This window comes from Streptococcus sp. 11273D007BT, from assembly GCF_053547195.1.
The window spans coordinates 922746-980416 of the sequence record NZ_JBPWPE010000001.1; the positions used below are offsets into that span (position 1 = coordinate 922746).

The window sequence follows — 57671 nt, forward strand, 5'->3', positions numbered from 1 at the left end:
AATATCATAGGCAGTTTTTAGAATAAAAAAGGTGATGATAATAGCTACAATCTTATCAATAATAGGAAAATTAAGTGAACTTGCAATGATAGCAATAGAAGTTCCGATAGAGGTAACAGCATCAGATAGGTTGTCTTTAGCGGCAGCTAATAGCGCACCCGATTTTGCTTTATTAGCTAATTGTTTATTGTAAAGGTAAATCAGATACATAATGACAGCTGATATGATACCGACAATAGCCCCTATTGGGTCAATCTCGGTTTTACTATTATTAACAATCATCTGGATAGTTTGAAGCAATACCTGAAACCCAACGACGAACATGATAAATGAAGTCAGGAGACTAGAGAGATCTTCGATTTTCCAATGACCAAAGCGATGATCTAAGTCTGCTGGACGTCTAGCTAATCTTAGGCCTATCAATATCGCAATGTTTCCAATGATGTCAGAGACGTTATTGAATCCATCTGCAACCAGTGATGAGGAATGTAAAAAATAGCCGACAGTAAGTTTAGCTATAGATAGCATAACATAAGCAGTGATACTAATAATGGCACCGCGTTCTGCAAGTTTTAGATTGTCTGTTGGGTTATGACTCATGATAACTCCTTTTAATGTTATGGCAATACTTTATTATATCATTTTATAAATGGTATTTTAAATGATAAGATTTAGACGTGTAAAAAGGCATGTCTTAACCATAAGAATCATGCCATTCATTTTATTATTTATTTTTATCAAAGTATTTTTTAGTTTCTTTGATGATAATTGGGGAGAGAACCAGAAGAGCGATGAGGTTTGGAATAGCCATTAGTCCATTAACGATGTCAGCAATAATCCAAATAAGCTCTAGTTTAAGAAAAGCACCGAGTGCTACCATAGTAACAAAAATAATGCGGTAAATAATAATGGATTTTGATCCAAAAAGGAACTCGAAACAACGCTCTCCATAATAGCCCCATCCAAGAATAGTAGTAAAGGCAAATAAAACAAGGCTGATTGTTAAGGCATGCGCTCCTAAGTCAGAAAAGACCGATGAAAATGCAGATTGGGTCAAAGCAGCGCCGTTTAAATTGGTTTTCCATCCATCAGTAACAAGAATGGCAAGACCAGTTAAATTACAAATAATAATAGTGTCAATGAAAGTTCCTGTCATAGAAATTAGACCTTGTTCAACAGGTTCATTTGTTTTGGCAGCAGCTGCGGCAATAGGAGCTGAACCAAGTCCAGATTCATTTGAAAAAATCCCTCGTGCTATCCCAGATTGGATTGCTAACATTACAGTAGCGCCTGCGAAGCCCCCAGTTGCAGCTTTTCCTGTAAAGGCTGATTGGATAACGAGTGCTAGAGTGCTTCCTAGTTTATCAGCATTTACAATTAAAATAGTAGAGGCTGCAAGAACATAGAGGACAGCCATAAAAGGTACAATTTTTGTTGATACATTGGAGATCGTTTGAATCCCTCCAAAGATGATGACAGCAACTAAGATAGCTAAAACAGGTCCTACAATTTGAGGAGAGATTCCAGTAGATGTTTTGATCGAATCAGTGATAGAATTAACCTGTGTAAAGGTCCCAGACCCAAGGAGGGCAACCATTACACCAAACATAGCAAAAACTATAGCCAGTGGTTTCCATTTTTCTCCCATCCCTATGGTGATATAATACATAGGACCGCCGGCAATTTCTCCATTTTCATCTGTCGTCCGATATTTGATAGCTAATAGACCTTCAGCATATTTAGTTGCCATCCCAAAGAAAGCAGCTGTCCACATCCAAAACAAGGCTCCAGGTCCACCTAATTTAATAGCAGTAGCCACTCCGACGATATTTCCGGTTCCTACGGTAGCTGCTAGAGCTGTACAGAGGGCAGCAAAACTAGAAACATCCCCCTCCCCATCGCTACCTGAAAAAATAAGATGAAATGCTTTTGGTAATTTTAAGACTTGCAGTAAACCAAGTCGGACAGTCAGATAGATCCCAGTCCCAACCAATAAAATTAGCAAAGGAGGACCCCAAACAAAACTGTCAATGGTAGAAAATATATCTAACATATAAACTCCTATTTCTAAATGATAGCTTTTGAAAAAGCTATGAAAATATTTCCAACCTATAATACTACACGAATAAAAGGCGCTTGTCAAATCCCTCTTTTATTAAAAATAGCCGATATTGTAGCGTTACAATAGATGTGAGACTTCTAGGAGTCAAAAAGAAGATTCCCTGATATGATAAGAGTACCACCACTCACCAAAAAGGAATCTTCTCATGACTAGTATATCACAAAATCTTCGCTATTTACCACATACTCTAGAAACACGTTACCACGCGGTTAAAACCTACCAAAATGGTGCCTCTGTCGCCTTCATCTGTCGACGATACAAAGTTTCAAAAGCCTCTCTCATGCGCTGGAATAAGCGATTCGATGGCACAAAAGAATCGCTGAAAGACCGTTCTCATCGCCCTCTAACACCGCATCCAAAGGCTCATACCCAGCAAGAGCTAACATGGATTAAAAACTGCATCAAAAGAAATCCAAACGCAACCCTCATCGAAATCTTCTACAAACTCAAAACCAACAAGGGATATCATAGGCACCCTTGCTCACTCTTTCGAATCTTGAGAAAGCTGGACTTCTTCAAATCCCCTAAAACAAAGCAAAAACCTTATGTACCGAAACCATATGATACTCCGACTAAACTCGGTATCAAGTGGCAGATGGATGTCAAATACGTACCAACTCACTGCTACACAGGTAAACTTCCTGACAAGTTCTACCAATATACCGTCATTGATGAAGCCAGTCGTGAACGCTTTATATTCCCTTTCAAAGAGCAGTCGTCCTACTCAACGGTTCAATTTCTCAAAATGGCGATCAAACACTTTGGGTACAAACCCAAAATCCTCCAAACGGATAATGGCTTTGAGTTCACTCATTTCAAAGAGACCAAACACGTTCACCCACTTGACTTACTTTGTCAGGAACTTGGTATTGAGCACAAGCTGATTCGTCCTCGAACACCAAGGCATAATGGAAAGGTGGAGCGCAGTCATCGAAATGACAATCGACGTTTCTACCAGCACTTGACCTTCTATTCCTATGACGATCTCATCAAGCAGATGAAAACCTATCTTTACCGATCCAATCGACTCCCTATGCAGACTTTAGGCTGGAAATCTCCTATCGATATCAGAAAAGCTTTACTAGGAGCTAGCTCCTAGTAAAGCTTAACAAATGGATAACTTCAAAATAACATTTTTGGTCTCACATCATTGACAAAGGTACACTCTTTTATTAAAAATAGCCGATATCTTCTATCTAATTTAAAAACTCAGATAGAAGATATCGGCTTTTCTAGAAGTGACTTATTTTTTATGGAAATATTTTTTTGTTTCCTTAATAATAACGGGTGAAAGGACTAGTAGTGCAATTAAATTAGGTAGAGCCATTAGTCCATTGACGATATCTGCAATAACCCAGATTAGTTCAAGTTTTAAAAAACCTCCAAGCGCAACCATCGTGATGAAGGTGATTCGGTAAAATTTGAGGTGTTTCACTCCGAATAAAAACTCGAAACAACGCTCTCCATAGTAACTCCACCCTAAAATTGTAGTGAAAGCAAAGAGGACCAAACAAATTGTTATAGCAAGTTCACCTGGTGTCCCAAAGATACTTCCAAATGCGGCCTGTGTCAAAGGAGCTCCCTCAAGTCCTTCAATAGTCCATTTTCCTGTGACAAGAATGGAAAGACCAGTTAATGTACAGATGATAATGGTATCAATAAAGGTACCTGTCATAGAGATCAAACCTTGTTCAACAGGTTCATTTGTTTTAGCGGCAGCTGCGGCAATAGGGGCTGAACCAAGTCCAGATTCATTTGAAAATACGCCACGCGCAATCCCTCTTTGAATTGCTTCTTTAACAGTTGCTCCAGCAAAACCACCAATAGCAGCACTTTTAGTAAAAGCACTTTTGAAAACTAATTCTAGTGACGGGATGATTTGATCACTGTAGACAAAGATAACCGCTAAAGTTGCAACGATATAGAGAATGGCCATAAATGGAACAACCTTTGTTGAGACGTTAGAGATAGATTCAATCCCTCCGAAAATGATAATAGCTACAATAATGGCAATGACAATACTAACAATTTGTGGAGACAATCCAAAGCTATTTTCAAGTGATGAGGTAATAGAGTTTACTTGAGAGAAAGTTCCGATTCCTAAAAAGGCAACCAATACGCCTGCAACTGCAAAGAAGATAGCTAATGGCTTCCACTTTTGTCCCATACCGAGAAGAATGTAGTGCATTGGTCCTCCAGACACTTTACCTTCAGCATCTTTTGAGCGAAACTTAATCGCTAAAAGTCCCTCAGCATATTTTGTTGCCATTCCAAAGAAAGCGGCCACCCACATCCAAAACAGAGCTCCTGGCCCACCAGATTTAATAGCAGTCGCAACCCCGACGATATTTCCTGTTCCCACAGTTGCAGCCAGAGCAGTTGCTAGTGCAGCAAAACTTGAAATGTCACCTTCGCCTTTATCATCAACAAAGATAAGTTTAAAGGCTTTTGGTAATCTTGTAACCTGTAAAAGCCCCAAACGAACTGTCAGATAAATTCCAGTACCCACTAATAAAACAAGTAAGGGAGCTCCCCAAACAATGTTATCAATAGCGGTAAAAAATTCCAACATATAAAATCTCCTTATGTACGATTGGTTTTAAACAAGAAAAAGAGGCTATCTTTCGATACCTCTGGATAAATCGTCATAAAAGGCTACACAAAAAAATCTAGTTTGATCTAGTTTTTTCTATACCTCTTCTGTCCTTTTGCCTGAGAGATTGAGCAGTATGCCTTGCCCCTTCGGCGCCAAAAATGGTCTCTCCAGAAGTCCGTCAGTTAATCAGTCCCATCTAGAATGATCTAGATACCTGAGAGTATAACTCCTTCGGTGAAAGGCGAACCTTTCTCTCCTGAAAAACGTCAATCGCTTATTAAATTAATATACGTTCTATCATATATAAAGTTTTAATGTTTGTCAATAGTCTTTTAAACTCTTTTATGATGCTATTGAAGAATGGTAAATTGACATGGATTCTGATATTTTATAGAAAAAGTGGTAAAATAGTAAGGATTATTTTTGTTAACAGAAGTCTGTTGAAAGAAAAAGGAAAGGAATATTTAGTTACGGTAGCTAAATAGGGAAGTTATTTTAGAAAGTTGACTTTTTAAAGTATCAGCCCTTTGTATAATATTATGAATCCATTATTAAACGGTATGAATGACAAGCAGGCAGAAGCGGTGATGACGACTGAGGGACCGCTTTTGATTATGGCAGGAGCAGGGTCTGGAAAGACAAGAGTATTAACACATCGCATCGCTTATCTTATTGATGAAAAAATGGTGAATCCATGGAATATCTTAGCGATTACCTTTACCAATAAAGCAGCACGTGAAATGAGGGAACGAGCTATGCTGTTAAATCCAGCGACACAAGAAACCTTGATTGCGACCTTTCACTCCATGTGTGTGCGTATTTTACGTCGAGATGCAGATCATATTGGCTACAATCGTAATTTTACCATCATAGATCCAGGTGAACAAAGAACCTTAATGAAGCGTATTCTTAAGCAGCTTAATCTTGATCCTAAAAATTGGAATGAGCGTTCGATTTTAGGAACAATTTCAAATGCTAAGAATGATTTATTGGATGAACGTGCTTATGAACACCAAGCATCTGATATGTACACCCAAGTTGTTGCTAAGTGTTATAAAGCTTATCAGGAAGAGTTACGTCGTAGCGAGGCCATGGATTTTGATGATTTAATTATGATGACCTTGCGCTTATTTGATCAACATCCAGATGTTTTAGCTTATTATCAGCAACGCTACCAATATATTCATGTGGATGAATACCAAGATACCAACCATGCGCAATATCAATTGGTCAAACTTTTAGCTTCTCGATTTAAAAATATTTGTGTGGTTGGAGATGCAGACCAGTCAATTTATGGTTGGCGTGGAGCAGATATGCAAAATATTTTGGATTTTGAAAAAGATTACCCAGAAGCTAAGGTGGTCTTATTGGAAGAGAATTATCGCTCGACTAAAAAAATCCTTCAAGCTGCTAATGATGTGATTAAAAACAATTATAACCGTCGTCCCAAGCGCTTATGGACACAAAATGCAGACGGCGAAGCTATTGTGTATTTTCGTGCACGCGATGAGCAAGAAGAAGCTGTTTTTGTTGCCAGCAAGATCGACAATATGGTGACCTCATCTGGTAAAAATTTCAAAGATTTTGCTGTGCTTTATCGCACGAATGCGCAATCTCGTACGATTGAGGAGGCGCTTTTAAAATCTAATATTCCTTATACCATGGTTGGAGGAACCAAATTCTATAGCCGTAAAGAAATTCGTGATGTCATTGCTTATCTCAATGTGATATCAAACCCCAGTGATAATATCAGTTTTGAACGTATTGTGAATGAGCCTAAGCGTGGTGTTGGTCCAGGAAGTTTGGATAAACTTCGTCTTTTTGCTCAAGAACAGCAACTCTCTCTTTTAGATGCAGCTGAAAATATTTTAATTTCTCCTTTACGTGGGAAAGCTGCGCAAGCAGTTGGCGAGCTAGCTAACATTCTATTTGATATCCGTGATGGTTTAGATCAACTCTCCATTTCAGAGGTTGTTGAGCAGGTGTTAGAACGGACAGGTTACTTAGCATCTCTTAAAGTACAAAATACTCTAGAGAGTCAAGCAAGGGTAGAAAATATCCAAGAATTTTTATCTGTGACCAAAAATTTTGATGATAAGGCATCAGAGACATCAGAGGGTGAGACAGGATTGGAGCGTTTGAGTCGTTTCTTGAATGATTTGGCTTTGATTGCTGATACTGATGATGGAGATACTGAGACAGCTGAGGTGACCTTGATGACGCTTCATGCTGCCAAAGGGTTAGAGTTTCCAGTTGTCTTTTTGATTGGAATGGAAGAAGGGGTATTTCCTTTGTCTCGTGCAACAGAAGATAGAGATGAGCTGGAGGAAGAACGACGTTTGGCTTATGTTGGTATTACTCGTGCTGAGGAGGTTCTTTATTTGACCAATGCTAATAGCCGTACGCTTTTTGGGCGGACAAGTTACAATCGTCCAACGCGATTTATTAAAGAGATCAGTGAGGAATTATTGAGCTATGACGGTCTAGCTCGCCCAGCTCAAACCTCTTTTATTGCAAGCTCTAAGGGTAGTGGGGAATCTTTTGCCAAAGGAATGAGCTTGCAAGAGGCCCTTCAACAACGTAAGGCAAGTGCTGCACCTAGACCATTCACACAAGCTTCATCTAAAATATCAGACCATTGGAAAGTTGGGGATGTTGCCCATCATAAAAAGTGGGGTGATGGAATAGTTCTCGAAGTCTCTGGACAAGGACAGGCACAAGAGTTAAAAATTAAGTTTTCAGAAGTAGGATTGAAAAAGCTACTGGCCAGTGTAGCTCCGATTGAAAAAAAATAATCTGTTAGCCTATTATATTTTGTAGAAAGCATATCTAGTTCTTCCACTAACTAGATGTGCTTTTTATTTAAATTTTTAATTATATCAAAAAAATAAAACTTTTTTGTTGACATTATGTTACAAAAGTATTACTATATACTTAAGGTCAGTGAAGGTCAAAAGGTTAGTTTTGATCAAAACTACTGAATTCAGATAATGGGATCTGAATGATTAATGTATAGAAAAATGTAAGAGGTAATGATGATGACAAACAGAAATAATCAATTTGACAGATTTGGAAACATGGATGATATTTTTAACCAATTGATGGGGAATATGGGTGGTTATAACACTGAGAGTCGTCGTTATTTAATTAACGGCCGTGAGGTAACACCAGAAGAATTTGCCTATTATCGTCAAACAGGACAACTACCACAGCATGAAAGTGTCGAGAAAGAAAAAACGTCTCATAAAGCCTTAAAATCAGATGGTATTTTGGCTAAACTTGGACGTAACTTGACTGAAGAAGCGCGCTTAGGTTTGCTTGATCCAGTGATTGGTCGAAATAAAGAAATCCAAGAAACTTCAGAAATCTTGGCCCGTCGAACAAAAAACAATCCTGTCTTAGTGGGAGATGCAGGCGTTGGTAAAACAGCTGTTGTTGAAGGTTTGGCACAAGCTATTGTTCATGGAGATGTTCCTGCTGCAATTAAAGGTAAGGAGTTGATTTCTATTGATATCTCTGGTTTGGAAGCGGGAACTCAATATCGTGGTAGCTTTGAGGAAAATATTCAAAATCTTGTGAGTGAAGTTAAGGAAGCTGGGAATATTATTTTATTTTTCGATGAGATTCACCAAATTTTAGGAGCAGGTAATACTGGTTCAGATAGTGGTTCAAAAGGTTTAGCAGATATTATTAAACCCGCTCTTTCTCGGGGAGAATTAACCATCATTGGTGCTAGTACAGAGGATGAATACCGCAATACAATCTTGAAAAATGCAGCACTAGCAAGACGGTTCAACGAAGTAAAAGTGAAAGCACCGTCTGCAGAGGATACATTAAAAATCTTGCAAGGTATTCGCTCACTATATGAAGAACACCATAATGTTATTTTGCCAGATGAGGTTCTGAAAGCAGCAGTGGATTATTCTATACAGTATATCCCACAACGTAGTCTTCCTGATAAAGCCATAGATTTGGTAGATGTTACGGCAGCACACCTTGCGGCACAACATTCTGTAACAGATGTTCATACCCTTGAAGAAGAAATTGCTAAAGAACGATCAAAACAAGAGGATGCAGTTGAAAAACAAGATTATGAGACAGCATTAAACAGCAAGGTTCGCATCGAAGAATTGCAAAAACAAATCGAGAATCATACTGAAACTCAAAAAACAAAAGCCACAATCAATGATGTGGCAGAATCCGTTGAGCGTATGACAGGTATTCCTGTTTCTAATATGGGGTCAAGTGATATTGAGCGCTTAAAAGAACTTAACAGCCGCTTAAAAGGAAAAGTAATTGGGCAAGATCAAGCTGTTGAGATGGTCGCACGAGCAATCCGTCGTAACCGTGCAGGATTTGATGATGGTAATCGTCCGATTGGTAGCTTCTTATTTGTTGGTCCAACTGGAGTTGGTAAGACTGAGTTAGCTAAACAATTGGCAATTGACTTGTTTGGTACCAAGGATGCCATTATCCGTTTGGATATGTCTGAGTTTTCAGATCGTACAGCTGTTTCAAAACTGATTGGGACAACAGCGGGCTATGTAGGATATGATGATAACAGTAATACCCTAACTGAGCGTGTTCGTCGCAACCCTTATTCTATTGTTCTTCTTGATGAAATTGAAAAAGCAGATCCTCAAGTGATTACCCTATTACTTCAAGTTTTGGATGACGGGCATTTAACAGATGGTCAAGGTAATACTGTTAACTTTAAAAATACCGTTATTATTGCAACATCAAACGCTGGATTTGGTTTAAATCAAGTATCAGATGACGATGAGGAGCAAAAAATTATGGACCGGATTGCACCTTACTTCCGTCCAGAGTTCCTAAATCGCTTTAATGGTGTTATTGAGTTTAGCCACTTAAGTAAAGAGGATCTTGGTGAAATTGTTGATTTGATGTTATCAGATGTCAACCGCACTTTGGCAAGAAAAGATATTACACTTGAAGTGACAGATGAAGCTAAGGCTTACTTAATCGACAAGGGATATGATAAAGCAATGGGAGCAAGACCTCTTCGTCGGGTAATTGAACAAGATATTAGAGATCGTGTGACTGATTTTTATCTTGATCATTTAGAGGCTAAGCATTTAGTTGCTACTCTAAAAAATGGTGAAATGATAATTGAGGAGAAAAAAGCCTAAAATCAAAGACAGGGGTGTTTCGACACTCCTATTTTTGTTGTTTTCTGAAAACTGTGTTAGAATATTTGGAAGGAGGCAATCATGTATTTTATTTTCGATTTAGATGGAACCCTGTGCTTTGATGGTTTCTCAATGGATAATTCCATCAAGGATGTTTTGGAAAAAGCAGAGCAATATGGACATCAAGTTGGCTTTGCTTCGGCTAGATCTTATCGTGATTGTTTAGGGATTTTAGGAGACAGTCTCAGTCAGCGATTGGTGGTTGGACTAAATGGAGGATTAGTCTTTAACGGTGGTCGAATTTTTAAAGATAAGGTACTTGATAAGCAAGCCTTTAAGACAATCTTATCTTGGTGTCAAGCCTATAATCTCCCTTATTTCGTTGACAATGATTTTAATTACAGCACTTCACTAAGAGAAAAGATTCCTTTCATTTCTAGTGTTGACCCGCTTCGTCTAGCAAAAGAAGTGGATTTGGAGAAACTAGCACACCCGATCAAGATGGTGATTTATATGGGAGATCATGAAGACTTAGTAGATTCTCTGTTGGCAGATGTTAGAGAATTGGCTTGTCTTGATTTTTCTTATCATGAGCATGAGAAGTGCCTTTATATCAATCCCTATGGTGTGAATAAAGCCACAACATTGATAGAGGTGTTAAATGCTCCCTATGTAGCTTTTGGAAACGATCAAAATGATATTGAGTTTTTCAAACACTCCTTATATGCTGTTCAGATTGGAGAATATGCCCCTTTATTCCCCTATGCTGATGAGCACCTAATCATCAAGGGGAAGCAACCACATCTAATCGCTCAGAAAATAGAAGAACTCTTCAAAGTATTTAAAAATTAACTATTGAGAGGATACGATTATAAAAATCAAGATAAGGAGGAAGAAATGTCCATTTGGGAACGCACCATAAAATTAGCCCTAGCTACAGGGCTATCCATTTTTATGGCTCAGAAATTAGGTTTTCTTTACGCAACATCAGCTGGAATTATTGCTATACTAAGTGTATTAGATACACGGCGGACGTCGTTTAAAATGGCACGACAACGATTACTTTCAGTTATTCTAGCTTTAATTTTAGGAGCAGTGGCATTTGGTATCTTGGGTTACCATATTCCTGCGGTTATTGTTTATCTTCTGATTTATGTTCCAATAGCTTATCGCTATCAATTAGAGGCAGGAATAGCACCAAGTACTGTTCTTGTAACACACTTGTTGTTAGAAAAAAGTATTGCTTGGTCATGGTTAATAAATGAGCTGGGACTTTTTATCATCGGTGCAGGGGTAGCTCTGTTATTTAATTTATATATGCCGTCGCGACAAAATGAAATTTTAGACTACCATGAACGGGTTGAAGAACAGTTAAAAAAGATTCTATTACGGTTTAATAGTTTTTTGTTAAAAGGTGATGGTACAAATGATGCCCAACTCATCAAGGAGTTGGAGGTTATGTTACAAGATGCTCTAGCTTTGGTCTATCTTGATAGACGTAACCAATTGTTTAATCAAACTAATTATCAGGTGCATTATTTTGAAATGCGTATTGCGCAAACAAAAGTATTACGTCAAATGGCTGAAAATATCAATCATTGTCACCTAAAAAGTGATGAGAGTTTAATTTTGGCTCAGTTATTCCAAGAAACAGCTGAACAGTTAAGTCAAGAAAATCCAGCTCAAGATCTCCTAGATGCTATTGAGCACTTTTTACAACGCTTTAGAAAAAGGGACTTACCTAAGACCAGAGAGGAGTTTGAGACAAGAGCAACCTTGTTTCAACTTCTACATGATATGGAGCATTTTATACAACTAAAAGTTGATTTTTACCAAGACTATAAGTCAGAGAAGGTCTAGTTGACCTTTTTTTGATACAATAATATCAAGTGAGACAATGACGTTTTTTGAAGTGACGATTTACTGTTAGAAGGCAAAACTTTCAAATTAGTAGAAAAAAATATGGAGGGAATATGCACAATATCACTTGTCCCCACTGCGGGACGGCTTTTCAAGTTAACGAAACAGAGTATAGTCAACTATTAGCTCAGGTGCGTGGCGCAGAGTTTGATAAAGAAGTCCATGAGCGTCTGGAACGTGAAACAGAGTTATTAAAGGAGAAGGCACAACGCAACCTAGAAGATAGACTAGCTAATAAAGATAGGGAAATTTTGGAATTGCAGGCTAGCTTAGAGGCTTTAAATGTGAAAAAGGAGCTTCAGTTTGAGAAAAAATTGGCTGAAAAAGATAAGACACTAGCTGACCTTCAATCTAAGTTAGAAAAATTAAGTTTAGAAAAAGATCAAGAACATCAAGCAGTTATATCGGCTCTAGAGAAAGAACGTGATGCTGCTCAAAGCGCTCTTCTTTTACAAGAGCAAAAGCAAGAGTTAGCCCTAGCTACCAGTCGTCAAGAGTATGAAGTTCAATTAAAAGCAGCAAATGAACAGGTAGAATTTTATAAAAACTTTAAAGCCCAACAATCCACAAAAGCTATCGGTGAGAGTTTAGAGTTATATGCAGAAGCAGAATTTAATAAGGTACGCCATCTAGCTTTTCCAAATGCCTACTTTGAAAAGGACAATCAACTCTCTGACAGGGGATCAAAAGGGGATTATATCTATCGTGAGTCGGATGAAAATGGTGTCGAGATTCTCTCCATCATGTTTGAAATGAAAAATGAAGCAGATGACACTGTCAAAAAACATAAAAACGAGGACTTTTTCAAGGAGCTAGACAAGGATAGAAGAGAAAAAAATTGTGAGTATGCTGTCTTAGTTTCGATGCTAGAATCTGATAATGACTATTACAATACGGGCATCGTGGATGTCAGTCACAAGTATGAGAAAATGTATGTGGTTCGTCCTCAGTTCTTTATTCAGCTGATTGGGATTTTGCGAAATGCTGCGCTCAATAGTTTAAAATATAAACAAGAATTAGCTTTGGTGAAAGAGCAGCATATCGATATTACACATTTTGAGGAGGATCTCGAAACCTTTAAGACAGCTTTTGCCAAAAACTACCATTCTGCCAGTAAAAATTTCCAAAAAGCTATTGAGGAAATAGACAAATCCATTAAACGAATGGAGGCGGTTAAGGCGGCTCTGACAACATCAGAGAATCAATTGAGACTTGCCAATAATAAACTAGAAGACGTTTCTGTTAAGAAATTGACTAGAAAAAACCCTACTATGCGTGAGAAGTTTGAGGCCTTGAAGGGGGAATGAGATGAAACTCATTATTTTACACGGTCTAGGTCAAACGGTAGCTCGTTATGATAACTTGAGAAGCTATTTGACCGATGTTGAGGTTGATGTGTTGGAATTGCCCAAGGCGGATACTTTTGAGCATTTACGTGGTCTATTGTTGGATAGGTTGCAACAGGAAAGTAGTCCCTTTGTACTTTTTGGCTTATCTTTAGGTGGTGTATTAGCCTTGGCCTTGGCTAATCATTTGCCACTTTGTCAGGGGATTATTGTTTCAGGTGCCCAGTATCGCTTAGAAGGAAATTGGCTATTTAGTCTTCAAATAGGAATCATGTCCTTGTTCCCCAAATCTTTCTATCATAAGCGAGAGCTAGATAAGGAGCAGTTGTTGTCCTTACAGAAAAGTATGCGTTATCTTGATTTGACAACAGAAGTTAGTCGTATTATCTTATCTACCTTGCTGATTTGCGGGGCAAAGGACAAACCTAATCTGAAACCTGCTAATGAATTGAACAAATTAATACCACAGGCTGAGCTAGTTATCATCGAAGATGGAGGACATGAATTAAATGTTCATAAACCAGCGGAATTGGCTCAAGCTATCAAGCAATTTTTTAAGAGGAATTTTTAATGAACACCATTGACCTAAATCTGCCTGTTGCAGAGATTATCAACCAGCACCCAGAAGTCAAGGACATTCTGGTAGAACTTGGTTTCAAGCCCTTGGCTAATCCAGCTATGCTCAACACTGTTGGTAAGGTGACCAGTCTGAAGACAGGCTCTAAGATGACCAAGATTCCGTTAGACCGCATTCAACAGGTCTTGGAATGCAACGGCTATGAGGTAATAGGAGGAGAAGCATGACAGACCAACGGATTGACATTTTGAAGAATATTCTCTTGGACCTGCACAATGGTGCCAGCCCAGAGTCTGTTCAGGACCAGTTTAATCAGCATTTCACGGGAGTTTCTGCCCTGGAAATCTCCATGATGGAGCATGAACTCATGTCCAGTGACACGGGCATCACTTTTGAAGACGTCATGAACCTTTGCAATATCCACGCCAACCTCTTCAAAGGAGCCATTGCAGATGTGGAAGTGGCGGATATGGACCAGGAAGGGCACCCAGTCTATGTCTTCAAGCAGGAAAACCTGGCACTGCGGGCAGCTCTCTTACGCATCCGTCGTATCATTGACCAGTATGAGCAGACAGAGGATGCGGAGCTGAAAGACCAGCTCCTGCAAGGTTTGACACGCCAGTTTGACCTCTTGGGGCAGTTTGAAAACCACTACATTCGCAAGGAAAAGGTCTTCTTTCCCATTATGGAACACTACGGTCACGATGCACCACCTAAGGTCATGTGGGGTGTGGACGATGAGATTCGCGATCTCTTCAAAACGGCTCGCAAAACCCTTGCAACAGGCGACATAGCAGCAACCAAAGCCCATTTTGAAACCTTTGCCAAGGAATTCGAGGAGATGATTTTTAAGGAAGAGGCCATCCTTCTCATGATTTTGCTGGAGATTTTCACCCAGGATGACTGGCTTCAAGTGGCAGCGGATAGTGAGGCCTACGGCTACGCTATTGTCAAGCCGACAGCCAAGTGGGTGCCCCATCGAGAGGTTTTTGGAGAAATAGCAGAGCAGGAAGCAGATTCTGTTTCTTCGCAGCCAGCAGGACCAAATCAGCAGATTATCGACACGCCAGAAGGCCAGTTTACCATTACCTTCACACCTAAGGAAAGATCAGAAACTGTTCAGGACAGAACCAGTCCGCAGACCTTTGGCAATGGTTATTTATCTGTTGAGCAAGCTAATCTGATCCTCAATCATTTACCGCTGGAACTCACCTTTGTCAACAAGGATGACATTTTCCAATACTACAATGACACCCACCCTGTCGAAGACATGATTTTCAAACGAACGCCAAGCCAGATTGGACGCCATGTGGAGCTCTGCCATCCTCCCAAAATAGTGGATAAGGTCAAGAAGATTTTTGACTTGCTCCGCACAGGGCAAAAAGACCAGGTTACTATGTGGTTCAAGTCCGAGAGCATGGGCAAGTTTGTCTATGTGGTCTATAGGGCTGTCCGCGACAACCAAGGAGAGTTTCAAGGTGTCTTGGAATATGTCCAAGATATCCAGCCATTTTTTGAGATTGACAGCGATTTTCATCGGGATATCTAAATCGTATCGGACCGCCCACAAGTGCGGTTCTTTGTGTTATAATAAAAACATGATTTCAGGAATTATTAATTTAAGAAAAGTAGCGGGGATGACCTCGCACGATGCTGTTTTTAAACTTCGAAAAATTTTAAAGGAAAAAAAGATTGGTCATGGGGGGACACTTGATCCAGATGTGACAGGTGTCTTACCTATTGCAGTTGGGAAAGCGACGCGCGTGATTGAGTATATGACAGAGTCAGGAAAAGTCTACGAGGGAGAAATCACGATTGGTTTTTCTACAACGACAGAAGATGCCTCAGGAGAGGTTGTTGAAATGACCCCTGTTAGTGACTTGAGCGAAACGGCAATTGATGCAGCGATGGCGACTTTTGTGGGAGGCATTACGCAAACTCCTCCGATGTACTCGGCAGTAAAAGTTAATGGTCGAAAGCTTTATGAGTATGCACGTGCTGGTGAGGCAGTTGATAGGCCAGAGCGTCAGGTAACTATCTACGAATTTGTACGTACCTCACCGGTTACTGTAGCGGATGACAAAGCTGTGTTTACTTTCCGAGTAGCCTGTAGCAAAGGGACTTATGTCCGTACCTTATCGGTAGATTTAGGGAAACAATTAGGGTATGCGAGCCATATGTCAGACCTAAAAAGAACTGCTTCAGCAGGGTTGGAACTAGAAGATTCTCTAACCATAGAGCAGATAGAAGAAAAAGTGGCTAAACAAGATTTCTCATTTTTACTTCCAATAGAGTACGGTGTGGGGGATCTTCCTTGTGTTGAATTGACAGAAGAACAGATGACGGAGATTAGTTTTGGTCGCTTCATCCAATTGGACTGTCAAAAAGAGTTAGTAGCAGCTTTTAGAGATGGCAAGGTTTTAGCTATCTTAGAAAAACGTCATCAAGACTATAAACCTAGAAAGGTTCTAGTGTAGAGAGAAGAGTTTTTTTCTTCTCTTTTTTTCTAAGTATGGTAAAATGAATTTATGAAAATATTTCACATTAAAGATGAAAATGACATTCATCAAGAAGAAGAAACGGTCCTAGTTCTGGGATATTTTGATGGCCTTCATCGAGGACATAAGGAACTTTTTGATCAAGCTCGACTCATTGCCGATAAAAAAGGACTTAAAGTGGCAGTTTTAACTTTTCCGGAATCTCCAAAGTTAACATTTGCTCGTTTTGAGCCCGAACTCCTCTTACATATTGTTTCTCCGCAAAAACGTTTGGAGAAATTTGAGGAATACGGAGTTGACTATCTTTATTTTGTTGACTTCACTAGTCAATTTGCTGATGTTAGCTCTGATGATTTCATTCATAAATATATAGAAAGTCTACGTGCTGATACGGTGGTAGCTGGCTTTGATTATCATTTTGGTCATAATCGGACAAGTTGTGCTTATCTCCAACGAAACTTTTCAGGGCGAGTGGTGATTGTTTCTGAGCAAACCTCAGGGAATGAAAAAATTAGTTCTACCCGCATTCGTCAATTGATCAAAAATGGTCAAGTCGCTGAAGCCAATCATCTTTTGGGGTATCACTTTTCAACTCGCGGTATCGTGGTACATGGTGATGCAAGAGGGAGAACGATTGGCTATCCAACAGCGAATTTTTCTCCAATTGATCGAACCTATTTACCAAAAGATGGCGTCTATATTACAGACGTGGTTTTATCAGGAAAGAAATATCGTGCGATGACGAGTGTTGGAAAAAATGTGACTTTTGATGGCACCGAATTGCGACTTGAAGCACATATTTTTGATTTTGAAGGTGATTTATATGGGCACACTATAGAGGTTGTTTGGTTAGATAAAATTCGAGACATGGTAAAATTTAAAGGAATTGATGAGCTAGTGACTCAATTAAAAGCAGATGAGCAACTCGCAAGAAATTACGAAAAAGTATAGCTCAATGACTAAAAAAAAGGTATAATATAAGTAGAGTAGGAAATATTAAAAAGAGGCTCCATTATGATTACCTTATTTTTATCACCCAGCTGCACTAGTTGCCGTAAGGCGAGAGCCTGGTTATCTGCACATGAAGTGCCTTATCAAGAGCATAATATTATTACAAATCCTTTAACACCACAGGAATTGCTGTCCATTTTATCTTTTACAGAAAATGGGACAGAAGATATTATTTCTACGCGTTCAAAGGTTTTTCAAAAATTAGATGTCGATGTTGAGGAGATGTCTGTATCGGAGTTGATCCAGTTGATAGCAGACTATCCAAGTTTATTAAGACGTCCTATTATCATGGATAGTAAGCGCATGCAAATCGGATTTAATGAAGATGAGATTCGTGCCTTTTTATCGCGTGATTACAGAAAACAAGAGTTGCGCCAAGCGACCATTAGAGCCGAAATTGAGGGAAGAGATGAAAGATAATTATTCTTATCCACTTAATTTGTCATGGAGCACTGAGGAAATATCGTCAGTGCTTCATTTTTTGAATCAAGTGGAGTTAGCTTATGAAAAGGGAGTTAGAGCCGAAGAACTTTTAAAAAGCTATCAAATATTCAAAGAAATTGTTAGAAGTAAAGCGGAAGAAAAGCAAATTGATCGGGATTTCAAGAGTGTTTCAGGGTACTCGACCTATCAGGCAGTGAAATGTGCTCAAGAAAAAGGGAAAGGGATGCTGAAACTTGGAGACTAAATTTGAATTTGCAAAAAGCCTAATCAAAGAAGCAGGTGCTTTGGTTAAAGAAAGTATGAAAAACCCTCTAGAGATTGCTAGTAAGAGTCAGTTTGATGATTTGGTAACTAATGTTGATCAAGCTACTCAGCAGTTTTTAGTGGAACAGATAAAGTTATATTATCCCAATGATTTTATCTTAGCAGAAGAAGGTCATCTTCTTCACCCTATTGATGAGGGGAATGTTTGGGTATTAGATCCAATTGATGGTACGGTTAATTTTGTGTCCCAAGGTCAAGATTTTGCGATTATGCTAGCTTATTATGAAGCAGGTGTTGGGCAATTTGGGATTATTTATAACTTAATGGGTGATCAGCTTTATGCAGGTGGTGGGGTATTTCCTGTTACGTTAAATGGTCAGGAGTTATCACCATACAAAGATAAGCCGATTAGTCAGTTTCTTATTGCGGCAAATAGCGGTATGTATGCTCATAATACTATGGGAGTTGGTGAGCTGATTAAACAGAGTTTAGGTCTTCGTGTGTATGGTAGTGCTGGTATTAGTATGAGCCGTGTTTTAGAAGGGAAGTTAATGGCTTACTTCTCTTGTATCTATCCGTGGGATTACGCCGCAGCATCTATTATGGGAGAAAGTCTCGGCTATGTTACACTGACAATGACAGGTGAACATCCTGATTTTCGTACTCGTCAAGCGATTATGTTTGTTCCGAAAGATAAATTGACCTTGATACAGTCTGTGGTGAATGAGCATAGTTAATCTGTTAGATGAAAGAGTGAAATTGTCACCTTAGGAATGAAAGTGTCAATTATCCACTCTCTTTTTTATGAAAAAATATCCAATAAAAAACTATAATGGAGTAAATAATAGAAATAAATGAAGTTACCAGATACATTTATAAAAAAATATCAACAATTATTAGGGAATGAAGCTGAGGCTTTTTTTAAAACATTTGACCAAGAAGCAATCTCAGCCTTTAGAATTAACCCCTTAAAAGCCAATATCAAAAAATTTGATACCCCAATTAACAATATGCCTTGGTCTTATTATGGAAAAGTGTCAGGAAAATCTAGCAATCATGTGACGGGCTTAGTCTATTCCCAAGAACCTGCAGCACAGATGGTTGCCCAGGTTGCCTCACCTAAAAAAGGAATGAAGGTACTAGATTTAGCTGCAGCACCTGGAGGAAAAACCACTCATCTTCTTTCCTATCTAGACAATACAGGGATTTTGGTGAGTAATGAAATCAATCACAAAAGAAGTAAGATTCTAGTTGAAAATGTTGAACGATTTGGTGCAAGAAATGTTGTGATTACTAATGAAAGTGCTACTCGATTAGCTAAAGTCTTTCCAAATTATTTTGATCTCATTGTCTTAGATGCTCCTTGTTCAGGAGAGGGGATGTTTCGTAAGGATCCTGCGGCTATTCAATATTGGAATGAGGATTATCCTAGCCAATGTGCAAAAGTACAACAAGAAATTTTACGAGATGCCTTAGATATGTTAGCACCGGGAGGGAGTATCGTTTATTCCACATGTACTTGGTCACCAGAAGAAAATGAAGATATTGTCCGTTGGCTTATGGAAATTGATCATAACTTAAGTTTAGAAATGATTCCTAAAGAAAATGGGATGGTTTCTGGCATTGATATGCCAGAGGTGGCTCGGATGTATCCCCATCGTTTCAAGGGTGAGGGACAATTTGTTGCTAAGTTAAGGGATACACAAACACACCAAACATCTAGTAAGCTAAAGAGTGCTCGAACCAATCTCACTAGAGAACAGGTGCAGTTGTGGGAGGAGTTTTATCGTCGGAAAGTCAATACTGATTTAAGCGGGGTTCTTCAAGTTTTTGGTGAGCAACTTTATTTGTTACCGCATTATCTTCCTGATTTAAGTCAACTTAAAATTGCAAGAAATGGGCTGCATCTTGGAACCTTTAAGAAAAAGCGTTTTGAACCGAGCTTTGCTTTAGGCTTAGCGTTACATCCAGATGAAGTGGATCAAGTGATTGAAATGACTCAAGAGGATTTTAAAAAATATGTTTCAGGACAAACTGTTAGTCTCCCCAAATCCTATGCAAATGATTGGTACTATATCGCAATAGAAGGAAATGGAATAGGATTTGCAAAGGTGGTTGACAAAACCCTAAAGAATGCCTTTCCAAAAGGTTTGCGATTTAGTTAAAAAGTCTTTCCAAAAGTTATTAACTATGGTATAGTGGAAAGTGGAAAGTTGGTTGCTTTTATAGAAGAAACTTTCTAAAAATACTTTCACTTTGAAAGGAAAAATATATTGAAAAAGAAACATAAACTAGCCTTGACGGCTCTTGTTTGTCTATTGGGCATAGGTCTTTCTGCATGTTCCAGTTGGATTGATAAAGGTGAGTCTATTACAGCAGTTGGCTCAACCGCACTCCAGCCTCTTGTTGAAGGAGCGGCCGATGAATTTGCCAGTGCTAATCTTGGAAAAACTATCAATGTCCAAGGTGGAGGATCGGGGACAGGTTTGTCGCAAGTACAATCAGGTGCTGTTCAAATCGGTAATAGTGATTTGTTCGCAGAAGAAAAAGATGGTATTGATGCAGAGGCATTGGTCGATCATCAGGTTGCCGTTGCAGGTCTAGCTGTTATCACAAATAAGAATGTTGATGTATCTGATTTGACCACGGAACAGTTGAGAAAAATTTTTACAGGTGAATACACCAATTGGAAACAAGTTGGTGGGAAAGACTTGGAGATTTCTATTATTAACCGTGCTTCAAGTTCAGGTTCTCGCGCTACCTTCGATAGCATTATTATGGATGGTCAAACAGCCAAACAAAGCCAAGAGCAAGATTCTAACGGTATGGTAAAATCCATTGTATCGCAAACTCCAGGTGCGATTTCTTACTTGTCATTCGCTTATGTTGATGATTCAGTTAAGAGTTTGAAGCTAAATGGTTTTGAACCTACAGCTGAAAATGTGGCAACGAATGATTGGCCAATTTGGTCTTATGAACATATGTACACTAAAGGGGAAGCAACAGGTTTGACAAAAGAATTTTTAGAGTACATGATGAGTGAAGAAATTCAAAAAGGTATTGTGGTAAGTATGGGCTACATTTCAATTCATGATATGAAAGTAACCAAAAGTGCTGACGGTACTGTGACAAAAAAATAATAAAGAACTATTCACTTGAATAGTTGTGTGAGGAGCAATTGTGAAAAATCAAGAACTTGCAAAAAAATTATTGTCACCTTCAAAAAACTCTCGCTTAGAAAAATTTGGTAAAGCTATAACATTTTTCTGCTTGGCGCTGATTGTTTTTATTGTGGCAATGATTCTTATCTTTGTTGCACAAAAAGGTCTATCGACTTTCTTTGTTGACAAAATTAATCCATTTGATTTCTTATTCGGAAAAGAATGGCAACCTAGTGTGAAAGACGCTTCAGGAAAACCTTATCTTGGTGCCCTTCCAATGATTATGGGTTCTTTCATTGTGACTATTTTATCTGCTTTAATCGCAACACCATTTGCTATCGGTGCGGCAGTCTTTATGACAGAGATTTCACCTAAATATGGTGCTAAAATTCTTCAGCCAGCGGTTGAACTTTTAGTAGGGATCCCATCTGTCGTATATGGATTTATTGGTCTTCAGGTCGTGGTACCGTTTGTCCGATCTATCTTCGGAGGAACTGGTTTTGGTATTTTATCAGGGGTATTTGTACTTTTTGTCATGATCTTACCAACCGTTACCTTTATGACGGTAGATAGTCTTAAGGCTGTTCCTAGACATTATAAGGAAGCCAGTCTAGCAATGGGAGCGACCCGTTGGCAAACTATTTGGCGTGTCATTTTAAATGCAGCTAGACCAGGAATTTTCACAGCAGTCATTTTTGGTATGGCGCGTGCTTTCGGAGAAGCTTTAGCGATTCAAATGGTGGTGGGTAACTCAGCAGTTATCCCAACCTCTCTAACAACGCCAGCAGCAACTTTAACCTCTGTCTTAACGATGGGGATCGGTAATACCGTTATGGGAACAGTTCAAAATAATGTACTTTGGTCTCTGGCCTTGGTTCTCTTGGTGATGAGCTTGGCCTTTAACATGCTAGTAAAAATGATTACAAGAGAAAGAAAGAAAAACTATGCACGCTAAAAAAATAAATAAATTGGCAACCGGTATTTTATATGCCATTGCTACAATTATTGTTACCATTCTGGCCTCTCTCATTCTTTTTATTCTTGTTAGAGGTTTACCTCATGTAAGCTGGTCTTTCCTAACAGGACGTTCCTCTTCTTACCAAGCAGGAGGGGGGATCGGAATCCAACTCTATAATTCCTTCTTCCTTTTAGTCGTAACTCTTTTGATTTCAGTTCCTCTATCAATGGGAGCGGGAATCTATCTTTCAGAGTATGCTAAGAAAGGTCCATTAACCAACTTTATTCGTACTTGTATCGAAATTTTGTCTTCTCTTCCATCAGTTGTTGTGGGGCTATTTGGTTATTTAATCTTTGTTGTACAGTTTGAGTATGGCTTTTCAATTATTTCTGGTGCCCTAGCACTTACTGTCTTTAACCTTCCACAAATGACACGAGGTGTAGAAGATAGTTTACGCACTGTTCATCATACACAACGCGAGGCGGGCTTGGCTTTAGGGTTGTCAAGATGGGAAACAGTAGTTCATGTCGTTATTCCAGAAGCACTTCCAGGTATTGTTACAGGTATTGTCTTGGCTTCTGGACGTATTTTTGGAGAAGCAGCAGCACTGATTTACACAGCAGGTCAATCTGCACCTGCGCTAGATTGGTCTAACTGGAATCTCTTTAGTGTAACAAGCCCAATTTCTATCTTCCGTCAAGCAGAAACACTTGCTGTACACATTTGGAAAGTAAATAGTGAGGGGACAATTCCTGATGCGACGGAGGTTTCTGCTGGAAGTGCTGCGGTTCTATTGATTTTCATTTTAATTTTCAATATTTCTGCACGTCGAATTGGTAGCTTCTTACATAAGAAACTGACATCAGCTTAAACAGAATTTAGATTTTCGAGAAAAAGATAGGCTCTATCTTGCTTAAACAAGGCTTTGATGTCCTACTTTCTTCTCGATTTTTTATTAAAAAGGAGAAACATTGTGGCTGACTATAATTGGAATGAAAGACATATTATTACTTTTCCTGAGGAAAAAGTAGCCCTATCAACGAAAGATTTGCATGTGTATTATGGTGGCAAAGAAGCAATCAAAGGTATAGATATGCAGTTTGAAAAAAATAAGATTACCGCTCTGATTGGACCATCTGGTTGTGGGAAATCAACTTATTTACGGAGTCTTAATCGCATGAATGACACGATTGATATCGCTAAAGTGACAGGTGAAATTTTATATGAAGGTATTGATGTTAATAAACCTGAAATGAATGTCTATGAAGTTCGTAAACATATCGGAATGGTTTTTCAACGCCCTAATCCATTTGCAAAATCTATCTACCGTAATATTACATTTGCTCATGAACGTGCAGGTGTTAAAGATAAAAATATTCTAGATGAGATCGTTGAGACTTCTTTAAAACAAGCGGCCCTGTGGGATCAAGTGAAGGATAACTTGCATAAATCAGCATTTACTTTATCAGGCGGTCAGCAACAAAAATTATGTATTGCTCGAGCTATTGCAGTAAAACCTGATATTCTATTGATGGATGAGCCAGCTTCAAACTTAGATCCGATTGCTACAATGCAACTTGAGGAGACAATGTTTGATCTTAAAGAAAATTATACGATTATTATAGTAACCCATAATATGCAGCAAGCAGCTCGTGCTAGTGATTATACTGCGTTCTTTTATTTGGGAGACCTGATTGAATACGATAAAACAACCAATATCTTCCAAAATGCTAAACTACAATCAACAAACGATTATGTTTCAGGACGTTTTGGTTAGAGAGGAACAATATGACAGAACCTATTATTAGTGTCAGAGATTTATCTGTGTACTATAAAAAGAAAAAAGCATTAAATACAGTTTCTTTGGACATTTATCCAAATGAAATTATTTCTTTAATTGGACCTTCAGGTTCCGGAAAATCCACACTTTTGCGATCTATTAATCGTATGAATGATCTTAATCCAGAAGCGACCTTAACAGGTTCAATTGTTTATAATGGACATAATATTTATAGTCCACGCACAGATACTGTTGATTTACGAAAAGAAATCGGTATGGTATTCCAACAACCCAATCCTTTTCCGATGTCCATATATGAAAATGTTGTTTACGGCCTTCGCCTAAAGGGGATTAAAGATAAGGCAATTCTAGATGAAGCTGTTGAAACCTCATTGCAGGGCGCGTCTATTTGGGATGAAGTGAAAGATCGTTTGTATGATTCAGCACTTGGATTATCTGGTGGTCAACAACAACGTGTTTGTATTGCTCGTACTTTAGCCACCAGTCCAAAGGTTATTTTACTTGATGAACCAACGTCTGCCTTGGATCCTATTTCAGCAGGAAAAATTGAAGACACACTGTATAGCTTGAAAGATGACTATACATTGATTATTGTGACGCGATCTATGCAGCAAGCCTCACGTATCTCGAAACGAACTGCCTTTTTCCTTGATGGAAATTTGGTAGAATACGGTGATACTAAAGACATGTTCTTAAATCCTAAACATAAGGAAACAGAAGATTATATTACAGGTAAGTTTGGATAGAAAAGATAAAGGAAGAGAAAGAAGATGTTAAGAACACAATTTGAAGAAGAATTAGATAAATTACATAATCAATTTTATGTGATGGGAACTGAGGTACTCTCACAATTTAAAAAATCTTTGCGTAGCTTTGTAACACATGATCGTGATTTGGCAAATGAAGTGATTGCAAATGATGAAAAGATTAATGAGTATGAAGTAAAACTTGAGAAAAAATCGCTTGAAATTATTGCTCTACAGCAGCCTGTTTCACATGATTTACGTACTGTTATTACTGTATTAAAGGCATCTAGTGATATTGAGCGTATGGGAGATCATGCAGTATCAATGGCACATGCGACTATCAGTACCAAAGGTGAGGAACGTCTTCCTGAAGTAGAGAAAGAAATTGCAAAAATGGGTGCAGCCGTTAAAGTGATGATTGAAGAAGCGCTTAATGCTTATATTCATGCTGATGAAGCTAAAGCACGTGAAATTGCAGCATCTGATGACAATATTGATGTTTATTTCCGTGAAATTCAATCTCTGACCGTTGAAGAAATTAAAAAGAACCCTGATGCTATTGTTACTGGGAAAGATTACTTCCAAGTAATCATGTACTTAGAACGTATTGGTGATTATGCTCGTAATATTTGTGAGTGGGTAGTTTATCTTAAAACTGGAAAAATTATTGAATTATAATTTTTTAGAAAATAGCTCAGGGATAAAGGGAGAATTATGGAAACAGTTGAACAGTTTATCGAAAAGTTTATTCCAGAAAATTATAATATCTTCTTAGATATTAATCGATCTGAAAAAACATTTGTTGGAAATGTGGCTATTTCAGGGGAGGCTTTGGATAACCACATTTCACTTCATCAGAAAAATTTACGGATAGATTCTGTAAAATTAGATAATCAAGAGCTCTCTTATCGATTGGATGATGCTAATGAAGCGCTCCATATCGATTTACCTGAAACGGGGACCATGACTTTGATTCTTGAATTTGCAGGTAAGATTACAGATAATATGACTGGGATTTATCCGTCTTATTATACTGTTGAGGGTAGAAAAAAAGAAGTGATTTCTACACAATTTGAAAGTCATTTTGCACGTGAAGCCTTTCCATCGATAGACGAGCCAGAGGCTAAGGCAACTTTTGATTTATCTATCAAATTTGATCAAGAAGAAAATGAAATTGTTTTATCCAATATGCCAGAGATCAATCAAGATTTACGAAAAGAAACAGGTGTATGGACCTTTAAAACAACACCTAGAATGTCTTCTTATCTACTGGCTTTTGCAATAGGAGATTTACAGGGCAAAACTGCTAAGACACAAAATGGAACAGAAGTTGGTATTTTTTCAACAAAAGCTCATCCATTAAGTTCTCTTGATTTTTCTTTGGATATTGCAGTACGCATTATCGAGTTTTATGAATCCTATTACGGAGTAAAATATCCAATTCCTTTGTCTTATCATGTGGCTTTACCTGACTTTTCAGCAGGAGCTATGGAGAACTGGGGACTTGTAACTTATCGCGAAGTTTATTTATTGGTGGATGAAAATTCAACAGCCCTTAGTCGTCAGCAAGTTGCTTTAGTCGTTGCCCATGAGTTGGCTCATCAATGGTTTGGGAATCTCGTTACCATGAAATGGTGGGATGACTTGTGGCTGAATGAAAGTTTCGCTAATATGATGGAATATGTCTCCCTTGACGCTATTGAGCCGAGCTGGAATATCTTTGAAGATTTTCAAACAACAGGTGTTCCTTTGGCTTTGCAAAGAGATGCGACTGATGGTGTTCAATCGGTTCATGTAACAGTTAATCACCCTGATGAAATCAATACCTTATTTGATCCTGCTATTGTTTACGCAAAAGGTAGTCGCCTAATGCATATGTTACGTCGTTGGTTGGGAGATAAGGATTTTGCTTCTGGCTTAAATCGCTATTTTGAAACCTTCCAATATGGTAATACGGTAGGTCGAGATTTATGGAAAACCTTATCAGATGCAAGTGGTAAAAATGTTGCTAATTTTATGGATGCTTGGTTGGAACAGCCAGGTTATCCTGTAGTAACAGCATGTGTTGAAAATGATACTTTAATTTTGACCCAAAAGCAATTCTTTATTGGTGAGCATGAGGATAAGGGAAGAATTTGGCAAATTCCACTTAACAGTAATTGGGAAGGTATCCCAGATTTGTTAACTACGGAACGCTTAGAAATCCCTAACTTCTCTCAGTTAGCTACAGTAAATAAATCAGCTTTTCGTTTAAATACAGAAAATACAGCACATTATATCACGAATTATGAGGGTATCTTATTAGATGATGTGATGGCCAATCTTCATGACCTAGATAAAACATCAAAACTGCAACTTATCCAAGATAGACGCCTTCTGGCTGAATCTGGTCAGATTTCTTATGCGGAACTAATTCCTTTACTATTAAAATTAAAAGATGAAACCTCTCATATGGTTGTTACCGCAATGGTACAAGTAACGAATGGTTTATCTAAATTTATTGATGAAGGAACAGTAGCAGCAGAGGATTTCAAGGCCCTAATAGAAGCCATTCATGCTTATAATTTTGAACGTCTAGGATTTGAAAAAATATCTGGCGAATCAGATGAAGACGAGTTTGTCCGTCAAAGTGTTTTAAATGCGATGATTTACGCAGAAAACACTATGGCGGTAGATAAAGCTAAGATAATTTTTGAGGAGTATAAAGAAGATATTGAGTCTATCCCAGCTTCTATTCGATTATATATCTTGATTAACCAAATTCGCCAATTTGAATCTGAAGAGCTTGTGAAACTTTATTTAGATACTTATGTTAAAACGAATAATGGTGTTTTCCGTCGTCAATTAGCTCAAGCACTCTCCTATACACGAGATGCTAAAAATCTCCAGTATTTACTTGATGGATTGAAGGATAAAGATATTGTTAAACCACAAGATCTTGCGATGAGTTGGTATCACCCACTCTTATCCAGAAACTTTACACAAGAAGTTACTTGGACTTGGGCTCGTGAAAATTGGGAGTGGATCAAAGCTACTTTAGGTGGCGACATGAGTTTTGATAAATTTGTTATCTATCCTGCAAATATTTTTAAAACAGAGAAGCGTTTAGAGGAGTATAAAGCCTTCTTTGAGCCACAGCTCAATGACTTATCTATTAGTCGAAATATTATGATGGGAATAAAAGAAATTTCAGCACGAATTAACTTAATTTCTAGAGAAAAAGAGTTGGTTGAGGAAAAACTTTCAAATGTGTTGAAAAAATAGAATTCTTTTAGGAGTTATTTACTTTTGCTCTATCTCTAACACCTCAAAAGAGAGTCCAGACTCTTTTGAGGTGTTTTTCTATAAGATGAGTTTTTTATCCAAAAACCAATTGCTTAGGAGTCTTAAGTTAGTCTTAAGCTAAAAAGACTAAACTATATGTATAAAAAATAAGTTTTTAAATTGAGTAAAAAAGAATAGACAAAAGTAAAAGTGCTAGTTAATCCATGTTATAATGGAACAAAAAGGAGAAGTGCGATGATTAAAATTTTATTGGTTGAAGATGATCTAGGTTTATCAAATTCTGTTTTTGATTTCTTGGATGATTTTGCAGATGTTATGCAAGTTTTTGATGGTGATGAAGGACTATATGAGGCAGAAAGTGGTGTTTATGATCTTATCTTATTGGATTTAATGCTTCCTGAAAAAGATGGTTTTCAAGTTTTGAAAGAGCTTCGTGATAAGGGAGTGACAACACCTGTTTTAATTATGACAGCTAAAGAAAGCTTGGATGATAAAGGGCATGGCTTTGAATTAGGTGCAGATGATTACCTCACTAAGCCATTTTATTTGGAAGAGTTGAAAATGCGTATTCAAGCATTATTAAAGCGTTCAGGGAAATTAAACGATAACACCTTAACTTACGGGGAAATTAGTGTTAACACCTCTACTAACACCACTACTGTTAATGGTTTAGAAGTTGAATTATTAGGGAAAGAATTTGATTTACTTGTTTATTTCCTTCAGAATCAGAATGTTATTTTACCCAAAACTCAGATTTTTGATCGTATCTAGGGCTTTGATAGTGATACCACATTATCAGTGGTAGAGGTTTATGTATCTAAAATACGTAAAAAATTAAAAGGAACTGCTTTTGTAAACAATATGCAGACATTACGCAGTGTAGGGTATATTTTAAAAGATGCTGAGTAAATTAAGAAAAAAATCCAAAACAGAAAATTTTTCTTTTTTCCTTCAATTCTTTACCGTATTTACAGGTATTTTTATTGTAATGACGGTTATCATCTTACAAGTTATGCGGGTAGGGCTTTATTCTTCAGTAGATAATAAATTGATACGGACCGCAAGAGAGATTGACCAGTATGTTACATGGGTAATGGAGATGCCAGGTAATCCAGGAGGAGAGGATACTCAAGCAACAGATGATAATTCAGATCATCCGATGATAGAAGCTGTGCCAACGGAAAAATTAGCGGCTAATACCACTTTTATTCTTTATGATAAAGATGGGAATATCCTTAATAACATTGCTAGTTTATCTACGTTAAGTAATTTGAAGTTGAAAACTAAAAATTTAAACAGTGTCTACTCAGATAGCCCTAAAAATGACTTGGGCTACTCAGAATCTTTCCATCTGGTTACAGTAAAAGTAGAAAGTTCAACTTATACCGAACTAAAATATGCAACAGTAGCCGTCAATGTGACTCAAATCGAGGAATCGACAGCACGCTATTCTACGATTATTGTTAGCGTGATGATTATTTTCTGGTTTCTTTCAGTTGGTGCTAGTGTTTATCTTGCACGATGGAGTATGAGGCCTATTCTAGCCAACTATGAAAAGCAAAAATCTTTTGTCGAAAACGCTAGTCATGAATTGCGTACACCGTTAGCTGTTCTACAAAATAGATTAGAAAGCTTGTTTAGGCAACCTAATGCTACTGTTTTAGAACAATCAGAAAACATAGCAGCAAGTCTAGATGAAGTGAGAAATATGAGAATTTTAACAACAAATCTCTTGAACTTAGCTAGACGTGATGATGGTATAAAACCAGAGCTAACAGAAGTACAACCTAGTTTCTTTGATGATGTTTTTGAAAATTATACTTTAATCGCTGAAGAAAACGATAAAATTTTTACCTATCAAAATCAAGTGACAAGGTCATTTAAAACCGATAAAACGTTATTAAAACAATTGATGACCATATTATTTGATAATGCTATTAAATACACGGAAGATTCAGGGATCATTGATTTTAAGGTGAGAAGTACGGATAAAAATATCTATTTGACTATCAGTGATAATGGTTTTGGGATTTCAGATGAGGATAAAAAGCAAATTTTTGACCGATTCTATCGTGTTGATAAGGCTAGAACAAGACAAAAAGGAGGTTTTGGTTTAGGTTTGTCTTTGGCTAAACAAATAGTCGATTCTTTAAAAGGAAGTATTCACGTTAAAGACAATCGACCTAAAGGAACTATTTTTGAAGTAAAACTATAATAAAATGACTCTATGATTACTTTGAGAGAGATCTCTTAGAAATCATAGAGTCATTTTTATATGGTAACATCTGTTTAGAAAGCAAAAAAGAGAAGACTGAATCAATCTTCTCCATATGACTTTTAGATAAAAAAAGCCTTTTTATTTAGCAATTTTTGCTGAAAGACGTGCTTTATCACGACCAGCTTTGTTTTTGTGAATCAAACCTTTTGTTTCTGCTTTATCGATAGCTGAGCTAGCAGCACGGAAAAGCTCTTCAGTTGGATTTGCTTCAAATGCTTTGATTGCAGTACGCATAGCTGATTTTTGAGCTGAGTTCTTTTCGTTTTGTTTAACGTTAAGTTCAGCACGTTTGATAGCTGATTTAATATTTGCCAATGTTTTCACCTCCATCTCATACTAACTATCTCATTATATAGGAAAAAATTGGTTTTGACAAGCCTAAATCACTTTTTAAGGTAAATTTTGTCTATTTTATGGTGAGGATCCTTGTGTAAAATGAGATCAGCGCGATTTCGCGTAGGTTTAATATAGTCTCTGAGGTTAATCAGATTAATATTTTTCCATGTGCTTTTGGCGATAGCTAGAGACTCAGATCGTGGAAGGTTATTGAATCTATTATAGTAATTGTTGGGATTTTGCTTAGCTAGTGAGAGTAAACTTTCAAATCGTTCTAGATACCATTTCTCAATATGCTTTTCATCTGCATCAATGTAGATTGAAAAATCAAAATAGCCATTGATATAAAGATGATCATTTTGAGGATTTTGGAAAACATTTATTCCTTCAATGATAAGAAAATCGGGAGAAGTGATATGTTGGAGTTGATTTGGAATAATATCATAAATTTCATGCGAATAAATCGGAATATCATAATCTTTTCCATCTTTTATGGCCTCGATCATTTTAACTAGTGCAGGCATATCATAGCTTTCAGGAAATCCCTTTTTTTGAAGTAGTTGTTCTTTTTTTAATTTTTTATTAGGGAATAGGAAGCCATCCGTTGTCATCAGCTCAACCTTGCTATTTTTATAGGTTCGTGTTAAAAGAAGCTGTAGCAAACGACTGGTTGTAGATTTTCCGACTGCTACACTGCCAGATACCCCGATGATGAAAGGGCGTTTTTCAGGTTTATTTTGAAGAAAGAGGCTTTTTGAAAAGTCTAAGTGATCAGATGAATGCTTATAAATATCAATCAAATTGATCAAGGGGAGATAAATATCTGTGACGTCTTGAATGCTAATTTTATCATTTAAACTTTTGATAGAATCTAATTCATCTTGTGAAAGAGGAGGAGTGCTTAAGTGACCAAGACCTTGCCATTTTTGACGTGAAATTTGTTTAAAGTTTGTTAAATCATACATTATAGAAAACTCCTATCTAGAGGATTATAACATGTTTGCTTCTAATTTGTAACCATTTTCATTGAAGAAAAAGTATGCTATAATGAATAAGCAAAAGTTCTAAAAGATGATAGGAAAAAATATGTCAAAAATGTATTACGCAGAAAACCCAGATGCAGCACATGATATTCATGAGTTAAGAGTTAATCTTTTAGGTGATTGGTTTACTTTTTTTACAGATTCTGGCGTTTTTAGCAAAAAAATGATTGATTACGGAAGTCAAGTTCTTCTAAATGCTTTAGAGGTCGAAGAAGGAGGACGATTATTAGATGTCGGCTGTGGTTATGGTCCGCTAGGGATTGCTTTGGCAAAAACTAAAGGATTAGATGTGACGATGGTGGATGTTAACCATAGAGCTTTAGATTTGGCGAAAAAAAATGCTGAAAAAAACCATGTGTCAGCAAACATTTTTCAATCAAGTGTTTACGATAATGTTGAGGGGGAATTTGATTATATTATTAGTAACCCTCCTATTAGAGCTGGAAAAGAAATTGTCCACCGCATTATATCAGAAAGCGTTAACCATTTAGTAGTTGGAGGGGCTTTGACTATTGTCATTCAAAAAAAACAAGGAGCACCGAGTGCCAAAGCTAAGATGGAAGAAGTTTTTGGAAATGTAGAGACTGTCAAAAAAGACAAGGGATATTACATCCTTAGAAGTGAGAGAATATGAGAGCAGTAGATTTAATCCAAAAGAAACGCGATGGTCTTGAATTATCGACCGAAGAAATTCATTGGCTAGTCAGCGGTTATGTTGCAGGCAGTGTACCGGATTATCAAATGTCAGCCTTAGCGATGGCGATTTATTTTAAAGGAATGTCTATGAGAGAGACGAGAGACCTCACTATGGCTATGGTTGGCACTGGTGAGCAGATGGACTTGTCAGCTATCAATGGTATCAAGACTGATAAACACTCTACTGGCGGTGTAGGTGATAAAGTGACATTAATCTTGGCCCCTCTTGTGGCTAGTTTCGGTGTCCCTGTTGCGAAGATGAGTGGTAGAGGACTGGGACATACAGGTGGCACTTTAGATAAATTGGAGTCCATCAAAGGTTATCAGATTGAACGAACTAAGACAGAGTTTATCCAGCAAGTTCAAGAAATAGGGTTGTCTGTAATAGGACAGTCCGATCGAATGGTCAAGGCAGATAAGCAACTTTATGCTCTTAGAGATGTGACTGCGACGGTAGATAGTATTCCTTTGATTGCCAGTTCAGTAATGAGTAAAAAAATAGCAGCAGGTGCAGACGCCATTTTATTAGATGTGACAGTTGGTGACGGTGCTTTTATGAAAACTGAGGAGGAAGCAATTCAACTCTCTGAAACAATGGTTTCCTTAGGAAAAGAAATTGGACGTCAGACAGTTGCAGTTATTACTAATATGAGCCAACCACTAGGAAGAGCTATTGGGAATCGTTTAGAGGTTCTGGAAGCTATTGACATCATGAAGGGTGAGGGGCGCTCTGATATCACAGATTTTATTTGTGAACTAGCGCAAATGATGTTGGAATTAGCAGGAGTGCAAAAATCACTAGTTGAAATTAGAGAAAAGTTGACTAATGGTGAGGCGCTAGAAAAATTTGAGGCAATGATTCAGGCGCAAGGAGGAGATATAGTCGATTTATATCGACCAGTCCAAGTCAAATATGTAGTTGAAGTCAAAGCAGAACAAGATGGTTATGTGTCTGCTCTCCCAGCTTTAGAGTTTGGTTTATTTGCGATGAAATTAGGGGCAGGTAGAGCAATCAAGACAGATGCTTTAGATTATGAAAGTGGAATTGTTTTTGATAAAAAAGTCGGGGATAAGATTAAAAAAGGTGACACCCTTGCAAAAATTTACTCAAATCAAAAAATTACTGAAAATCTGCTTACAGAATTCAAAAAAAATGTTAGAATAAGTAATGAGAGGATTATTCAGAAAGAAATTCTGAAAATAATCAATTAGAAAGAAGGTCATTATGGACTTGAATAAGTATATTGACCATACGCTATTAAAGCAAGATGCTACAAAAGAGCAGATTTTAGAATTAATTGCTCAAGCAAAGCAATATAACTTTGCCAGTGTCTGTGTCAATCCTACTTGGGTAAAATTGGCTCGCGAGGAACTACGAGATAGTGACGTAAAAGTTTGTACAGTAATTGGTTTTCCTCTAGGGGCAACCTTATCAGAGGTAAAAGCATTTGAAACAAAGCAGGTCGTCTCTAATGGTGCAGACGAAGTGGATATGGTGATCAATATTGGTGAGCTGAAATCAGGAAATCTCCAGTATGTAGAAGAGGACATTAAAGCTGTTGTTGAAGCTAGTGGTGATAAGCTTGTTAAAGTTATTATTGAAGCTTGTTTATTATCTGAGGAGGAGAAGGTTGCAGCTTGTCAAGCTAGTGTGAGAGCTGGTGCTGATTTTGTTAAAACTTCTACAGGGTTTTCAACAGGAGGTGCGACTATCGATGATGTTAAGCTAATGCGTCAAGTTGTTGGTGAAGCAGTAGGTGTTAAAGCAGCTGGTGGTGCGCGTACGAGAGAAGATGCTTTGAACTTCATCAAATCTGGTGCTAACCGTATAGGAACTTCTGCTGGGATTGCTATTATGGAAGGACAAGTTTCAGATGGTGGATACTAACCAATTAGTAAATTTAGCTATTCAAGCCAGTCAACATGCTTATGTTCCCTATTCTAAGTTTCCTATTGGAGCGGCCTTAAAAACCAAAGATGGACAGGTATTTCAAGGTTGTAACATCGAAAATGCTAGCTTTGGTTTAACAAACTGTGGTGAACGAACAGCTATTTTCAAGGCTGTTTCAGAAGGATATAGAGACTTAAAAGAGATTGCAATTTATGGTGAAACAAAAGAACCAATTTCACCATGTGGTGCTTGTCGACAAGTTATGGTTGAATTTTTTCAACCTGAAGCAAAAGTAACGCTTATTTCTAAAAATGGACAGACGGTCGTGACGACGGTCGGGGATTTACTTCCGTATTCGTTTACAGACTTGGATTAGTTTGTGGATGATGTTATTACTTATAACCATTTGGTTTTAACACACGCAACAAACGTTGCAAAAGTTTTTTAGGAGGGTTCAATTTAATGAACAAGAAACTTATTGGTATTGGTCTAGCTTCAGTTGCAGTTTTAGGTTTAGCTGCATGTTCTAATCGTAGCTCTAGTTCAAATAGTGATGCCAAGACTGATCTTAAAGTCGCTATGGTAACTGACACAGGTGGTGTTGATGATAAGTCATTTAACCAATCAGCTTGGGAAGGACTTCAAGCATGGGGGAAAGAAAATGGTCTTTCAAAAGGTAATGGCTATGATTATTTCCAATCAGCTAGTGAATCAGACTATGCTACCAATTTAGATTCTGCGACTGCTAGTGGCTATAACCTTATTTTTGGTATCGGTTTTGCACTTCATGACTCTATTCAAAAAGCTGCTGAAACAAACCCAGATACTAATTATGTGATCATTGATGATACAATCGCTGACATGGACAATGTTGCAAGTGTAACATTCGCTGATAACGAGGCTGCTTATCTTGCTGGTATCGCTGCTGCAAAAACAACCAAAACTAAGAATGTTGGCTTCATCGGTGGTATGGAAGGTGAAGTTATCAAACGTTTTGAAAAAGGTTTCGAAGCTGGTGTTAAATCTGTTGATTCATCCATTAAAGTAACTGTAAACTATGCGGGTTCATTTGGAGATGCAGCCAAAGGTAAAACAATTGCTGCAGCACAATATGCAGGTGGAGCAGATGTTATCTACCAAGCAGCAGGTGGGACAGGAGCTGGTGTTTTCAATGAAGCTAAGGCAGAAAATGAAACACGTAATGAATCTGACAAAGTTTGGGTAATCGGTGTTGACCGCGATCAAAAAGACGAAGGTAATTATACTTCAAAAGATGGAAAAGAATCTAACTTTGTTCTTGCATCAACGATTAAAGAAGTTGGTAAGTCACTTCAATTGATTGCAACCAATACAGCAGATGGTAAATTCCCAGGTGGTGAGACAACAACTTATGGTTTAAAAGATTCAGGAGTTGATATTGCCATGACTAATCTTTCTGATGATGCTAAAAAAGCAATCGAAGAAGCAAAAGAAAAAATTATCTCTGGTGATATTACAGTTCCAGAAAAATAATTAAAATTAGCGACCTAGTCGGTCGCTTTTTTAGGACTGAGATATGTATAATATCTCAGTAAAGCTTACCTAATTTAGGTAGGTTTTACTGATATATTAAAAAGATTTTCTGAAAGGAAGACCCATTATGACACAAAATGTCATTGAAATGAGAGAGATTACCAAAAAATTTGGTGATTTTGTGGCGAATGACCACATCAATCTTAACCTCAGAAAAGGTGAAATTCATGCCTTACTTGGTGAGAATGGTGCAGGAAAGTCAACTTTGATGAATATGCTAGCAGGCCTCCTACAGCCTACTAGTGGTGAGATTGCTATTGACGGGCAAGTCGTGACAATTGATTCACCTTCAAAATCATCTCAGCTAGGTATTGGGATGGTTCACCAACATTTTATGTTGGTAGAAGCTTTTACAGTAGCGGAGAACATCATTTTAGGTAATGAGACAGTAAAAAATGGCTTGTTAGATTTAAAGAAAGCCAGTCAAGAAATTAGCGATTTGTCTGAAAAATATGGTTTAGCAGTAGACCCTTCAGCAAAGGTTGCAGATATTTCAGTTGGTGCCCAACAACGTGTTGAGATTTTAAAAACACTTTACCGTGGGGCAGATATTTTAATATTTGATGAACCAACAGCTGTCCTAACCCCTTCAGAAATTCAAGAATTGATGGGGATCTTAAAGAATTTGATTAAAGAAGGTAAATCAATTATATTGATTACCCATAAATTAGATGAAATTCGAGCAGTAGCTGATCGTGTGACAGTAATCCGTAGAGGTAAATCGATTGAAACGGTTAGCGTAGCTGGAGCAACGTCTGAAGATCTGGCAGAAATGATGGTTGGGCGTTCAGTGTCCTTTAAAACAGAGAAAAAACCATCAAATCCACAGGATGTTATTTTATCTATTAAAGATTTAGTCGTTAATGAAAACCGAGGGATACCTGCTGTTAAGGATCTGTCATTGGAAGTTCGTGCAGGGGAGATTGTTGGTATCGCAGGTATTGATGGAAATGGTCAAAGTGAGTTGATTCAAGCGATTACAGGATTACGAAAAGTAAAAAGCGGGTCAATTGTTATCAAAGGACAAGAAGTTACAAAGTATTCTTCTCGTCAAATTACAGAATTGAGTGTAGGTCATGTTCCAGAAGATCGCCATCGTGACGGCTTGGTTTTACCGATGACGTTAGCAGAAAATATTGCCTTACAAACCTATTATAAAGAGCCTCTTAGCCAAAAAGGAATTTTGAACTATCCAAAGATTAATGAGTATGCTAGAAAATTAATGGAAGAGTTTGATGTTCGTGGTGCTAATGAGCTAGTTCCTGCTAAAGGTTTTTCCGGAGGAAATCAGCAAAAAGCGATTATTGCACGTGAAATTGATAGAGATCCAGACCTATTGATCGTTAGCCAGCCAACTCGAGGTTTAGACGTTGGTGCGATTGAATATATCCATAAACGCTTAATAGAAGAGAGAGATCGAGGCAAGGCAGTCCTAGTTGTTAGTTTTGAACTTGATGAAATTTTAAATTTATCTGATCGTATTGCAGTTATTCATGATGGTAAGATTCAAGGTGTGGTTTTACCTGATCAGACTAACAAACAAGAACTAGGTATCTTGATGGCTGGTGGCGTTTTAGAAAAGGAGGCTACTAATGTCTAAACGAACTCAGCAAATTGCTGTTCCATTGATTTCTGTCCTATTAGGGATTATCTTAGGTGCGGTCGTGATGTTAATCTTTGGTTATGATTCGATATGGGGATATGAAGGATTGTTTCAAACCGCTTTTGGAAATGTAAAAAATATTGGTGAAATTTTTCGTGCTATGGCGCCTTTAATCCTAATCGCCTTAGGTTTTACAGTAGCCAGTCGAGCAGGTTTCTTCAATATTGGTTTATCTGGTCAGGCATATGCAGGTTGGATTGCTGCAGGATGGTTTGCTTTGGCTAACCCCGATTTGCCACGTCCATTTATGATATTGTGTACAGTTTTAATTGCTGCTATAGCTGGTGGTGTTGCAGGAGCCATTCCTGGAATTTTACGAGCTTATTTAGGGACAAGTGAAGTTATTGTTACCATTATGATGAACTATATTATTCTTTATTTAGGTAATGCAGTCATTCAGAATGGATTTTCAAAAGAAATTATGCGCTCAGTAGATTCTAGTATTCAGGTTTCTGATAATGCAACTTACCAGGCAGAATGGCTTAGTGCTATAACCAACCATTCTAGAATGAACATTGGGATATTCTTTGCTTTGATTGCAGTTGTTTTTATCTGGTATTTGCTTAATAAAACAACACTTGGTTTTGAAATTAGATCAGTTGGTTTGAATCCTCATGCAAGTGAATATGCAGGAATGTCATCTAAGCGTACGATTATTTTATCTATGATTATTTCAGGTGCCCTAGCTGGTCTTGGGGGTGTTGTTGAAGGGTTAGGAACATTTGAAAATGTCTTTGTTCAAACCAGTTCTTTAACAATTGGTTTTGATGGTATGGCAGTTAGTCTGTTAGCAGCTAATTCACCTATAGGAATTATTTTTTCAGCCTTCTTATTTGGTACTCTTAGCGTAGGTGCTCCAGGTATGAATATCGCTGGCATCCCACCTGAGCTTGTCAAAGTTGTGACAGCTTCCATCATTTTCTTTGTAGGTGCACATTATTTAATCGAACGTTACATAAAACCAAAGTCCAAAAAAGAAATGAAAGGTGGTAAATAAGAATGAATATTGTGACGATATTATCTCTTCTAGTATCATCTATGTTGATTTATGCGACACCTTTAATTTTTACAAGTATCGGTGGTACTTTCTCAGAACGTTCTGGTATGGTAAATGTGGGGCTAGAAGGTATTATGGTTATGGGAGCATTCTCAGGTGTTGTCTTTAACCTAGAATTTGCTGATCAATTAGGCTCACTAACTCCTTGGCTTGCAGTGTTAGTTGGTGGTGTTGTTGGTCTTCTATTTTCTTTGATACACGCTGTTGCTACCATTAATTTTCGTGCTGATCACATTGTTAGTGGTACTGTCTTGAACTTGATGGCTCCAGCACTATCTGTTTTCCTTGTTAAGGTTATCTATGGTAAGGGACAAACAGATAATATACAAGAGGCTTTCAAAAAATTTGATTTCCCTATTTTATCAAATATACCAGTAATTGGAGATATATTTTTTAAAAATACTAGCTTGATGGCTTATATTGCCATTGCATTTGCCTTTTTAGCGGCTTATCTATTAAATAATACCAGATTTGGTTTGCGTCTTCGTTCGGTGGGAGAGCATCCTCAAGCAGCGGATACTTTAGGGATTAATGTTTATAAAATGAAGTATTTTGGGATTATGATTTCAGGATTCTTAGGAGGAGTCGGCGGTGCAGTTTACGCTCAATCTATTTCCGTTAACTTTGCTGTTACGACAATCTTAGGGCCAGGATTCATCGCTTTAGCAGCCATGATTTTTGGGAAATGGAATCCTATCGGAGCAATGCTATCTAGTTTATTCTTTGGGCTTTCTCAAAGTTTGGCTGTTATCGGAAGTCAATTGCCATTGTTATCAAATATTCCAACATACTATTTGCAAATTGCGCCTTATTTATTAACGATTATTGTACTTGCTGCCTTCTTCGGTCAAGCTGTAGGTCCGAAAGCAAATGGTGTCAATTATATTAAATCAAAATAATTTTTTACTCACTGTTACTTTTTGGCAGTGAGTTTTTTTATCATCAAAATGAAAATACTGAAAATGCTGAGCTTAAATCTTGTAAGCGTTTTATCTATGTGGTATAATATTAGAGTAATAAATAATGAAAGTTGGAATTAGTATGTCTAAAATTGTTGTAGTTGGTGCGAACCATGCAGGTACATCTGCTATCAATACAATCTTAAATAATTATGGAGCAGAAAATGAAGTAGTCGTTTTTGACCAAAATTCAAACATCTCATTTTTAGGTTGTGGGATGGCGCTTTGGATTGGAAAACAAATTTCAGGACCAGAAGGTTTATTCTATTCCAATAAGGAGACATTAGAGGCTGCAGGTGCTAAAGTTTATATGGAGTCACCAGTTGAATCTATTGACTATGATAAGAAAGAAGTTACTGCAATTGTAAATGGTGAAAAACATGTTGAATCTTATGACAAGTTAATTTTAGCTACAGGATCAGCACCTATTATTCCACCAATCAAAGGTGCTGAATTGCAAGAGGGAACACGCGAATTTAAAGCAAAACTTGAAAATTTACAATTTGTGAAACTCTATCAAAACTCAGCAGAAGTTATTGAAAAATTGAATAACCCAGATATCAAACGTGTTGCAGTAGTTGGTGCAGGTTATATCGGTGTGGAATTAGCAGAAGCCTTTGAACGTTTAGACAAAGAAGTTACTTTGGTTGATATTGCGGAAACATCTCTGGGTGGCTACTATGATCCTGAATTTACAGATTTAATGAATAAAAATCTTGAGGAACACGGTATTAAGTTAGCCTTTGGTCAAACGGTACAAGCTGTTGAAGGTGATGGAAAAGTGGAGCGCCTTGTGACAGATAAGGAAACTTTTGATGTGGATATGGTTATTTTAGCTGTAGGCTTCCGCCCTAATACTGATCTTGGTGCAGGTAAGATTGATCTATTCCGTAATGGTGCTTTCTTGGTTAATAAAAAAGGTCAGACAAATCTTCCTGATGTTTATGCAATTGGTGACTGTGCGACTGTTTATGACAATGCCCTTCAAGATACCAACTACATTGCACTAGCTTCTAATGCTGTTCGTACCGCTATTGTTGCAGCTCACAATGCTTGTGGTGTAGAAGTAGAGACAGCTGGTGTTCAAGGTTCAAATGGTATTTCTATTTATGATCTTAAGATGGTTTCAACAGGTTTGACGCTAGAAAAAGCTAAACGCTTTGGTTATAATGCTGTTGCAACAGATTTTTCTGACCTTCAAAAACCAGAATTCATGGAACATGATAATCATGAAGTTAAGATCCGTATTGTTTACGATAAGGATACACGTGTTGTCTTAGGAGCACAGATGACTTCAAAAGAAGATGTGTCAATGGGAATGCATATGTTCTCTTTGGCTATTCAGGAACAAGTCACAATTGAGCGTCTGGCTCTTCTTGATATTCTTTTCTTGCCACACTTTAATAAACCATATAATTATATTACGATGGCTGCACTTTCAGCTAAGGAATAGGTCAACCTAGGACTATAATATCGTCATTACAAAAAAAGAGAAAATGTTTATCATTTTCTCTTTTTTAGTGCTCAAAATAAATATTGTTAGTGAATTCTAAAGACTCTTTGGAGATGTTAGATCTAAAAAGAAAATAAAAAAAGCCCGACTAAGTCGAGCTTTTGGAATGAATTAGTTTTTAGCAGCAGATGCAAATTCTTCTTTAGAGAAAGCCTCATCGATGATATCTTTGAGTTGTTTAGCAGAAGCTTGCATTTGTTGCAATTCTTTTTCGTTCAATGGGATATTAACTGGACGAACGATACCATGTGCACCAATGATAGCTGGTTGTCCGATGAAGACATCCTCAACACCTTCATATTGGCCTTCTTGATATACTGAAAGTGGCAATACTGCTGATTCGTCATCAAGGATAGCTTTAGTGATACGCGCAAGTGCTACAGCGATACCATAATAAGTTGCTCCTTTTTTGTTGATGATTGAGTAAGCAGCATCACGAACAGAGATGAATAGATCCACAAGACCTTGCTCATCGATATCACGATTATCTTGCAACCATTGTTCAAGTTTTACACCAGCTACGTTAGCATGTGACCAAACGGCAAATTCTGAATCTCCATGTTCACCCATGATATAAGCGTGAACAGAACGTGCATCGATTCCGATTTTTTCAGCAAGTGCTTGACGGAAACGTGCTGAATCAAGTGAAGTACCTGAACCAATAACGCGTTCTTTAGGGAAACCTGAGAATTTCCATGTTGAATAAGTCAAGACGTCAACTGGGTTAGCGGCAACAAGGAAGATACCGTTGAAACCTGAATCGACGATTTGTGTTACAACGTCTTTGTTGATACGAAGGTTTTTCTCAACAAGGTCAAGACGAGTTTCACCTGGTTTTTGTGGAGCACCAGCTGTTAAAACAACAAGGTCAGCATCGTGACAGTCTGAGTATTCAGCTGAATAGATTTTTTTAGGTGAAGTGAAAGCAAGAGCGTGGCTTAAATCTTCTGCGTCACCTTGAGTTTTTTCTTTAAAGATATCAATGATACCAAGTTCTTGTGCAATTCCTTGGTTTACCAATGAAAATGCGTATGAAGAACCTACGGCACCATCACCGACAAGAATAACTTTTTTGTGTTGTTTAGTTGCAGTCATGTGTCTAAACATCTCCTTAAAATTTAGTTAGGGTTTTCACCCATACGACTATATTCTAGCACTTTTTATAGATTTTGTCACGGAGAAATTGCAAACAAATTGAAAAGTCTTTTCAGTTTATGCTATAGACCTGTAATAATACAGGAAATGTGGTATAATAGTAGTGACTTTGTTCTAAAGAAAGAGGCATGATAATGCAAGATAAAAATTTAGTGAATGTAAATCTGACAAATGAGATGAAAACCTCTTTTATTGATTATGCCATGAGTGTTATTGTTTCTCGTGCTTTGCCGGATGTTAGAGATGGATTAAAGCCAGTTCATCGACGTATTTTATATGGTATGAATGAGCTAGGTGTCACACCAGATAAGCCTCATAAAAAATCTGCTCGTATTACTGGTGATGTCATGGGGAAATATCACCCACATGGTGACTCCTCTATTTATGAAGCTATGGTAAGGATGGCGCAATGGTGGTCTTATCGCCATATGCTCGTGGATGGTCATGGTAACTTTGGCTCCATGGACGGTGATGGAGCCGCTGCCCAACGTTATACCGAAGCTCGCATGAGTAAGATTGCAATGGAGATGTTGCGCGATATTAATAAAGATACCGTAGATTTCCAAGATAATTATGATGGTAGTGAACGTGAGCCTCTTGTCTTACCAGCTCGTTTTCCAAACTTATTAGTTAATGGTGCAACTGGTATTGCTGTTGGTATGGCAACTAACATTCCCCCTCACAACCTAGGAGAGACCATTGATGCTGTTAAACTGGTTCTGGAAAATCCAGAAGTGACAACTCGTGATTTGATGGAGGTTCTTCCTGGTCCTGACTTCCCAACAGGTGCCCTAGTCATGGGGAAATCAGGCATTCATAGAGCTTATGAAACAGGAAAAGGATCTATTACCCTTAGATCTAAAACGGAGATAGAAACGACAAAATCAGGCCGTGAACGGATTATTGTTAGTGAATTTCCTTATATGGTTAATAAGACTAAGGTTCATGAGCATATTGTTAAGTTAGCCCAAGAAAAACGGGTTGAAGGGATTACGGCTGTCCGTGATGAGTCTAGTCGTGAAGGTGTACGCTTTGTGATTGAAGTCAAGCGGGATGCCTCGGCTAATGTTATTTTGAATAATTTATTTAAGTTGACAAGCTTACAAACAAACTTTAGCTTTAATATGTTGGCGATTGAAAACGGAGTTCCTAAGATTTTGTCACTACGACAAATTCTTGATAATTATATTGTGCATCAAAAGGAAGTTATTGTTCGTCGGACTCAATTTGACAAAGATAAAGCGGAATCAAGGGCTCATATTTTAGAAGGTTTATTGATTGCCTTAGACCACATCGATGAAGTGATTCGTATTATCCGTAACTCTGAGACTGATAGTTTGGCACAATCAGAGTTAATGAGTCGATTCCAATTATCAGAGCGTCAGAGCCAAGCCATTTTAGATATGCGACTACGCCGATTGACAGGATTGGAACGAGATAAGATTCAGTCTGAATATGATGCCTTACTGGCTTTAATTGCTGATTTAAAAGATATTTTAGCAAATCCAGAACGAGTAGTGCGTATCATCAGAGAAGAGTTAGATGAAGTGAAACGAAAATTTGCAGATCATCGTCGAACGGAGTTAATGGTTGGAGAGGTTCTGACATTAGAAGATGAGGACTTGATTGAACAAGAAGACGTTTTGATTACTTTGTCTAATAAAGGTTATATTAAACGTTTAAGTCAAGATGAATTCCGTACTCAAAAACGAGGTGGACGAGGGGTTCAAGGGACAGGTGTAAATGATGATGATTTTGTTAAAGATCTAGTTTCAACAAGTACACATGATGCCATGTTCTTCTTTACTAATCGAGGAAGAGTTTATCGTCTAAAAGGTTATGAAATCCCTGAGTATGGTAGGACAGCAAAAGGTTTGCCTATTGTGAATTTGTTAAAATTAGACGAAGGGGAAACTATTCAGACTATCATTAACTTAAAAGCAGAAGATCTTGATCAAAAATGTTTATTCTTCACGACAAGAAATGGTTTAGTCAAACGAACGAGAGCTTCTGAATTTGCTAATATTCGTCAAAATGGTTTAAAAGCTATCACTTTACGTGAGCAGGATGAATTGATTAACGTTCTTTTAACAACTGGTGATGAAGATATCATTATGGGGACACGCGCAGGTTACTCTGTACGTTTCAGAGAAGATGTTATTCGCCAAATGGGAAGAAGTGCTGCTGGTGTGAAAGGGATAAACCTAAGAGAAAGCGATCATGTGATTGGCGCTGCCACAATCTGTGATCAACAAGAAGTGCTTGTGATTACCGAAAAAGGATATGGAAAGCGCACTCTAGCATCAGAATATCCAACAAAAGGTAGAGGCGGAAAAGGCATGAAGACAGCTAACATCACAGAAAAGAATGGATACCTATCTGGGCTTGCTACTGTTTCAGGTGATGAAGATATTATGTTGATGACAGATACAGGTGTTATCATTAGAACAAGTGTATCGGATATATCTCAAACAGGACGAGCTACACTTGGTGTGAAGCTGATGCGTTTAGATACCAATGCCAAAATTATAACTCTGGCATTGGTAAAATCTGATGACGATTTAGTACAGGACAAGGAGTAGTTTATTAATGGTGGAAAAAAGAAAACGCCGTAAAAGTAGCATTTTTACAAGTATATTATTAGTTATTATGGTACTAATAGGTTTAGCTTTAGTATTTAATAAACCTATTCGAAATTCATTGATTGCGATGAATTCAAATAAATATCAAGTTTCAAATGTCAGTAAAGAAACCATTGAGGAAAATAAAAGTGCCGATACTACTTTTGATTTTTCCCAAGTTGAATCAATTAGTTCAGAATCTGTTCTTGCTGCTCAGATGGAACAACAAAGTTTACCAGTTATCGGAGGCATTGCTATCCCAGAACTAAAAATCAATCTTCCAATTTTTAAAGGATTGGATAACACTGCTCTTACCTATGGGGCAGGGACGATGAAAGAAAATCAGGTAATGGGAGGAGAAAATAACTATGCTTTAGCTAGTCACCATGTATTTGGGATGACAGGCTCTTCGGAAATGTTATTTTCACCTTTGGATTATGCCAAAGAAGGAATGAAGATTTATGTGACTGACAAGGATAAAGTATATACCTATGTCATTACAGAAATCAAAGTTGTTTCACCTGATCATGTTGAAGTAGTTGATGATACACCAGGTAAATCTGAAATTACATTGGTAACATGTACAGATGCAGAAGCAACCCAACGTACCATTGTTCATGGTACTTATGAAGGCTCTGTTGAGTTTTCAAAAGCTTCCTCAGACATTATTGAAGCTTTTGAACAAAGTTATAATCAGATGACTCTATAATAAAAAAGCCTTTAGGCTTTTTTATTATAGAGTATTGTGGAGGAATATTATGAAATTAGAAAAAGTCCATCATGTGGCATTGATTGTATCAGATTATGAACGATCAAAAAATTTTTATGTCCATCAACTAGGATTTGAAATTATTAGAGAAAACCATAGACCAGATCGACATGATTATAAATTAGATTTAAAGTGTGGGGAGATTGAACTAGAAATTTTTGGTAATAAAGTATCATCACCAGATTATGTAGCACCGCCTAGTCGTCCTAATTATCCCGAGGCTTGTGGATTGAGGCACTTAGCTTTTTATGTAGAATCCATTGAAGAAGCTGTTAAAGAATTAAAATCCAAAGGCATAGAGGTCGAGCCTATTCGTTATGACCAATTCACAAATAAAAAAATGACCTTCTTTTTTGATCCCGATGGCTTACCACTGGAATTGCATGAGTGAAGTTTTAAGTAACTGTTTATCAATTTGGCATGATATAATAAAGACAAGAGGTTTTTGAAAAGAGCTGTTTTATAGATAGAAAGGAAAAATGATGAATTTTAAAAAAATCGTTTATGCATTATCAACAGCTGTGTTGGCTTTCACTTCATTTACGTCCGTTTTAGCAGCTGAAAGTAGTCAGGTACAAACGGTCATAGATGAAGCATATGTTCAACCTGACTATGTGTTGGGATATTCTCTATCAGAAGAGCAACAGGCAGAAACCCTATCTCTTTTAGGATATGATAGCAGTCAGGATACTCAGGTTAAGCTATTAACGACAGATGCTTATAGTCAAATAATGGATGTAGATGGCTCAAGTTTACAGCTTTATTCTTCTGTTAAGATTCAAAAGTTGGGTTCTACAAAAGCTTTAGAAGTGGAAATTATTACCCCAGAAAACATCACAAAGGTGACAGAAGATATGTATCGAAATGCAGCTATTACCTTAGGAATTGAACACGCAAAGATATCCGTTGCCTCCCCTATTGCGGTAACAGGAGAAAGTGCACTTGCAGGTATTTATTATTCGCTTGAAGAAAATGGTGTGACGGTTAGTTCTGAGAACAAAAATTTAGCATCAGAGGAACTCAGCCTTCTCTCGACAATCAATGAGGAAAACCAAGGAAAAGAAGGGTATGATACTGATAAATTAAATGTTGCATTAACTGATATTAAATCTGCTTTAGCAGAATCTTCTAATCAACAACTCACTGAAGAACAAGTCAGAAAAATTGTCGAGGATACCTTATCTCGTTACGGGTTAACAGAAAGTATGACTAGCCAACAAATCACGCTAATTGTGAATTTTGCGGTCAACTTATCAAAAAGTGATATTATTAATACCGATGGTTTTAAAAAATCTGTATCCTCACTAAAAGATAGTATCATCTCACAAGCCAAATCAACCTTTGAGGGAATCAACCTTAATTTTAGTACAGATCAAGCATTGGAGTCTGTAAAAGGTTTTTTATCTAACATTTGGCAAGCTATTGTGAATTTCTTTACCAACTTATTTACTTAGAAAATAATCTGAGAGATGATAAAAAGGACTTAGCAGTTAGACTGTTAAATCCTTTTTATTTGCCCTTTTTCAAAAAAAGATTACTGATATTGACTATGATCTAGCTTTGATAGGAAAAAGTATAGATTTCCCATGACATCATGATAGTCTAATAAGTGATCATTATAGAGTACTTTTGTAACTTTATAATGATCAGCAATTGGAGTGAGACAAGAAAATTGAGCGCGTTCAAATTCGTTATAATTGTCATATTGAACTTGAAATTCTTGCTGTCCGTTAGTATAAAAAATTTCAATCATCTCATCGGATTTCCTTCTCAAAAATATGGCGCTCAACTAAGCTATCCATTAAAAAGTAAAATTTATCTTGTAAAATTTTATGTTCATCTGATTTAAAGATATTCACTAAGCGCAGTCCTGATTTATCGGTAATATTTATTTTAGCGCCAGTCAAATCTTTGTTAATGATAATTTTTAACAAGAATCCTTCCCCTGAATTAGGGACTTTTTCAAGTAAGCGAGACAATTCGTAGTTCCCAACGGTTGAGGTTGAGAACGTATTATCACGTAAGGTAAATTTTTTAATTTGAGGACTAACCTTGTAAATGAAAGGACAGTCTTTGAGTTCGATTGTTTGATGAAATGCCATAATTACTTTCCTATTACTTCTTTGATTTTTTCAGCGAACAAGGTAATCTCATCTATAGTGTTAAGATGTGAAAAACTAATTCGAATAGATTCTTGTAAGGGAGGAGTTCCCTGACCATAAAAAGCTTCTAAAACATGGCTAGGTTCAACTGTTCCTGCAGTGCAAGCAGATCCCGTCGAAACACAAAAACCAGCAAGATCTAATTGGGTGAGCAAGATACTATTATGGTATCCAGAAAATCCTATATTGACGACATGTGGTAAGTTATTCTTACTATCATTAAGATAGTAGTCAATAGGATCCAATTGGGTGAGCAAAGTACCTCTAAGTTGTTCTACAGTATTAAAGTGTTCGGTCATATGGTCATGCGCTAATTGTAAGGCCGTCACCATCCCTACAATTCCAGTAAGATTTTCAGTGCTAGCTCGACGTTTTTGCTCCTGATCGCCTCCATGTAGAAGATTGTGGAACTGAAGGGGAGCAGCATATAGTAAACCGACACCTTTTGGCCCATGAAATTTATGTGCTGAGATTGAGAGAAAGTCAATCCCTAGTTGTTCAGGTAGAAGAGGAAGTTTACCAGCAACCTGGACAGCATCGACATGAAATGCTGCTTGGTGTTGCTTGAGTAGATGTCCGATTTCTTGAATAGGATGAATGCTTCCGGTTTCATTATTGGCAAACATGATACTAACTAAGATGGTATCCTCACGTAATGCCTCTTGTACTTGTTGAACAGAAATTGTTTTATTTACAGGTTTGAGGTAGGTAACCTCAAAACCACATTCTTTCTCGAGAAATGACAAGGTATGTAAGACGGAGTGATGCTCAATGCTCGTCGAAATGATATGCTTTCCTTTTGATTGATTTGCTAAAGCATATCCTTTTAATGCTGTATTATTACTCTCTGTACCACCAGAGGTAAAAATGATACGATCAGCTTTGGTCCCTAATAGTTGAGCAACGTTTTCTCTTTGTTCCCTTAACACTTGATTTGCTTTTCGTCCAAGGGTATGAATGCTAGAAGGATTACCATAAGTTGAAGTCATAACTTCGGTCATTTTTTCGATGACTTCTGGAAGAAGAGCGGTGGTAGCAGCGTTATCTAGATATATCATTTAGATTAGAATCCTTTCTAAAAACTTCAAATAGAAGTGATAGTATATCTGTTATGGAGGGTCTGTTGAACTTTACAGTACTACTGGGATGGTAATAGTGTTAGGATGCCTATTGATGACAATAGGGAGTTCGATAGATATAAAATAGGAAGCTGGGACAGATACCCAGCTTCAAATTGTTTTGTGAAAAATGTTTATTTGTTTTCTGATTGATGGTATGCAAATAAGGGGCTGATAGGTTTATTGGTATGAATACGAACCAGTGCTTCTCCGATGAGGTTAGCAGCTGTAAGGTAGGTTAGGTTTTGAGGAGTTTTTTCTTTGGTCGCAACAGAGTCGGTCACAACAATTTCTTTGATTGGTGCGGTTGATAAAATATCAGCTGCTCCTCCAGCAAATAATCCATGACTAGCAACAGCATAGATTTCAGTTGCCCCTTCTCGTTCAACAATTTTTGCTGCTTCAGCAAAGGTTTTACCTGTGTTGATAATGTCATCAATAAGAATAGCCTTTTTCCCTTCAACCTCGCCTATGATATAACCTTCTTCACGGTTAGAATCATCTTGAGCATAGTCAATAATAGCGATAGGGGCATTAAGGTGTTCAGCCAAGCTACGAGCCCGTTTAATACCAGAGTTTTTAGGGCTAACGACCACGACGTCTTCACCAGTTAAACCAAGACTAGTGTAATGTTTGGCAAAAAGCGGCATAGTAAAGAGGTTATCAACAGGAATGTTAAAGAATCCTTGTACCTGCACAGCATGGAGGTCAAGTGTCAATACACGATCAACACCAGCTTTGACTAACATATTGGCAACTAATTTAGCTGTCAGTGGTTCACGTGGTGCAGCGATACGATCCTGTCTAGAATAGCCAAAGTAAGGAATAACGACATTGACAGAATTAGCGGATGCACGCTTGCAAGCATCAACCATAATCAATAGTTCCATCAAATGATTATTTACTGGAAAGCTAGTGGACTGAATAATATAAATATCAAAACCACGGACACTTTCTTCGATATTAATCATAATTTCTCCATCTGAAAATTGTCTTGATGACAATTTACTCAATGGAATCCCAGAGGCTTGAGAAATTTTTTCTGCTAATTCGATATTTGAAGTAAGCGAGAAGAGTTTCATGTTTTGTACCATTGTGACAATATGGCTCCTTTTTCCTTTATTCCCTACTATTTTATCAAAAAAATTCAAAAATTTCAGTGTAAAAATAAGAAAGTTGACAATATTATCTGTTCAAAGTGGCAGAGAAACGGGCAACTTTACTTTTAGCATATTTGAATTTAATCTGTTGTTCTTGTAAAAAGTTTTCAAAATCTTCCTTACCTTTATCAGGATCACTCACTTCTAGCTCTAATTCAAAATCAACCTGATCGGCGTAGTGGTTTTTATCCAGAGCCATTAATCCGATTGGCGTTTGTTCTTCATAGCGTTTAGTCGTCAAATGCCCAAGAAGACCAAGGTCACTAAGTGTTATAGGATAGGTTTGGATGAGCTTAGTGATGTCGTTTATAGGGAAGGTTTCGGAAGTAATAATGTGATGGGCTTCCTCCAAGGATAAAGGGAGATTATGTTCGATATTTCCAACTTTTTGTGGAATTTTTAGTGTTAATTCTGCCTCGGTTTTGAAAGTCCTAATACGAAGAGATAATTTATTTTTCTTCATGTCAAAGTTAGGAGTATCAAAATAATAATTGGTTTGAGTAACTGGTTCAGTCGTAAACAATTTGAGAAGGTTCTGATATTCTATTGGATGGAGCAAGGTTTTGTATTCAATTTCAAGCTGCTTCATTATTCTTTTCTCCCTTTAAAAGTATGCTATAATAGATTTAGAATAATTCTATAAAATTTTAAGAGTTTTTACAAGATGGGAGTATTTGCTTAGTGGCAATAAATTGGGAAGAATTCCTAGATCCATATATTCAGGCTGTAGGAGAATTAAAAATTAAACTTCGAGGTATGCGCAAGCAATTTCGTAAACAAAAGCGGCACTCACCAATTGAATTTGTCACTGGTCGTGTCAAACCAGTTGAAAGTATCCTAGAAAAAATGGTTCTAAGAGGAATTAAAGAAGATCACCTTGCTCAAGATATGCAAGATATTGCTGGTCTTCGTGTCATGGTTCAATTTGTTGATGATGTGGATGAAGTTTTGGAACTTATTAGACGCAGAAGAGATATGAAGGTTGTTCAAGAGCGTGATTATATTAATAATATGAAATCAAGTGGCTATCGTTCTTATCATGTTATTGTTGAATATCCAGTTGAAACAATCAATGGTTATAAAACTGTTTTGGCAGAAATTCAAATTCGCACTTTGGCAATGAATTTTTGGGCTACTATTGAACATTCGCTCAACTATAAGTATAAGGGAGAGTTTCCCGCGGATATTCGCGAACGATTAGAGATTACCTCAAAAATAGCTTATCAACTTGATATGGAAATGCGAAAAATACGTGAAGACATTCAAGAAGCGCAGCTTTTATTTGATCCAGAAAATAGAAAATTAAGTGATGGTGTGGGAAATAGTGATGACACAGATGAGTATTACAGGTAAGAAAAAAGTAGCCATTATTGCTAATGGAAAATTTCAAAGTAAAAGGGTAGCCTCAAAACTCTTTTCGGTCTTAAGAGATGATCCAGCTTTTTATTTGACAAAAAAAAATCCTGATATTGTGATTTCAATAGGTGGCGATGGGATGCTTTTATCAGCTTTTCATATGTATGAATCGATTTTAGATAAAGTACGTTTTGTGGGTGTTCATACAGGACATCTAGGCTTTTATACAGATTATCGTGATTTTGAAGTAGATGAGCTGATTGAAACATTGCGGGCTGACAAAGGGGAGAGTGTTTCCTATCCCGTTTTAAACATCCGTACCACTTTGGCTGATGGACGAGTCCTTACGGCAAGAGCACTTAATGAGGCAACGATTAAGAGTATTGAAAAAACAATGGTGGCTGATGTTATCATCAATCATGTTCAATTTGAGTGTTTTAGAGGAGATGGTTTATCCGTATCAACTCCAACAGGTAGTACTGCCTATAATAAGTCTTTAGGCGGAGCTATTTTACATCCGACGATAGAAGCTTTACAATTGACAGAGATTTCTAGTCTAAACAATCGCGTCTATCGCACGATTGGCTCATCTCTTATTGTTCCTAAAAAAGATAAGATTGAAATTATCCCAAAACGTTTGGGAAGTTATACGATGTCCGTGGATAATAAGACTTTCACACATAAAAATGTCGCTAAGGTTTCTTATCAAATTGATCCTAAAAAAATAAAATTTGTTGCAACGCCTAGACATACTAGTTTTTGGAATCGGGTTCGTGAGGCTTTCATCGGAGAAATTGGACATGAGATTTGAGTTTATTGCAGATAGGCCTTCTAAAGTCAAGGTATTTTTAAAAAGTCACGAAATTTCAAAAGGTCTCCTATCTAAAATCAAATTTAAAGGAGGAGGCATTTGGGTTAATGGTGTTGAACGTAATGCAATCCATATGCTAGAAATTGGGGACAAGGTTGAAGTTGAAATTCCCAATGAGACACCGCATGAAACATTAACACCTGTTTTGTTTGACTTAGATATTCTTTATGAGGATGATCATTTTTTGGTTTTAAACAAGCCTTATGGTTATGCGAGTATTCCTAGTATGAATCATACCAGCACAATTGCAAATTTCATCAAGGGGTATTATGTGAAAAATCAATATCCAAATCAGCGTGTTCATATTGTCACACGTTTGGACAGAGATACAAGTGGTGTGATGTTATTTGCAAAACATGGTTATGCCCATGCGAGATTGGACAAGCAACTTCAACGAAAAACGATTGAAAAGCGTTACTATGCTCTAGTGCATGGTAAGGGGAAATTAGAGCAAAAAGGGGAGATTATAGCACCTATTGCGCGTGATGAAGATAGTATTATTACACGTCGTGTCCATCAATCAGGAAAATATGCTCACACTAGTTATGAGATAGTAGAGCAATTTGGCGATATCTATTTGGTGGATATTCGTTTACACACGGGGAGAACCCATCAAATCAGAGTGCATTTTGCGCATATAGGTTTTCCTTTGTTAGGTGATGACTTATATGGGGGATCTCTTGATTATGGTATTGAGAGACAAGCACTTCATTGCCATCGCTTAGTTTTTACAAATCCTTATTTAGGTGAAGAGTTGGTGATAGAAAGTCCTCTCCCTGATGATTTTGAACGTGTAAGACAAACTCTTAAGCCTAACATATAATAGTCTAGCCTATTGAGGCTGGGCTATTTCATTTTTTGTAAAATTTAAAACGGTTCAGAAGCTTTTTTGTGACAGACATGATATAATTTAATGCGAGTTTACAGAACTTTAGAACTTGACATTTTTTGTTGAAAGCGTTATCATGTAAATGCATATTATTTAGAGAGAGGGTTCATAATGCGGTCTTTATTTGACATCTTAAAAGAAAAAGTTTCAGGAAAAAATATAAAACTTGTTTTTCCCGAAGGGACTGACCCACGTGTTTTAACAGCAGCTGGACGATTAAAAATTGAGCGCTTAGCTGATCCCATTATTTTAGGGCGAACAGAGCAAGTCAAGCAACAATTAGCAGCAGTAGGATTTAATGGTGATGTGTTTACGATTATTGATCCAGCCACCTATGAGCAGATGGATGACATGCTAAAAGTTTTCCTTGAAATTCGTAAAGGAAAAACAACAGAATTAGAAGCGAAGAAAACATTACGAGATGTTAATTATTTTGGAGTCATGCTTGTTCAGATGGGGCTAGCTGATGGTATGGTTTCTGGTGCCATTCATTCAACAGCTGATACGGTTCGTCCAGCTTTACAAATTATTAAAACCAAGCCAGGGGTTTCTCGGACATCAGGTATTTTTATCATGAACCGTGAGAGCACGAGTGAAAAATTATTATTTGGAGATTGTGCGATTAATATCAACCCTAGCGCTCAGGAGTTGGCGGAAATTGCGGTCAACACTGCTGAGACGGCAAAAATATTTGACATTGACCCTAATGTTGCGATGCTTAGTTTCTCTTCCAAAGGCTCAGGGAAATCTCCAGATGTTGATAAAGTAGTTGAAGCTACCCGTCTAGCTAAAGAGTTGAACCCTAATCTTCGAATTGATGGCGAATTGCAATTTGATGCTGCTTATGTTCCTGCTGCTGCAAAAATTAAGGCGCCAGGAAGCAAGGTTGCAGGTTATGCTAATGTTTTTATTTTCCCAGATTTGCAGTCAGGGAACATTGGTTATAAAATCGCTGAGCGTTTAGGAATGTTTGAAGCAATTGGACCGATTCTTCAAGGACTAAATAAACCTGTTAATGATTTATCACGTGGATCAAATGACGAGGATATTTACAAGTTGGCTATTATTACGGCAGCTCAAGCTTTAGATTCAAAAACAAATGATTAAGTAAAAAGAATAAAAAGATGCGGTTCAGAATGAACAGCATCTTTTTATTTAGTTTATTTTGGAAGCGGTTAGAATTCATCGTCTTCTAAGATACTAATTGAGGCACTTGAGGTGGCATCTGAATTACCAACAACACTTTGAAATGTTTCCGTCAGATACCAATCCAAATAGGGCATAAAGTCTAAATTTAAACGACTAATTGAGGTGTCAGTGACATGATAGGTTTCAACAATATATTGTTTGTCATCAAAACCAGGACTATGAAAAAAATGAAGCTGTCCTTTGGATAAAGAAGCTAGTAACTTAGGTGAAAGTCTGTCCTCTTTTGTAAAAAAAGAAGAGTAGCTATCAGCTTTAGTATCAGATTGTTTTATTACTTTTCCATCTTTAGAGAAGGTGGTAATATCAAAAGGAAGCTCTATTTTTTTATTTAAGCTGAGGAAAAATTGCATAAGTCCTTGTGACAAAATGTGATAATCCCCTCCAGGTGGAAAGCCGTCTTTCTCGATTTTCCACTTTTTAAAATGAAGAACAAATTGATAAGGGAGTACGTTGCCCTCTCCCAAGCAGATGACCATTGTTTTATCAATTGGAAATTCTGTTATTAAAGGAGTTTTAGAATGCGTTAGAATGAGATATCCGTCAAAATCTTGATTATGGCATTGTTGATCAGTAGTAAAATCAAAGAGAAAGGAAAAGTTTTTTTCAATAAATGCTTGAAGAGCGTGTAATTGGTTTTCAACTATAAAAATTTTCATACTGAAATGATAGCTTTTTTAGAAAGAAAAATCAAAAAAGCTGTCTAGTAGTCTCTATGAAAAATTGATTTTATTTGAGTAGTTTTAACTCTAAAGCTTAGTTTTGTCCAAGAAACTCCCCTTGATAACAGTAGGGTAAGATTTGAAGAAAAATTAGTCCAATGATTAAAAAATAAAATTGATATAATTTTCACAAAAACTTGACAATATTTTTGAAAGTATTATAATAAAAATGTAAACGATTACAAAACAAAAAACACATGTGCTTTTCAAATCGTATTGGAGGAATCATTATGAAAGCAGTTGTTGTTAATCAAGAAGCAAATGGTGTAGAAGTAGTAGATCATGCCTTACCACAGGTTGGAGAAGGACAAGCCTTAGTAAAAGTAGAATATTGTGGTGTCTGTCATACTGACTTGCATGTAGCAAATGGTGATTTTGGAAAAGTTCCAGGTAGAATTTTAGGCCACGAAGGTATTGGTGTTGTGACAGAAATTGCTGATGATGTCACTTCTTTGAAAGTGGGAGATCGGGTCTCAATCGCCTGGTTCTTTGAAGGATGTGGCTACTGTGAGTACTGTACTACTGGTCGTGAAACTCTCTGTCGAAGTGTTAAAAATGCAGGATATAGTGTTGATGGAGGAATGTCTGAGTATGTAGTGGTGACAGCGGATTATGCTGTAAAAGTTCCAGAAGGCTTGGATCCAGCTCAAGCTAGTTCCATCACTTGTGCAGGTGTGACTACCTATAAAGCCATCAAAGAAGGTGGCGCGGCTCCGGGGCAATGGATTGCTGTATTTGGAGTCGGAGGCCTAGGAAATCTTGCTGTTCAATATGCTAAGAAAGTATTTAATGCTCATGTTGTGGCTATTGATGTTAATGATGATAAGCTGGAACTAGCTAAAGAAGTTGGTGCAGATATCATTATTAACGCTAATAAGGTTGACGATGTTGCGGCCTTAATACAGGAAAAAACTGGAGGATGCCATTCAGCTTGTGTGACAGCTGTTTCAAAGGTTGCTTTCAATCAGGCAGTTGATAGTGTTCGAGCAGGTGGAAAAGTAGTAGCAGTTGGCTTACCGTCTGAATACATGGAGCTTAGCATTGTTAAAACAGTTCTTGATGGTATTCAGGTTATTGGATCACTTGTTGGTACCAGAAAAGATTTGGAAGAGGCTTTCCAATTTGGTGCAGAGGGTCTGGTTGTGCCAGTTGTGCAAAAACGTCCAGTTGATGATGCACCAGCTGTATTTTCTGAAATGGCAGCTGGAACTATTCAAGGGCGCATGGTTTTAGATTTTACAGGGGAAACAGTCTGAAAGAGATTTTTTGAAAATAGTAAATGAATTGACTATTACTTTGGAGGTTAGATAGAAATCTAGCCTCTTTTTAAAACAATGTTCGTTATTAACGAACATTGTTTTAAAAAGAGAATAAAAATTTTGATTTTTTAGAAAATTTTAGATAATATAGGTTAACGGAAGGGCAGTGGTGAGACTGCCTAGCGATGCGGTTACGCATAGGAAGGTCATTTTTTACTCAAGGAGACAAACTATGCTTAATGAATTTCGAGTTTTTGACTATGAAGATGTCCAACTTATTCCAAATAAGTGTATTATTAACAGCCGTTCGGAGGCAGATACAAGTGTGACATTAGGGAATCATAGTTTTAGATTACCCGTAGTTCCAGCAAATATGCAAACTATTTTAGATGAAGATGTAGCTGAGTTACTTGCGAAAGATGGTTATTTTTATATTATGCACCGTTTTGATGAAGAAGGTCGTATTCCTTTCATTAAACGTATGCACGATCAAAACTTGATAGCTTCCATCTCTGTAGGTGTCAAGGAGTATGAATACGAATTTGTATCAAGTTTAAAAGCAGATGCTCCGGAATACATTACAATAGACATTGCTCATGGTCATGCTGACAGTGTCATTAAAATGATCAAACATATCAAAAAGGAATTACCAGATACTTTTGTTATTGCAGGGAATGTAGGGACTCCAGAAGCTGTCCGTGAACTTGAAAAAGCGGGTGCAGATGCGACCAAAGTAGGGATAGGACCTGGAAAGGTTTGTATCACTAAAGTTAAGACTGGTTTTGGAACAGGTGGTTGGCAGTTAGCTGCTCTACGCTGGTGTGCAAAAGCAGCAACAAAACCAATCATTGCTGACGGAGGTATTCGTACGCATGGAGATATTGCTAAATCTATTCGATTTGGTGCTAATATGGTCATGATTGGGTCTCTATTTGCTGGGCATATTGAAAGCCCAGGTAAAACTGTAGAAGTTGATGGGGAATATTTTAAAGAATATTATGGTTCAGCTTCTGAGTATCAAAAAGGGGAACATAAGAATGTTGAGGGGAAAAAAATCTTACTCCCAACAAAAGGACATTTAGCAGATACCCTAATTGAAATGGAACAAGATTTACAAAGTTCAATTTCTTATGCAGGCGGACAAGATTTATCTAGCCTTAAGCATGTTGATTATGTTGTTGTGAAAAACTCCATTTGGAATGGTGATTCCATCTGATAGGAATTGCTCCAAAAAGACACTAGGAAAGTTTAAGTTTTCTAAGTGTCTTTTTTGTATGATGAAGTTTTTTAGTAGAAGGCCTTCTTTATGGTAAGTTTTAGCTCAAATAGAATTTTTTGAAACTTTACTTTTTGCTTTACTTATGTCATAATTTTACTAAATCAAATTGCTTATCAGAAAGAGGTATCCTATGAAGTTATTAGAAGAGCGTATTTTAAAAGACGGTCAAGTATTGGGAGAAAACATCCTGAAAGTTGACTCTTTTTTAACTCACCAA

The 57671-nt window shown here is 37.3% G+C and carries 54 protein-coding genes, 3 pseudogenes and 1 riboswitch (2 of these 58 cut by a window edge); of the genes and pseudogenes, 45 read left to right on the plus strand and 12 right to left on the minus strand.

Annotated features, from left to right (window positions below; all coding sequences use genetic code 11):
* Nucleotides 1–600 carry the start of a cation diffusion facilitator family transporter gene (locus ACEE75_RS04765; protein WP_447575260.1) on the minus strand. It extends 609 nt beyond the left edge of the window, so only the first 600 of its 1209 coding nucleotides appear in the window; the start codon lies at nt 598–600; the stop codon falls past the left edge of the window.
* 124 nt (nt 601–724) lie between these two features.
* The gene (locus tag ACEE75_RS04770) at nt 725–2053 is read right to left on the minus strand and encodes an alanine/glycine:cation symporter family protein (protein ID WP_447575259.1); all 1329 of its coding nucleotides are present in this window, start codon (nt 2051–2053) and stop codon (nt 725–727) included.
* A 214-nt stretch (nt 2054–2267) separates the two neighbouring features.
* Between ACEE75_RS04770 and ACEE75_RS04775 the strand changes: the two genes are divergently transcribed.
* Nucleotides 2268–3221: a DDE-type integrase/transposase/recombinase gene (locus ACEE75_RS04775; protein ID WP_449173554.1), complete on the plus strand. Its 954-nt coding sequence runs from the start codon at nt 2268–2270 to the stop codon at nt 3219–3221.
* Between the two features lie 144 nt (nt 3222–3365).
* Here the strand turns inward: ACEE75_RS04775 and ACEE75_RS04780 are convergent, their stop codons facing one another.
* The gene (locus ACEE75_RS04780; protein WP_447575481.1) at nt 3366–4694 is read right to left on the minus strand and encodes an alanine/glycine:cation symporter family protein; all 1329 of its coding nucleotides are present in this window, start codon (nt 4692–4694) and stop codon (nt 3366–3368) included.
* Nucleotides 4695–4812: 118 nt separating this feature from the next.
* A riboswitch (glycine riboswitch) is annotated at nt 4813–4899 on the minus strand.
* Between the two features lie 358 nt (nt 4900–5257).
* Between ACEE75_RS04780 and pcrA the strand changes: the two genes are divergently transcribed.
* The 24 genes and pseudogenes from pcrA to ACEE75_RS04900 all read left to right on the plus strand — a co-directional run bounded on the left by pcrA (nt 5258) and on the right by ACEE75_RS04900 (nt 30094).
* On the plus strand, nt 5258–7513 hold the full coding sequence (gene pcrA, locus ACEE75_RS04785) for a DNA helicase PcrA (protein WP_447575482.1): 2256 nt from the start codon (nt 5258–5260) through the stop codon (nt 7511–7513).
* 243 nt (nt 7514–7756) lie between these two features.
* The gene (locus tag ACEE75_RS04790; protein WP_447575483.1) at nt 7757–9868 is read left to right on the plus strand and encodes an AAA family ATPase; all 2112 of its coding nucleotides are present in this window, start codon (nt 7757–7759) and stop codon (nt 9866–9868) included.
* Between the two features lie 81 nt (nt 9869–9949).
* On the plus strand, nt 9950–10720 hold the full coding sequence (locus ACEE75_RS04795) for an HAD-IIB family hydrolase (protein ID WP_447575484.1): 771 nt from the start codon (nt 9950–9952) through the stop codon (nt 10718–10720).
* Between the two features lie 45 nt (nt 10721–10765).
* Nucleotides 10766–11728 (plus strand): aromatic acid exporter family protein, encoded by a 963-nt coding sequence (locus tag ACEE75_RS04800; RefSeq protein ID WP_447575485.1) that lies wholly within the window; start codon nt 10766–10768, stop codon nt 11726–11728.
* 113 nt (nt 11729–11841) lie between these two features.
* Nucleotides 11842–12061, plus strand: a pseudogene (locus ACEE75_RS04805) (DUF2130 domain-containing protein); the annotation flags it as partial.
* A gap of 137 nt (nt 12062–12198) precedes the next feature.
* Nucleotides 12199–13095: pseudogene (locus ACEE75_RS04810) on the plus strand (DUF2130 domain-containing protein); the annotation flags it as partial.
* A gap of 1 nt (nt 13096) precedes the next feature.
* Nucleotides 13097–13705 (plus strand): alpha/beta fold hydrolase, encoded by a 609-nt coding sequence (locus ACEE75_RS04815; protein WP_447575486.1) that lies wholly within the window; start codon nt 13097–13099, stop codon nt 13703–13705.
* Nucleotides 13705–13938, plus strand: a complete 234-nt coding sequence (locus ACEE75_RS04820) for a DUF1858 domain-containing protein (protein ID WP_012027094.1) — start codon at nt 13705–13707, stop codon at nt 13936–13938. Before ACEE75_RS04815 ends, ACEE75_RS04820 begins: the two co-directional genes overlap by 1 nt.
* Nucleotides 13935–15260 carry a DUF438 domain-containing protein gene (locus tag ACEE75_RS04825; protein WP_449164834.1) on the plus strand — a complete coding sequence of 442 codons (1326 nt, stop codon included), beginning with the start codon at nt 13935–13937 and terminating at the stop codon, nt 15258–15260. The genes ACEE75_RS04820 and ACEE75_RS04825 overlap by 4 nt, the downstream gene beginning before the upstream one ends.
* A 49-nt stretch (nt 15261–15309) precedes the next feature.
* Nucleotides 15310–16188: a tRNA pseudouridine(55) synthase TruB gene (truB, locus tag ACEE75_RS04830; protein WP_447575111.1), complete on the plus strand. Its 879-nt coding sequence runs from the start codon at nt 15310–15312 to the stop codon at nt 16186–16188.
* 51 nt (nt 16189–16239) lie between these two features.
* Nucleotides 16240–17160, plus strand: a complete 921-nt coding sequence (locus ACEE75_RS04835; RefSeq protein ID WP_447575113.1) for a bifunctional riboflavin kinase/FAD synthetase — start codon at nt 16240–16242, stop codon at nt 17158–17160.
* A 63-nt stretch (nt 17161–17223) separates the two neighbouring features.
* Nucleotides 17224–17640: a Spx/MgsR family RNA polymerase-binding regulatory protein gene (locus tag ACEE75_RS04840; protein ID WP_354369041.1), complete on the plus strand. Its 417-nt coding sequence runs from the start codon at nt 17224–17226 to the stop codon at nt 17638–17640.
* Nucleotides 17630–17908, plus strand: a complete 279-nt coding sequence (locus tag ACEE75_RS04845; RefSeq protein WP_447575115.1) for a UPF0223 family protein — start codon at nt 17630–17632, stop codon at nt 17906–17908. The genes ACEE75_RS04840 and ACEE75_RS04845 overlap by 11 nt, the downstream gene beginning before the upstream one ends.
* Nucleotides 17898–18665 (plus strand): inositol monophosphatase family protein, encoded by a 768-nt coding sequence (locus tag ACEE75_RS04850; RefSeq protein ID WP_447575117.1) that lies wholly within the window; start codon nt 17898–17900, stop codon nt 18663–18665. The genes ACEE75_RS04845 and ACEE75_RS04850 overlap by 11 nt, the downstream gene beginning before the upstream one ends.
* 117 nt (nt 18666–18782) lie before the next feature.
* Nucleotides 18783–20093 (plus strand): RsmF rRNA methyltransferase first C-terminal domain-containing protein, encoded by a 1311-nt coding sequence (locus tag ACEE75_RS04855; protein WP_447575119.1) that lies wholly within the window; start codon nt 18783–18785, stop codon nt 20091–20093.
* Between the two features lie 108 nt (nt 20094–20201).
* A complete protein-coding gene (locus ACEE75_RS04860; protein ID WP_447575121.1) occupies nt 20202–21068 on the plus strand; it encodes a phosphate ABC transporter substrate-binding protein PstS family protein in 867 nt (288 codons plus the stop codon).
* 40 nt (nt 21069–21108) lie between these two features.
* Complete coding sequence (gene pstC / locus ACEE75_RS04865; RefSeq protein ID WP_354369031.1) at nt 21109–22044, plus strand: phosphate ABC transporter permease subunit PstC; 936 nt, start codon at nt 21109–21111, stop codon at nt 22042–22044.
* Entirely contained in the window at nt 22034–22918 is an 885-nt protein-coding gene (gene pstA, locus ACEE75_RS04870; protein ID WP_427894074.1) for a phosphate ABC transporter permease PstA, read from the plus strand. The genes pstC and pstA overlap by 11 nt, the downstream gene beginning before the upstream one ends.
* A gap of 102 nt (nt 22919–23020) precedes the next feature.
* A complete protein-coding gene (pstB, locus tag ACEE75_RS04875; protein ID WP_427894073.1) occupies nt 23021–23824 on the plus strand; it encodes a phosphate ABC transporter ATP-binding protein PstB in 804 nt (267 codons plus the stop codon).
* A gap of 11 nt (nt 23825–23835) precedes the next feature.
* Entirely contained in the window at nt 23836–24594 is a 759-nt protein-coding gene (gene pstB, locus ACEE75_RS04880; protein WP_447575124.1) for a phosphate ABC transporter ATP-binding protein PstB, read from the plus strand.
* Between the two features lie 24 nt (nt 24595–24618).
* A complete protein-coding gene (phoU, locus tag ACEE75_RS04885; protein ID WP_447575126.1) occupies nt 24619–25272 on the plus strand; it encodes a phosphate signaling complex protein PhoU in 654 nt (217 codons plus the stop codon).
* 36 nt (nt 25273–25308) lie between these two features.
* Nucleotides 25309–27858: a M1 family metallopeptidase gene (locus ACEE75_RS04890; RefSeq protein WP_447575128.1), complete on the plus strand. Its 2550-nt coding sequence runs from the start codon at nt 25309–25311 to the stop codon at nt 27856–27858.
* Nucleotides 27859–28113: 255 nt separating this feature from the next.
* Nucleotides 28114–28788 (plus strand): annotated as a pseudogene (locus ACEE75_RS04895) (response regulator transcription factor).
* On the plus strand, nt 28778–30094 hold the full coding sequence (locus tag ACEE75_RS04900) for a sensor histidine kinase (protein ID WP_427894064.1): 1317 nt from the start codon (nt 28778–28780) through the stop codon (nt 30092–30094). Before ACEE75_RS04895 ends, ACEE75_RS04900 begins: the two are co-directional and overlap by 11 nt.
* A 141-nt stretch (nt 30095–30235) precedes the next feature.
* On the opposite strand, the gene rpsT is transcribed toward ACEE75_RS04900, so the two are convergent.
* Both rpsT and coaA read right to left on the minus strand, forming a co-directional pair.
* Nucleotides 30236–30472 carry a 30S ribosomal protein S20 gene (gene rpsT / locus ACEE75_RS04905; RefSeq protein ID WP_354369876.1) on the minus strand — a complete coding sequence of 79 codons (237 nt, stop codon included), beginning with the start codon at nt 30470–30472 and terminating at the stop codon, nt 30236–30238.
* A 68-nt stretch (nt 30473–30540) separates the two neighbouring features.
* Nucleotides 30541–31461, minus strand: a complete 921-nt coding sequence (coaA, locus tag ACEE75_RS04910; RefSeq protein ID WP_447575167.1) for a type I pantothenate kinase — start codon at nt 31459–31461, stop codon at nt 30541–30543.
* Between the two features lie 118 nt (nt 31462–31579).
* Between coaA and ACEE75_RS04915 the strand changes: the two genes are divergently transcribed.
* From ACEE75_RS04915 to nox, 9 genes are all read left to right on the plus strand, one after another.
* Complete coding sequence (locus ACEE75_RS04915; protein ID WP_447575130.1) at nt 31580–32170, plus strand: class I SAM-dependent methyltransferase; 591 nt, start codon at nt 31580–31582, stop codon at nt 32168–32170.
* On the plus strand, nt 32167–33444 hold the full coding sequence (locus tag ACEE75_RS04920; RefSeq protein WP_449164833.1) for a pyrimidine-nucleoside phosphorylase: 1278 nt from the start codon (nt 32167–32169) through the stop codon (nt 33442–33444). The genes ACEE75_RS04915 and ACEE75_RS04920 overlap by 4 nt, the downstream gene beginning before the upstream one ends.
* Before the next feature lie 13 nt (nt 33445–33457).
* Nucleotides 33458–34120: a deoxyribose-phosphate aldolase gene (gene deoC, locus ACEE75_RS04925; protein WP_447575134.1), complete on the plus strand. Its 663-nt coding sequence runs from the start codon at nt 33458–33460 to the stop codon at nt 34118–34120.
* A complete protein-coding gene (locus tag ACEE75_RS04930) occupies nt 34107–34499 on the plus strand; it encodes a cytidine deaminase (RefSeq protein ID WP_447575136.1) in 393 nt (130 codons plus the stop codon). Before deoC ends, ACEE75_RS04930 begins: the two co-directional genes overlap by 14 nt.
* 86 nt (nt 34500–34585) lie before the next feature.
* A complete protein-coding gene (locus ACEE75_RS04935) occupies nt 34586–35635 on the plus strand; it encodes a BMP family lipoprotein (RefSeq protein ID WP_354369871.1) in 1050 nt (349 codons plus the stop codon).
* Nucleotides 35636–35762: 127 nt separating this feature from the next.
* Entirely contained in the window at nt 35763–37295 is a 1533-nt protein-coding gene (locus ACEE75_RS04940; protein WP_354369892.1) for an ABC transporter ATP-binding protein, read from the plus strand.
* The gene (locus ACEE75_RS04945) at nt 37288–38355 is read left to right on the plus strand and encodes an ABC transporter permease (RefSeq protein ID WP_447575138.1); all 1068 of its coding nucleotides are present in this window, start codon (nt 37288–37290) and stop codon (nt 38353–38355) included. Before ACEE75_RS04940 ends, ACEE75_RS04945 begins: the two co-directional genes overlap by 8 nt.
* A 2-nt stretch (nt 38356–38357) precedes the next feature.
* Nucleotides 38358–39314, plus strand: coding sequence for an ABC transporter permease (locus ACEE75_RS04950; protein WP_447575140.1), 957 nt, complete (start codon nt 38358–38360; stop codon nt 39312–39314).
* Between the two features lie 142 nt (nt 39315–39456).
* Nucleotides 39457–40827 (plus strand): H2O-forming NADH oxidase, encoded by a 1371-nt coding sequence (gene nox, locus ACEE75_RS04955; protein ID WP_447575142.1) that lies wholly within the window; start codon nt 39457–39459, stop codon nt 40825–40827.
* Between the two features lie 171 nt (nt 40828–40998).
* Here nox and ACEE75_RS04960 read toward each other — a convergent pair whose 3' ends face one another.
* Nucleotides 40999–41982, minus strand: a complete 984-nt coding sequence (locus tag ACEE75_RS04960; RefSeq protein WP_354367944.1) for an L-lactate dehydrogenase — start codon at nt 41980–41982, stop codon at nt 40999–41001.
* 194 nt (nt 41983–42176) lie between these two features.
* Here ACEE75_RS04960 and gyrA point away from each other — a divergent pair, with 194 nt between their 5' ends.
* From gyrA to ACEE75_RS04980, 4 genes are all read left to right on the plus strand, one after another.
* Nucleotides 42177–44624, plus strand: coding sequence for a DNA gyrase subunit A (gyrA, locus tag ACEE75_RS04965; protein WP_447575144.1), 2448 nt, complete (start codon nt 42177–42179; stop codon nt 44622–44624).
* Between the two features lie 67 nt (nt 44625–44691).
* Nucleotides 44692–45372 carry a class A sortase gene (locus tag ACEE75_RS04970; RefSeq protein WP_447575169.1) on the plus strand — a complete coding sequence of 227 codons (681 nt, stop codon included), beginning with the start codon at nt 44692–44694 and terminating at the stop codon, nt 45370–45372.
* Between the two features lie 49 nt (nt 45373–45421).
* Nucleotides 45422–45823, plus strand: a complete 402-nt coding sequence (gloA2, locus tag ACEE75_RS04975) for an SMU1112c/YaeR family gloxylase I-like metalloprotein (protein ID WP_447575145.1) — start codon at nt 45422–45424, stop codon at nt 45821–45823.
* Between the two features lie 91 nt (nt 45824–45914).
* Nucleotides 45915–46886, plus strand: coding sequence for a DUF1002 domain-containing protein (locus ACEE75_RS04980; RefSeq protein WP_447575171.1), 972 nt, complete (start codon nt 45915–45917; stop codon nt 46884–46886).
* Nucleotides 46887–46966: 80 nt separating this feature from the next.
* On the opposite strand, the gene ACEE75_RS04985 is transcribed toward ACEE75_RS04980, so the two are convergent.
* From ACEE75_RS04985 to ACEE75_RS05005, 5 genes are all read right to left on the minus strand, one after another.
* Complete coding sequence (locus tag ACEE75_RS04985; protein ID WP_354367934.1) at nt 46967–47185, minus strand: DUF4649 family protein; 219 nt, start codon at nt 47183–47185, stop codon at nt 46967–46969.
* A gap of 1 nt (nt 47186) precedes the next feature.
* The gene (locus ACEE75_RS04990) at nt 47187–47534 is read right to left on the minus strand and encodes a DUF1831 domain-containing protein (RefSeq protein ID WP_427894036.1); all 348 of its coding nucleotides are present in this window, start codon (nt 47532–47534) and stop codon (nt 47187–47189) included.
* Nucleotides 47535–47536: 2 nt separating this feature from the next.
* Nucleotides 47537–48652, minus strand: coding sequence for a cysteine desulfurase family protein (locus ACEE75_RS04995; protein WP_447575148.1), 1116 nt, complete (start codon nt 48650–48652; stop codon nt 47537–47539).
* 194 nt (nt 48653–48846) lie between these two features.
* Complete coding sequence (locus ACEE75_RS05000; RefSeq protein WP_447575149.1) at nt 48847–49806, minus strand: ribose-phosphate diphosphokinase; 960 nt, start codon at nt 49804–49806, stop codon at nt 48847–48849.
* A 91-nt stretch (nt 49807–49897) separates the two neighbouring features.
* Nucleotides 49898–50461, minus strand: coding sequence for a CYTH domain-containing protein (locus tag ACEE75_RS05005; protein WP_447575151.1), 564 nt, complete (start codon nt 50459–50461; stop codon nt 49898–49900).
* A 98-nt stretch (nt 50462–50559) separates the two neighbouring features.
* Here ACEE75_RS05005 and ACEE75_RS05010 point away from each other — a divergent pair, with 98 nt between their 5' ends.
* The 4 genes from ACEE75_RS05010 to pta all read left to right on the plus strand — a co-directional run bounded on the left by ACEE75_RS05010 (nt 50560) and on the right by pta (nt 54095).
* A complete protein-coding gene (locus ACEE75_RS05010; RefSeq protein WP_427894104.1) occupies nt 50560–51225 on the plus strand; it encodes a GTP pyrophosphokinase in 666 nt (221 codons plus the stop codon).
* Nucleotides 51200–52039 (plus strand): NAD kinase, encoded by an 840-nt coding sequence (locus ACEE75_RS05015; RefSeq protein WP_427894028.1) that lies wholly within the window; start codon nt 51200–51202, stop codon nt 52037–52039. The genes ACEE75_RS05010 and ACEE75_RS05015 overlap by 26 nt, the downstream gene beginning before the upstream one ends.
* Entirely contained in the window at nt 52029–52922 is an 894-nt protein-coding gene (locus tag ACEE75_RS05020; RefSeq protein WP_354367922.1) for an RluA family pseudouridine synthase, read from the plus strand. The genes ACEE75_RS05015 and ACEE75_RS05020 overlap by 11 nt, the downstream gene beginning before the upstream one ends.
* Before the next feature lie 174 nt (nt 52923–53096).
* Nucleotides 53097–54095, plus strand: a complete 999-nt coding sequence (gene pta, locus ACEE75_RS05025) for a phosphate acetyltransferase (RefSeq protein WP_354367950.1) — start codon at nt 53097–53099, stop codon at nt 54093–54095.
* 68 nt (nt 54096–54163) lie between these two features.
* Here the strand turns inward: pta and ACEE75_RS05030 are convergent, their stop codons facing one another.
* On the minus strand, nt 54164–54853 hold the full coding sequence (locus ACEE75_RS05030; RefSeq protein ID WP_447575154.1) for a hypothetical protein: 690 nt from the start codon (nt 54851–54853) through the stop codon (nt 54164–54166).
* A gap of 293 nt (nt 54854–55146) precedes the next feature.
* On the opposite strand from ACEE75_RS05030, the gene adhP reads away from it, so the two are divergent.
* The 3 genes from adhP to ACEE75_RS05045 all read left to right on the plus strand — a co-directional run.
* Nucleotides 55147–56172 (plus strand): alcohol dehydrogenase AdhP, encoded by a 1026-nt coding sequence (gene adhP / locus ACEE75_RS05035; RefSeq protein ID WP_447575155.1) that lies wholly within the window; start codon nt 55147–55149, stop codon nt 56170–56172.
* A 235-nt stretch (nt 56173–56407) separates the two neighbouring features.
* The gene (guaC, locus tag ACEE75_RS05040; RefSeq protein ID WP_447575157.1) at nt 56408–57391 is read left to right on the plus strand and encodes a GMP reductase; all 984 of its coding nucleotides are present in this window, start codon (nt 56408–56410) and stop codon (nt 57389–57391) included.
* 193 nt (nt 57392–57584) lie between these two features.
* On the plus strand, nt 57585–57671 hold the 5' end (the start) of the coding sequence (locus tag ACEE75_RS05045; protein ID WP_447575159.1) for a xanthine phosphoribosyltransferase. 495 nt of this gene lie beyond the right edge of the window; the window shows 87 of its 582 coding nt (coding positions 1–87); it begins with the start codon at nt 57585–57587; its stop codon lies beyond the right edge, outside the window.

What these genes read in the sequence shown, in the direction of transcription:
- ACEE75_RS04770 (WP_447575259.1), bottom strand. Translation starts at nt 2,053, where the DNA reads ATGTTAGATATATTTTCTACCATTGACAGTTTTGTTTGGGGTCCTCCT.
- ACEE75_RS04775 (WP_449173554.1), top strand. Translation starts at nt 2,268, where the DNA reads ATGACTAGTATATCACAAAATCTTCGCTATTTACCACATACTCTAGAA.
- ACEE75_RS04780 (WP_447575481.1), bottom strand. Translation starts at nt 4,694, where the DNA reads ATGTTGGAATTTTTTACCGCTATTGATAACATTGTTTGGGGAGCTCCC.
- pcrA (WP_447575482.1), top strand. Translation starts at nt 5,258, where the DNA reads ATGAATCCATTATTAAACGGTATGAATGACAAGCAGGCAGAAGCGGTG.
- ACEE75_RS04790 (WP_447575483.1), top strand. Translation starts at nt 7,757, where the DNA reads ATGACAAACAGAAATAATCAATTTGACAGATTTGGAAACATGGATGAT.
- ACEE75_RS04795 (WP_447575484.1), top strand. Translation starts at nt 9,950, where the DNA reads ATGTATTTTATTTTCGATTTAGATGGAACCCTGTGCTTTGATGGTTTC.
- ACEE75_RS04800 (WP_447575485.1), top strand. Translation starts at nt 10,766, where the DNA reads ATGTCCATTTGGGAACGCACCATAAAATTAGCCCTAGCTACAGGGCTA.
- ACEE75_RS04815 (WP_447575486.1), top strand. Translation starts at nt 13,097, where the DNA reads ATGAAACTCATTATTTTACACGGTCTAGGTCAAACGGTAGCTCGTTAT.
- ACEE75_RS04820 (WP_012027094.1), top strand. Translation starts at nt 13,705, where the DNA reads ATGAACACCATTGACCTAAATCTGCCTGTTGCAGAGATTATCAACCAG.
- ACEE75_RS04825 (WP_449164834.1), top strand. Translation starts at nt 13,935, where the DNA reads ATGACAGACCAACGGATTGACATTTTGAAGAATATTCTCTTGGACCTG.
- truB (WP_447575111.1), top strand. Translation starts at nt 15,310, where the DNA reads ATGATTTCAGGAATTATTAATTTAAGAAAAGTAGCGGGGATGACCTCG.
- ACEE75_RS04835 (WP_447575113.1), top strand. Translation starts at nt 16,240, where the DNA reads ATGAAAATATTTCACATTAAAGATGAAAATGACATTCATCAAGAAGAA.
- ACEE75_RS04840 (WP_354369041.1), top strand. Translation starts at nt 17,224, where the DNA reads ATGATTACCTTATTTTTATCACCCAGCTGCACTAGTTGCCGTAAGGCG.
- ACEE75_RS04845 (WP_447575115.1), top strand. Translation starts at nt 17,630, where the DNA reads ATGAAAGATAATTATTCTTATCCACTTAATTTGTCATGGAGCACTGAG.
- ACEE75_RS04855 (WP_447575119.1), top strand. Translation starts at nt 18,783, where the DNA reads ATGAAGTTACCAGATACATTTATAAAAAAATATCAACAATTATTAGGG.
- pstA (WP_427894074.1), top strand. Translation starts at nt 22,034, where the DNA reads ATGCACGCTAAAAAAATAAATAAATTGGCAACCGGTATTTTATATGCC.
- pstB (WP_447575124.1), top strand. Translation starts at nt 23,836, where the DNA reads ATGACAGAACCTATTATTAGTGTCAGAGATTTATCTGTGTACTATAAA.
- phoU (WP_447575126.1), top strand. Translation starts at nt 24,619, where the DNA reads ATGTTAAGAACACAATTTGAAGAAGAATTAGATAAATTACATAATCAA.
- ACEE75_RS04890 (WP_447575128.1), top strand. Translation starts at nt 25,309, where the DNA reads ATGGAAACAGTTGAACAGTTTATCGAAAAGTTTATTCCAGAAAATTAT.
- ACEE75_RS04900 (WP_427894064.1), top strand. Translation starts at nt 28,778, where the DNA reads ATGCTGAGTAAATTAAGAAAAAAATCCAAAACAGAAAATTTTTCTTTT.
- ACEE75_RS04915 (WP_447575130.1), top strand. Translation starts at nt 31,580, where the DNA reads ATGTCAAAAATGTATTACGCAGAAAACCCAGATGCAGCACATGATATT.
- ACEE75_RS04920 (WP_449164833.1), top strand. Translation starts at nt 32,167, where the DNA reads ATGAGAGCAGTAGATTTAATCCAAAAGAAACGCGATGGTCTTGAATTA.
- deoC (WP_447575134.1), top strand. Translation starts at nt 33,458, where the DNA reads ATGGACTTGAATAAGTATATTGACCATACGCTATTAAAGCAAGATGCT.
- ACEE75_RS04930 (WP_447575136.1), top strand. Translation starts at nt 34,107, where the DNA reads ATGGTGGATACTAACCAATTAGTAAATTTAGCTATTCAAGCCAGTCAA.
- ACEE75_RS04935 (WP_354369871.1), top strand. Translation starts at nt 34,586, where the DNA reads ATGAACAAGAAACTTATTGGTATTGGTCTAGCTTCAGTTGCAGTTTTA.
- ACEE75_RS04940 (WP_354369892.1), top strand. Translation starts at nt 35,763, where the DNA reads ATGACACAAAATGTCATTGAAATGAGAGAGATTACCAAAAAATTTGGT.
- ACEE75_RS04945 (WP_447575138.1), top strand. Translation starts at nt 37,288, where the DNA reads ATGTCTAAACGAACTCAGCAAATTGCTGTTCCATTGATTTCTGTCCTA.
- ACEE75_RS04950 (WP_447575140.1), top strand. Translation starts at nt 38,358, where the DNA reads ATGAATATTGTGACGATATTATCTCTTCTAGTATCATCTATGTTGATT.
- nox (WP_447575142.1), top strand. Translation starts at nt 39,457, where the DNA reads ATGTCTAAAATTGTTGTAGTTGGTGCGAACCATGCAGGTACATCTGCT.
- ACEE75_RS04960 (WP_354367944.1), bottom strand. Translation starts at nt 41,982, where the DNA reads ATGACTGCAACTAAACAACACAAAAAAGTTATTCTTGTCGGTGATGGT.
- gyrA (WP_447575144.1), top strand. Translation starts at nt 42,177, where the DNA reads ATGCAAGATAAAAATTTAGTGAATGTAAATCTGACAAATGAGATGAAA.
- ACEE75_RS04970 (WP_447575169.1), top strand. Translation starts at nt 44,692, where the DNA reads ATGGTACTAATAGGTTTAGCTTTAGTATTTAATAAACCTATTCGAAAT.
- gloA2 (WP_447575145.1), top strand. Translation starts at nt 45,422, where the DNA reads ATGAAATTAGAAAAAGTCCATCATGTGGCATTGATTGTATCAGATTAT.
- ACEE75_RS04980 (WP_447575171.1), top strand. Translation starts at nt 45,915, where the DNA reads ATGAATTTTAAAAAAATCGTTTATGCATTATCAACAGCTGTGTTGGCT.
- ACEE75_RS04985 (WP_354367934.1), bottom strand. Translation starts at nt 47,185, where the DNA reads ATGATTGAAATTTTTTATACTAACGGACAGCAAGAATTTCAAGTTCAA.
- ACEE75_RS04990 (WP_427894036.1), bottom strand. Translation starts at nt 47,534, where the DNA reads ATGGCATTTCATCAAACAATCGAACTCAAAGACTGTCCTTTCATTTAC.
- ACEE75_RS04995 (WP_447575148.1), bottom strand. Translation starts at nt 48,652, where the DNA reads ATGATATATCTAGATAACGCTGCTACCACCGCTCTTCTTCCAGAAGTC.
- ACEE75_RS05000 (WP_447575149.1), bottom strand. Translation starts at nt 49,806, where the DNA reads ATGGTACAAAACATGAAACTCTTCTCGCTTACTTCAAATATCGAATTA.
- ACEE75_RS05005 (WP_447575151.1), bottom strand. Translation starts at nt 50,461, where the DNA reads ATGAAGCAGCTTGAAATTGAATACAAAACCTTGCTCCATCCAATAGAA.
- ACEE75_RS05015 (WP_427894028.1), top strand. Translation starts at nt 51,200, where the DNA reads ATGACACAGATGAGTATTACAGGTAAGAAAAAAGTAGCCATTATTGCT.
- ACEE75_RS05020 (WP_354367922.1), top strand. Translation starts at nt 52,029, where the DNA reads ATGAGATTTGAGTTTATTGCAGATAGGCCTTCTAAAGTCAAGGTATTT.
- ACEE75_RS05030 (WP_447575154.1), bottom strand. Translation starts at nt 54,853, where the DNA reads ATGAAAATTTTTATAGTTGAAAACCAATTACACGCTCTTCAAGCATTT.
- adhP (WP_447575155.1), top strand. Translation starts at nt 55,147, where the DNA reads ATGAAAGCAGTTGTTGTTAATCAAGAAGCAAATGGTGTAGAAGTAGTA.
- guaC (WP_447575157.1), top strand. Translation starts at nt 56,408, where the DNA reads ATGCTTAATGAATTTCGAGTTTTTGACTATGAAGATGTCCAACTTATT.